Genomic DNA, 54,702 nt, shown 5'->3' with positions numbered 1-54,702 from the left:
GATTTCTGATCTTCTGGATCTGTGCCCTCGCCGAATGCGAGCGCCTGCCCTTCGATCTTCCAGAGGCCGAGGAGGAACTCGTGGCGGGCTACCAGACCGAGTACGCCGGCATGAAGTTTGCCCTCTTCTACCTGGGCAGTTACATCAACCTCGTGCTCTCGGCCCTGCTGGTGTCGGTGCTTTACCTGGGCGGCTGGGGTTTCCCGGTGCCCGTGGAGTGGCTCGCCTCGGCCCTGGGCCTCTCCCCGGATGCGCCACTGGTGCAGGTGATCACGGGCTCGGTGGGCATCGTGATGACTGTGCTCAAGGCCTACGCGCTGGTGTTCATCGCCATCCTGCTGCGCTGGACCACCCCTCGGGTGCGGATCGACCAGCTCCTCGATCTGGGCTGGAAGTTCCTGCTGCCGATCGCCCTGGTCAATCTGCTGGTCACCGCCGGCCTGAAGTTGGCTTTCCCGGCCTTTTTCGGCGGCTGAGGCCCGCTCCCCGCCATCATGCTGTCCAGGCCTTCCGCACTTCACCCTCCCCTTCCAGGCTCATGTTTGGCTTTCTGAAACAGGTCGGTGACTACACCAAGGATGCGGTCAGTGCCGCGAAGTACATCACCGATGGTCTTTCGGTCACGTTTGATCACCTCAAGCGCCGGCCGATCACGGTTCAGTACCCCTACGAAAAACTGATTCCCTCAGAGCGCTACCGGGGCCGCATCCACTTTGAATTCGATAAGTGCATCGCCTGTGAGGTGTGTGTGAGGGTTTGCCCGATCAACCTGCCGGTGGTGGATTGGGTCGCAAACAAAGAGACCAAGAAGAAGGAACTCCGAAATTATTCGATCGATTTCGGTGTGTGTATCTTCTGTGGTAACTGCGTCGAATACTGCCCCACCAACTGCCTCTCGATGACCGAGGAGTATGAGCTGGCGGCCTTCGATCGCCATAGCCTCAACTATGACAACGTCGCCCTTGGTCGTCTGCCCACCAGCGTCACCCAAGATCCGGCGGTGATCCCCCTCAGGGAATTTGGTTACTTGCCCAAGGGGGTCATCGATCCCCACGGCGTCGATCCCGCCCGTCCCCGAGCTGGGGCTCGCCCCGACCAGATCCTCGCGGACGAAGCCGCTGCGGCCCCTTCCACCCCTGCCCCTGCCACCGACACCGGAGTGCCCTCCTGATGTCCATTGCTTCCACGGCTCAGTTCATCTGCTTTGCCGCCCTCTCGATCACTCTGGTGGTGGGTGCCCTTGGGGTTGTTCTGCTGCCCAACATCGTTTATTCAGCCTTCCTGCTTGGAGGGGTGTTTCTCTCCGTGGCCGGCCTCTACCTGCTGCTCAACGCCAGCTTCGTCGCCGCCGCCCAGGTGCTGGTCTATGTCGGCGCCGTGAACGTGCTGATCCTGTTCGCGATCATGCTTGTGAACAAGAAGGAAAATCTGGCCGCCATCCCCGGGCTGGCTCTGCGCCGGGTGCTCTCCGGCGCGGTCTGCGCCGGTCTCTTCGCCTTGCTGTTGCGCGTCGATCTCACCACCTCCTGGGCCCTTCCCGGGCCGGAGCCCCTGGGGGATGAGGCCACCCTGCGCATCGGCGAACATCTGTTCAGCGACTACCTGCTGCCCTTTGAGCTGGCCTCGGTGCTGCTGTTGATGTCGATGATCGGCGCGATCGTGCTCGCCCGCCGCGATGTCCTCGTCAGCGATGTGATCACCGGTGAGCCGGTGGATCAAGGTCTGATCGAGAAGGAGCGCATCCCCCTGCTGCTGGATCGCTCCGCCCTGGAATCGTCTCTCTTGGAGAAAACCCCATGAGCCTTGAACTCCCCACCACCATCCCCCTGCAGGCCTACCTGGTGCTGGCGGCGCTGCTCTTCTGCACCGGCGTCTGGGGACTGATCAACAGCCGCAATGCCGTGCGGGTGCTGATGAGCATCGAGTTGATGCTCAACGGCGTCAATATCAATCTCATGGCCTTCTCCAGCTACCTCGACGGTCAGCTGATCCGCGGCCAGGTGTTCGCGATTTTCGTGATCTGCGTGGCGGCGGCCGAGGCGGCCGTTGGGCTGGCGATTTTGCTCTCCCTCTACCGCAACCGTGAAACCGTCGACATGGAACGCTTCAACCTGCTGCGCTGGTAGGGCTGGCGGTTTGTTCATCCGCCCACCGTCTCTTTTGAGGGGCTGAGTATGCGTCTGGAGACGGTCTGGCTCATCCATCGTGCCGGCAACGCTCCGGCGCAACGCCAGTCCCGCCGCTGCGCAGCAGATCTGCGCAGCCAGGGAATTGCTGTGGCGCTCGCCGCCAGTGGCCAGGACCTGGACCCCTATCCTTCCTTGATCGCGTCCGGCACTGGTCTGCCCGATCTGGCCGTGGTGCTGGGGGGCGATGGCACTGTCTTGGGGGCTTCCCGTCACCTGGGGCCCTTGGGGGTGCCGATCCTCAGTTTCAATGTCGGGGGTCACCTTGGCTTCCTCACCCACGACCGCAAGCTGCTCCGCCTCTGGGATCCCGATGGCTCAGATCGAACCGCCGAGGTTGACCAGAAGAGCGCTGCGCCGGGCTCGCCTCCCCAGGAAGCCGACCGATCCCAGCACCGCGAGTTCAATCTTTGGCAGCGCCTGCGCGAGGACCGCTTCGCCCTTGAGCGCAGGATGATGTTGGAAGCCTCCCTGGAGAGCGACTCTGGCGAGCCGCTGATCACCAGCGCCGGGATCCACACCGCCCTGAATGATGTCTACGTGCGCCCCAGCCTGGAAACCCTCTCCCCCACCTGCGATCTGGAGCTGGCCATCGATGGCGAGGTCATCGACCACTTCCGCGGTGACGGCCTGATCATCGCCACCCCCACTGGCTCCACCGGCTATGTCATGGCCGCCGGGGGACCGATCCTGCACCCGGGACTGGACGCGATTGTGGTCACTCCGATCTGTCCGATGAGCCTCTCCAGCCGCACGGTGGTGGTGCCGCCCCGGGCGCAGCTGGTGATTCGCCCCCTGGGGGAGCCGGGCCGGCGGGTGCGGCTCTGGAAGGACGGGGCCCAGGCAGGGGAGCTGGTGCCGGGTGAGCGCGTTCTGGTGCGGCGCTCACGCCACCAGGCCCTGATGGTGGTTCTGGAGCAGAGCCCCTCTTACTACCGCACCCTCACCCAGAAGTTGCACTGGGCTGGCAGCCTTTCGGTGCCCGATTCCCCTCGCCCCCATGGAGCGTGGGGAGGCTGATGGCGCTGGAGATCGAGCGGCGGTTTCTTGTCGCTGGGGGGGAGGCCTGGCGTCCCCATGTGATTGGGGAGCAGGCCCTGCGCCAGGGCTACCTGGCGGCTGAGCGGGACGGTTTCACGGTGCGGGTGCGTTGCGCCGCCGCTGAGGCCGGGAAGGGCGCTGATGGCGGCAACGGCAGGGCCTGGCTCACCTTGAAGGCGCCCACCGGAGGCCTGGCCCGCCATGAGTTCGAGTATCCGATCCCTTCTGAGGAGGCCGCCACCCTCCTGGACCTGGCGCCGGTGACCTTGAGCAAGCGTCGCTACAGCCTCGATCTGAGCGGTGGCGACTGGGTGCTTGATGTCTTCGAGGGGGTGAATGCTCCCCTGGTGATCGCTGAGGTGGAGCTGGAGCGGGCGGATCAGCCGGTGCCCCTTCCCCCCTGGTGCTCCTGGGAGATCACCGGCCTTGGGGAGCTCAGCAATGCGGCCCTTGCGCACCATCCGTTCGAGCGCTGGGAGGCGGAGCCGCGCAGATGGATCCTGCAGCATCTGGGGGGCTCGGAGGCTGCTCCCTAGGCCATAGGCTTTGGGAAAGGAACGGGCTTGGGGTTTGACGCGCCCCTGTACCTGGACCAACGTCATTGATGGATTGCCGTGATCGGCCTCTACGACCACCAGGGTCTGCTGCGCTTCGTGGGGCGCGACCGAGATGCCTGCCAGGACTATGTCGAACTGTTCGAGCTCGAAGCCGACGCTGTCACGTTCGAACCCCTGGGCGACGACGGGGGGGACTGGGTCTGGGCGGACTGAGCTCTGCGGGCTAGCGCTCCTGTCGCGCTGGATCAGGGGTGCTGGCCGGGGGCGGGCAGGGTGCAGCAGTTGAAGCCGTCACGGCAGATCTTGCCATTGTCCATGGCCCAATTGAGCAGGGCCACCCGGTTCTTGGCGCCGGTCTTGGTGAAGATGTTGCTGACGTGGTTGTCGACCGTGCGCTTGCTGATCACGAGCTTTTCGGCCACTTCCTGATTCGTGAGCCCCGTGGCCACCAGCTCAATGATTTCAAGCTCCCGTTCCGACAGGCTGGTGCGTACCGCAGGCAGGCCGCCGAGATCAGGCATCACGGGTCAGGAGCCCTTGGACAACGTCACTGTACCCAGGCCGAAAGGCTGTGTTAACCCATGATGGGACCCACCCGGCTGACGCCTCGAACCTTGCTGCTACAAGAGGCCCTCCGCTCCGGTCAGTTCGCGATCACGGCGGAGGTGACCCCTCCAAGGGGTGGCGATGCGGCCCGCGCCTTGGGGGTTGCCGCTTCCCTCAAGGGTCTGGTGCATGCCATCAACGTCACCGATGGCAGCCGGGCGGTGATGCGTATGAGCAGCCTGGCGGTCTGCAAGTTGCTGCTGGAGGCGGGTATCGAGCCTGTCTGGCAGCTCACCTGCCGGGATCGCAACCGCATTGCGCTTCAGGCCGATCTGCTGGGGGCCCATGCCCTGGGCATCCGCAATCTGCTCTGCCTCACGGGCGATCCCGTTCGCGCCGGAGACCAGCCCAGCGCCCGCCCCGTGAACGAACTGGAGGCCGTGCGGCTGCTGGAGTTGGTGTCGGCCTTCAACCGCGGCGAAGACCCCGTGAAGGACACCTTGCCCGATGGTCCCACAGCCCTGTTTGCTGGCACAGCTGCCGATCCCCAGTCTCGGAGCTGGAGTGGCCTCAAGCGCCGACTGGAGCGCAAGCAGGCTGCCGGCGCCCGCTTCATCCAGACCCAGATGGTGATGGATACCGGCGCCCTTGAACGTTTTTGCGATCAGATTGCTCGACCCTTTGGGCTGCCGGTGCTGGCGGGGGTGTTTCTGCTTAAGTCGGCCCGCAACGCCGCATTCATCAACCGGGTGGTGCCAGGGGCCTCGATTCCCCAGGATGTGATCGATCGGCTGCAGGGCGCCAGCGATCCGGCCGCTGAGGGCATCGCCATCGCCGCCGAGCAGGTGCGTGCCTACCGAACGATCGCCCAAGGGGTTCATCTGATGGCGATTAAAGCGGAAGAACGGATTCCGGCGATTCTCCAGGCGGCGGGCCTCCCGCCGCTCATCGAGCCCGCCGTCGTGCGCTGAAACAGGTGGGCCCTGGGGCGGGGATGAGACGATCGCTCAGTTCGCCTTGCCCACGGCGAGGTCGGTGCCGAGCAAGTCGGCGAGGGCCTTCTGTTGGGGGGAGGGGGCGCCATGGTCCTGGCGGCGGGAATCCGTGATCAACCAATCGAGAGCGGCTTCCTGGAGATCGAAGTGATCTCCATTGCGATCAACGCAATAGCGGCCGAACACGAGTTTCTCCACCAGCCGCACTCCTGCTCCAATACGGGAGTACTCAAAGATGATCGAGTTGTCGATCGTGCTGCCCTCGCAGATGTGACAACTGGGACCAATCATCGTGGGCCCGATGATGGTGGCTCCATCTTCGATCTTGGTCATTCCACCCACGTAGACGGGGCCTTTGACGTTAATCCGGTCCCAGTTGGCGGCCACATTCAGGCCGGTGAAGACACCGGGATGCACCTCCTTGCCTGGAATTTCCACCTGGCGCACGTGTCCTTCGAGCACGCTGCGAATCGCCTGCCAGTAATCAGGAACTTTGCCGATGTCCACCCACTCGAATTCCATCGGAAGGGCGTAGAAAGGTGCCCCGGCCTCGACCAGCTTGGGGAAAAGATCGGCGCCGATGTCGAAGGGCACGCCGACGGGGATGTGATCGAGAACCTCAGGTTCGAAGATGTAGATGCCAGTGTTGATCGTGTCGCTCAGGGCATCCGAGATGTCGGGTTTCTCCTGGAACGTGAGCACGCGGCCGTCGTTGTCGGTGACCACCACGCCATAGCTGCTGACCTGGTCGCGGGGCACGCGCTTGGTGACCAGGCTCGCGAGGGCTCCCTTCTCCTTATGGCGCCGTACGGCTTCGGTGAGGTCCAGGTCGATCAGGGCATCACCGCAGAGCACCACAAAGGTGTCGTCGAAGAAGGGTTGGAAGGTCTGGATCTTCTTGATCCCGCCGGCGGAACCCATGGCTTCGCCGAGAAGTTGACCATCTTCAATGCGGCCCTCGAAGCTGTAGGCAATCTCGACGCCGAAGCGTTGGCCGTCGCGGAAATAGTTTTCGATTTCCTCGGCGAGGTGGGAAACATTCACCATGACTTCAGTGAAGCCATGCTCCTTGAGCAACTCCAGCAGAAACTCCATCACAGGTTTCTGCAGGATGGGGATCATTGGCTTGGGGATGGTGTGCGTGATCGGACGCACCCGTGTTCCTTTGCCGGCGGCCAGGATCATCGCCTTCATCGACGTCCGTCTGCCTTGCTGAAGTTGATTCAGTTTAGGTGCAGGGTTCAGGCCGCCAGGGCTTGCCGAGCCGGCAAAGGAGCTGGCACCAAGGGCAGCTGGACGCTTTCGCTGCCCACCAAGTTGCGTTTCAACGTCAAGGGGGCGAACAGGCCCCCCTCCTGGGACAGGTCCACCTTGCCCTGGGCGCAGAGGAACAACAGGGCCCAGAACACCCCTACCCGATCGCTGTCGAGATCCGGTGGGGCTTCGGCGATCCACACCTCCACGAGCGTGTCGAAGCCGACCCAGTCGAGGGCCGCCGGCCAGCGCAGCAGGAACTGACTCAGGGCGGCGGTGGTCTCGGGCAGCTTTTCCCGGTGGGCCAGGGCGGCCACCTGCTCGATCACGGCCCGATCGCTCAGGCGCTTGCTGCGGTAGGTGGGTCGGCTGCGGCCCTGATCCTGCTCCAGGCGCTCGGCGATGTCTTCGAGCTGGCGAATCAATTCCCCCAGGGTCACCGGCCGCTGCAGCGGCGGTGGGGCCACGGGCCGCCGCCAGAGGTGCCGCTCAGGGCGCCGAGGCAGCTCGATCACGACGTCATCGGCATGTTCGTCCGACGCGTCGAAGGCGAAGGCGTCCTCGAGGGGGAGATCGGGGGGGAAGGTCTGGGCTTCGAGCACCTCCGCCTTCAGCGAAACCAGCACCGAAGCAGCCAGAAACGCCTCGCTCGTCTCGGCGAGATCCTGCTCATAGCTGCCCCCCCGCCGGCCCGGGTGCGCCCCCACCAACCGGGGCACGACGATGCGCGAGCGCAGTTGATCCAGGAAGCCGTCGACGACGGCAATCACATCCACATCCCAGGGGTCCAGGTCGCCGCGTTCAGCGGCGTCCTGCAACAGCCGAATGGCCAGCCTGGCGCCCCCCTCAGCCAAACGATGTCCCTTGCGTCGGCCGCAACCTACCCGCTTTCCCCGAGCTCAGCCACCGCAGAGGTTTCACCCGCCGCCGGCAGCAACCCCAGTTGGGCATCCACCGTGGCCCGGTAGCGCTGCACATCCTCTTCGAGCTCACGGATGCGGACCTGCTGGGCCTCGTAGGCGCCGGTGTCGGTGATGGCCTCCACCTTCTTGACCACCCCACTCCAGACGGCGAACACCCAGGCGGCCGTGGCCCCCACACCACTCACCACCAGAAGGAGTGCGGCCAAGGGGAGGGTGAGGTAGATCCCCGGCAGGAAGCGCACTGTGGTGGCTTCGGTGTTCTCGAGGGTGAACATCACCATCGCCAGGCCGAAGCTGAAGATCAGCAGGAAGTTCAGCTGTCGCATCGCTGGGTTCGCCGGACGCCGCCGCGCATCGAAATTCGCGTCTGGGAGCGTAAGGACGGGTCTTGGGATCTGCCCGTCGAGGGCCGCAACTGCAGAGTTTCGTTACCCCTTGGAGGCCCGTCCTCAACCCTCAGGCCAGGGCGGGGGCCCGCAGCATCGCCGGTGGCAGCAGCGCTGTTGCTCCCAGGCCCTTGCGGATCAAGCCGGTGGGAGTGGGACCGATCACCTTGTTGAAGGCCAGATCTTCCCGAGCCACCAGTGCCTCGATGGAAGCCCGATAGCTGTCGGTGACCAGGCGGGGATAGAGACCGATCCCCACGATCGGCACCAGCAGGCAGGAAATGATGTAGATCTCCCGCGGTTCAGCGTCCACCAGATGGGTGTGGCCGGCCAGATCGGGGTTCTCCTTGCCAAAGAAGATCTCCCGCAGCATCGAGAGCAGGTAGATCGGCGTGAGGATCACCCCAATCGCCGCCAATACGGACATCACGATCCGGAAGCTGAGCGTGTAGGCCTCGGAGGTGGCGAAGCCCACGAAGACCATGAGCTCAGAGACGAAACCGCTCATCCCCGGCAGGGCCAGGGAGGCCAGCGAGCAGATGGTCCAGAGGGCGAACATCTTGCGCATCTTCTGGCCCACTCCCCCCATCTCATCGAGCTGCAGCGTGTGGGTGCGGTCGTAGGTGGCGCCCACCAGGAAGAAGAGGCTGGCGCCGATCAGCCCATGGCTCACCATCTGAAGCATGGCGCCGCTGGTGCCCAGGGCACTGAAGCTGCCGATGCCGATCAGCACGAAGCCCATGTGGCTGATCGAGCTGTAGGCGATCTTGCGTTTGAGGTTGCGTTGGGCAAAGGACGTGAGGGCCGCATAGATGATATTCACCACCCCCAGCACCACCAGCAGGGGCGCCAACTGGGCGTGGGCCTCGGGGAGCAGCTGCACGTTGAAGCGCAGCAACGCGTAGCCGCCCATCTTGAGCAAGATGCCCGCCAGCAACATGTGAACAGGTGCCGTGGCCTCGCCGTGGGCGTCGGGGAGCCAGGTGTGCAGAGGCACGATCGGCAATTTCACCCCGAAGGCGATCAGCAGGCCCGCGTAGGCCAGCAGCTGGAAGCCGCTGCCGAAGTTTTTGGCCGCCAGGACGGTGTACTCGAAGCTGGGGGCGCCGCCGCCCTGGAAGCCCATGGCCAGCGCCGCCAGCAGGATGAACACAGAGCCGCCGGCGGTGTAGAGGATGAACTTGGTGGCGGCGTACTGGCGCTTCTTCGCGCCCCAGATCGCCAGCAGCAGGTAGACGGGCAGCAGCTCCAGCTCCCAGGCCAGGAAGAACAGCAGCATGTCCTGCACGGCGAATACGGCGATCTGTCCGCCATCCATGGCCAGGATCAGGAAGAAGAACAGCCGCGGTTTGAAGGTGACCGGCCAGGCCGCCAGCACCGCCAGGGCGGTGATGAAGCTGGTGAGCAGGATCAGGGGCATCGAGAGGCCGTCTGCCCCCACAGACCAGGCCAGGCCCAGATCGGGCAGCCACTCCACCCGTTCAATCAGTTGCAGGCCTTCCACCGAGGGGTCGTAGCCATCGAGGTAGGCGGCCACGGTCACCAGGAAGGTGATCAGGGCAACGCCAAGGGCGTACCAGCGGATGGTCTTGCCGTCGCCGGCATCGGGGATGAAGGGGATCGCCAGGGCGGCGGCGATCGGGAACAGGATCGAAATGCTCAGCCAGGGCAAGGCCGTTCCGGAGGCTGTCGTTACGGCGAAGTCCAGGAGCACAGGCGAGGCAGGAGGAGCTGGGCGGAGTGTAGAAATGCCGACCCCAGCCGGTCCGCGCGGATACGGGATTACACACAGAGCATGGAGTGGGCCGTGGCCGTCAGCTCCTTGAGGGGGTCGCAGGAGCCACCTGGGGGAGCCTGGAGCCCAGGCCTGCAGACCCTTGAGCTCAGCCGAAGGCGCTGAACAGCACCACCAGAGCGATCACTCCACCGAAGACGATCAGGGCGTAGAACTGGGCCCGACCGGTTTCGAAGTACTTGAGGCCTTCGCCGCTTCCCAGGGTCAGCAGGCCGGTGAGATTCACGACCCCATCGACGACTTTGGCGTCCACCTCAAGCACCTGGCGGGCGAGTTTGCGGGTGCCGCGCACGAAGAGGCGCTCGTTGAGGTCATCGAGATACCACTTGTGGGCGAGGAAGGCGTTGACGGCGGGAAAGCGAGCGGCCACGAGCGTGGCCAGATCGAGACGGTGCAGGGCGTAGGCCAGCACCGCCACCGTGATCCCCGTGAGGGAGATCGCCACAGAGGCGCCTGCCAGGGGCAGGAACTCACCCCAACTGAAGTGCTCGGCCGCTTCGGCGGCCTCGCGGGGATCGAGCAGGGCCGCAAATCGGCTGTTCCAGGGGGTGCCCAGCAGACCAATGAGCACCGAAGGGACCGCCAGCACCACGAGGGGACTGGCCATCTGCCAGCCCGATTCGTGGGGGTGGCTGGCGTGGTGGCCGTGGTCTTCGTCTCCTTCCATGGAGACTCCCCCCTTGCCGGCTGCCGCCAGCAGCTGCTGGCGCATGGCGTAGTCGTTGCCGCGGAAGGTGCCCTCGAAGGTGAGGAAGTAAAGCCGGAACATATAGAACGCCGTCATGCCAGCGGTCAGGAAGCCCACCACCCAGAGCAACGGGAAGCTGGCAAAGGCCACACCGAGGATCTCGTCCTTGCTCCAGAAGCCAGCCAAAGGAGGGATACCACTGATGGCGACGCAGCCGATCAGGAAGGTGATCGCCGTGATCGGCATGTGTTTGCGCAGGCCGCCCATCAGGCGCATGTCCTGGGCGAGCACGGGTTCGTGGCCCACCACCTCTTCCATGGCGTGGATCACCGAGCCCGAGCCCAGAAAGAGCATCGCCTTGAAGAAGGCATGGGTGACCAGATGGAACATCCCGGCGATCGGGGCGCCGCAGCCCATGGCCAGCACCATGTAGCCCAGCTGGGAGACGGTGCTGTAGGCCAGACCTTTTTTGAGATCCTGCTGGGTGAGAGCAATTGTGGCCCCAAGGAAACAGGTGATCGTGCCCACCACGGCGATCACGGTCTGCACGTCAGGGAATTGCAGATAGATCGGCTGGAGGCGGGCCACCAGGAACACCCCGGCGGCGACCATGGTGGCCGCGTGAATCAGCGCCGAGATCGGTGTCGGGCCCTCCATGGCATCGGGGAGCCACACATGGAGCGGGAACTGGGCGGATTTCGCCATCGGTCCCATGAACACGAGCAGGCAGAGAATCACCGCTGCGGCGTGGGTGATCGTGCCGCTGGCGAGGCCCTCGCCGAGCCGCGCGCCGATCTCCTCGAAGCCGAAGCTGCCCGTGGCCCAGAACAGGCCGAGGATGCCGAGCAGCAGGCCGAAATCCCCCACGCGGTTGACGATGAAGGCCTTCTGAGCGGCATTGGCGGCCCCCTCTCGGTCGTACCAGAAGCCCACCAGCAGGTAGGAGCACATCCCCACCAGCTCCCAGAAGACGTAGATCTCCAGCAGGTTGGGGCTGAGCACCAGCCCAAGCATCGAACTGCTGAACAGGGCCAGGTAGGTGAAAAAGCGCACATAACTTTTGTCGTGCGCCATGTAGCCATCGGAATACACCATCACCAGCAGGGCGATGGTGGTGACCAGGGCCAGCATCACGGCCCCCAGGGCATCCACCCGGTAGCCCATCTGCAGGTTGAAGTCGCCGGTGCTGGCCCAGTTGAAGAGCACTTCAGTAGCGGGGGCGCCCGCGAGCTGCTGGCCGAGGATCACGAAGCTGATCACGGCTGAGGCCCCCACCAGGCTGATCAGCAGCAGGGCGACGGGTTTGCGCAGCCGGTTGATGGTGCGGTTGAAGCTGATCAATCCCAGGCCCACCAGCGCGGCTCCCGCCAGCGGCAGCACCGGGATCAACCAGGCAAGTTCAGCGGCCGAGCTCATCCTGGAAGGGTTTGGGTGCAGGGAGTGTAGGCAGCCTGCCTGGGCGGTTCAGGCCGGATGTGTTGGAGTGCCATCAGCCCAGCAGAGCCCCGAGAGGACTGCGGTTGAAGGCCGTGGAGGCCACGCCGATCCAGCGGTGGCTCCACCACAGCGCCCCGATCGCGATCGCGATCCCCAGCTGGGAGGGTCTGAGGAATTCGGCCAGCACCAGCCGCTGGCGTCCATCCAGCACAGCCCGGAACGGCAGCACCGAGGTGCTTGAGCGCAGCTCCTCGAAGGAGTCACCAAAACGGGCGGCCAGGCGCCGATCGCCATGCCAGACCGCAAACAGATGGTGGGCGATCAGGCCCAGGCAAGCCCAGGCCGTGAAGCTGGTGCCGATCCAGAGCAGGTGGGTGGCGCACCAGAGCACCTGCCCGACCGCCTGGGGATGGCGGCTGATGCGGATGATCCCGCTGGCGTAGAGGCGCACCTCGGGCTTCAGCAGTGCAGGGATCTCCAGCAGGTTGTAGGTGGCGGGATAAAGAAAGAAGAAACTGATCGCCGTCCCCACCCACACGAGCGGCACGATCCAGGGCTGCTCCTGCAGGTTCCAGAGGCGCAGGCCGTCGTAGCGGTGGGCAATGAAGAACCCGATCACCACCACGGCGGCGGGGATGCTCAGGGCGGCGAACAGCAGCCGCCAGGCCCGGGGACCGATCCGCGCCTCCCCCCAGACGCGCAGGGCGGCCCCCCCGCTGTGGAGCACGGCAAAGGCCAGCAGCAGGGCGACCATCACCAGGCTGCTGTGATGGAGAGGCGGGATCACGGCTGGGGGCGTCACTGATGAAGTCTGACGGAGCGTGACCCAGCCCTGGGACAGTTCCTCTTAAAGTTCAGGCCTCACGCAGCTGCCAGCCCTCCGGGGCGCTCCGATGGCTGATCTGCCCTTCACCCTCGATCAGCTGCGCATCCTGCGGGCAATCGCCAGCGAGGGCAGCTTCAAAAAGGCAGCCGACAGCCTCTACGTCACCCAGCCGGCCGTCAGTCTTCAGATCCAGAACCTGGAGAAGCAGCTCGACGTCTCCCTGTTCGATCGAGGCGGGCGCAAAGCTCAGCTCACTGAGGCTGGCCACCTGCTCCTCAGCTATTGCGATCGGATCCTGAGCCAGTGCCAGGAGGCCTGCCGGGCCCTCGACGACCTCCACAACCTCAAGGGGGGCTCCCTGGTGGTGGGCGCCAGCCAGACCACCGGCACCTACCTGATGCCGCGCATGATCGGTCTGTTTCGCCAGAAGTACCCGGATGTGGCCGTGCAGCTCCAGGTGCACAGCACCCGGCGCACGGGCTGGAGTGTGGCCAATGGTCAGGTCGACCTGGCGATCATCGGCGGCGAGCTGCCGAGCGAACTCAACGACCTGCTTCAGGTGGTGCCCTACGCCAGTGACGAGCTCGCCCTGGTGCTGCCCGTGAAGCACCCGCTGTCCCGGCTGCCGGAGATCAGCAAGGACGACCTCTACCGGCTCGGCTTCGTCTGCCTCGATGCCCAGTCCACCACCCGCAAGATGGTGGACCAGCTGCTGGCGCGCTCCGGCCTGGATGTGGGCCGGCTCAAGATCGAGATGGAGCTCAATTCCTTCGAGGCGATCAAGAACGCTGTCCAGAGTGGTCTGGGGGCGGCCTTCCTGCCAGTGGTCTCGATCGAGCGGGAGCTGGCGACGGGCAGCCTGCACCGCCCCAACCTGGCCGATCTCTCCGTGCGGCGTCAGCTCAAGTTGATCACCCACCCGGCCCGCTATTGCTCCAGGGCCTCGGAGGCCTTCCGGCGCGAGGTCCTGCCGGTGTTCGCCAGCCCCGACAGCCCCCTGCGCCAGCCGGGCCGGGTCGTCTCGGCGCCAGGGCCGGTGGCTGTGACGGCAGGGGGGGCGGCGTTCACTCCGGCGATGTCGGCCCCATCGGGAAGCTCACCGCTGGCCAACGGTGAGCTGGGCCAGCCCTAGGACACCTAGAACTGGCTGGCTTCGGGGGTGATGCCGACGCTGTCGTCGGCGGCGCCGGCCACGCCTTTGCTCTGGAACCTGTTGTCGACGATGTCGGTCTGGTAGACGCAGCGCACCACGGGTTTGTCCTTGATCGAGCCGATGTAGGCGAAGGTGTTCATGCGCTGCTTGCATTGGCGCATCTGCTCGTTGGTGACCGCCCCCTCCTTCTGGAGCACGGACCAGTTCTCGCGGCGGATGACGCAGCCGGGCTGCAGCTTGGGCTGGGTCACGAAGCTGCTGCTGGGGTTCATGGTCGTGTACATCTCCACATCGACCACGAAGGCGCTGGCGCCCCACTGCTTGCAGAACTCAGGGTCAGGCACGGCCAGATCGAGCTGCTGGCTGCTGGCGATGTTGCCCTGGTCCCCCGCGGTGTTGCTGGAGAGGGCGGTGCCGATGCCGATTCCCACCACCAGCACACCTGCCAAGACGGCCATGGTGGCCACATTGAACTGAAAGGGTCCGGTGCCGCCGCCCGGAGGGCCCTGGCCTTGCCCAGGGCCGCCCCCGCCGGGAGGACGCCGTGGCGACCGGGGGGGATCCCCGCGTCGGGGAGTGTCGTACCGGTCGTCCTCGTAGCCGTAGCCGTAGGTCTCGCGGCCGCGGCTTGGTTCGGTGGCGCGGCTGGAGCGGGAGCGCGTCACAGAGCTTCGGGGCTGCGGGGCAAGCCCATGGAGTAATTCAGAACCCGCGCATCCGGGTTGTAACGGAGTTCACCCGCCTGCAGCAGGCTGCGGATGGTGCCTTCGAGCTCCGAGCCGATGCGGCGAAGGTTGTACTCGCTGAGTTCAGCTCCGGCCTGGGCGGCCACCAGCTCCCGGAAATGCTGCTGCACCTTGTCCAAGGCCGCCACGTCCCAGAGGAATTCGTTGTCGGGGTCCACATCGAGGGTGAGCTGATTGGGGCTTGGCTCGAGGTTTTGGCCTTCAATCCGCGCCGTGAACAGGCGGATGTGACGGGTGGTGGACTTGAGCAGCAGGGTGTCGGCCATGGCTGACGAGGGCTCGGACGATGAGGACGTGGTGGAGGCCGTGGGCAGGACCCCCGGACCGCCTCGAGAATCAGACTTTAGGAACCCCGGGGCCAACGGCGCCGGGAGAGCGGCTCTTAGGGTTGCCCCTGGTTTCGGGGTTCCCCATGCGTGTCGCGATCGCCGGAGCGGGCCTGGCCGGGCTCTCCTGTGCCAAGTACCTCTGCGACGCGGGGCACACCCCGATCGTTCACGAGGCCCGGGACGTGCTCGGCGGCAAGGTGGCCGCCTGGCAGGACGAAGACGGCGACTGGTACGAAACCGGCCTGCACATTTTTTTTGGCGCTTACCGCAACATGCGCCAACTGTTCAAGGAGCTGGACATCGAAGACCGTCTTCAGTGGAAGAGCCATTCGATGATCTTCAACCAGAAGGAGGTGCCGGGCACCTACAGCCGTTTTGATTTCCCGGACATCCCCGCTCCGTTCAATGGCGTGGCGGCGATTCTGGGCAACAACGACATGCTCAGTTGGCCCGAAAAGATTCGCTTCGGCCTGGGGCTGGTGCCCGCAATGCTGAAGGGCCAGGCCTATGTCGAAGAGTGTGACAAGTATTCCTGGAGCGAGTGGTTGCGGCTGCACAACATTCCTGATCGGGTGAATGACGAGGTGTTCCTGGCCATGAGCAAGGCGCTGAACTTCATCAATCCCGAGGAGATTTCCAGCACCGTGGTGCTCACGGCCCTCAATCGTTTCCTGCAGGAGAGCGACGGCTCGAAAATGGCTTTCCTCGATGGCAACCCACCCCAGCGCCTCTGTCAGCCAATCGTCGACTATGTGGTTGAGCGGGGCGGTGAGGTGCATCTCAAGGCGCCCCTGCGCCAGATCGAATTGGCGGCCGACGGCACGGTGGGCGGCTTCCGAATCGCTGGGCTCGGGGGCGAGGACGCCCGCACGGTCCAAGCCGATGCCTACGTGAGTGCCCTGCCTGTGGATCCTTTGAAATTGCTGTTGCCCGAACCTTGGCAGCAGCTTCCCTATTTCCAGAAACTCCAGGGGCTCAATGGCGTGCCTGTGATCAACATCCATCTCTGGTTCGATCGCAAGCTCACCGAGATCGACCACCTGCTGTTCAGTCGCAGTGATCTCCTCAGCGTCTACGCCGACATGAGCAACACCTGCCGCGAATACGAAGACCCCCACCGCTCGATGCTCGAGCTGGTCTTTGCCCCCGCCAAGGACTGGATCGGCCGCAGCGATGCGGACATCGTCGCGGCCACCCTGGGGGAATTGGAGCGCCTGTTCCCTCAGCACTTCACCGGCGCCGATCAGGCGACGCTTTTGAAGTCGAAAATCGTGAAGACACCACTTTCGGTCTACAAGACCGTGCCGGGGTGCCAGGCACTCAGGCCCGATCAGGCCTCACCCATTGCTAATTTCTTCCTGGCCGGCTGTTTCACCAGACAGCGCTACCTGGCTTCGATGGAAGGGGCCGTGCTCAGTGGCAAGCTCTGCGCCGAGGCGATCGAAGCCGCCGACCCGGCCCGGCTGCGGGGAGTGCAGGCCATGGCTGTCGCTGGATGAGCCAGGGCCCCGCCCCACTGGGGGTCGATGCCCGGGCGATCGAGCGCCGGGTCCGGCGCTTCACCCTCGCCTGGTTCGTGCTGGTGGCCAGTCTGCTGGTGGGCTCGGCCGGATTCAGCCTCTGGCAGCTGCGCCGGACCGTCACCGCTTTCACGAACCAGCGGCTGCTGGTGGTCTCCGAGAACCTGAAGCAGCAGCTGAGCATCACCGATGCCATCTACCGGCGGCTGACCAACGCTGCCGTGGAGGTGTTGGGGGCGGATTTCCTTGAGTTGGGCCCAGTCTCCCTGGGTCCCCCAGCGCTGAGCGTGGGCGGCCAGCAGGTGCAGGAGCTGCGCTTCGGCGGCGTTCCGGTCACCGAGAGGCAGGACATCGTCAGCGAAGTGTCTGAACAGATGGGCGCCACGGCCACCGTGTTCACGGTCCGTGGGGATCGTTTCATTCGTGTGGTCACCACCGTCCGTCAGAGGGACGGTCGCAGCGCCCTTGGCACCGAACTCGATCCCCAAGGCGAGCCGATCCGTTTCTTGCGGAATGGCCAGGCCTTCATGGGTGTGGTGGACATTTTTGGTGATCCCTATTTCACCGCCTACAGGCCGATCAAAGACTCTGTTGGCCGCGTGATCGGTGCCTTCTATGCCGGGTATCCGATCACCACCCTCGCCGAGATCGGCCGCAACATTCGATCCACGCGCATCCTCGACAACGGGTTCGTTGCCCTCGAGGATGCCAAGGGAGAGCGAACCTTCCAGTCCAGCCATCTCAGCACTGCCAAGGTGGCGGCCCTGCTGCGATCCGTGCAACCTTCAGGACAACGGCCCACGCCTGGTCAGGGTGTCGTTCAATCGCAGGGTTATGAGATCTCCCGCGAGTCTTTTGTGCCCTGGCATTTTAATATTCTGACGGCCAAGTATCTTCCAGACATCGATCGCCTCTCCCTTCAACTCACCATGGGGGTGATGGGGCTCATGACCGTGATGATTCTCGCGGTCCTGGTGCTCTCATGGTTCTACAGCCAGCGTCTCACCTGGGCCTTGATCACCGGAGAGCTGGCCCGTCGGCGTGCTGAATTGGAGGAGCTGGATGCCGAAGGGGCCCGCCGGGAGGCGGAGGAAGCGAACCAGGCCAAGAGCACCTTTCTGGCCAACATGAGCCATGAACTTCGCACGCCGATGAACGCGATCATTGGCTATAGCGAGATGTTGATTGAAGAGGCAGAAGATCTATCCCCTGAGGAGTTCGTGCCCGATTTGCGCAAGATACAGGGCGCGGGCAAGCATCTGCTCAATCTGATCAATGACGTGCTTGATCTTTCCAAGATTGAGGCGGGCAAGATGACCCTCTGTCTTGAGACATTCGATCTCGCCTCCACCATCAACGATGTGGTTTCCACGGTGAAGCCGTTGCTCGACAAGAATGCCAATTCTTTGGCGCTTGATTGTCCGGAGGACAGTGGTCAGATGCGCGCCGATCTCACCAAGTTTCGTCAATGTCTGCTTAATTTGTTGAGCAACGCCAGCAAGTTCACTGACCATGGCACCATCACCTTGAGCCTTGGTAGCGGCGTTGAAGGCTCAGGTGAGGACGCGATCGAGACGATCCAGGTGGCGGTGGCTGACACCGGCATCGGCATGACCTCCGAGCAGCTGGCCCGTTTGTTCGAAAGTTTCTCCCAGGCTGATGCGAGCACCACCCGCCAGTACGGCGGCACCGGCCTTGGGCTGGCGATCAGCCGCCGTTTCAGCCGCCTCATGGGTGGCGATATCAACGTGACCAGCCAGCCAGGGGTGGGCAGCACCTTCACCCTTGTGCTGCCGCGCTGGGTGGAGGATCCTGCCCTGTTTGCCCCTGGGACGCAGGGCGGGGCGGCGCGCCCTGCGGCCGCAGGGTCTGAGGCTGATGGAGCCCCCTCCACCGAATACGCCGCCAGCGGTACCGTCGGATCGGCCCTGGGGGCCGATCCGCTCCCCGTGGCCCCCCGCGGCACCGTGCTGGTGATCGACGATGACCCGGCGGCCGCCGATCTGGTGAGCCGCTTTCTGATTCGCGACGGTTACCGGGTTTGGGTGGCCCAGGGGGGTGAACAGGGCCTGGAACTGGCCCGCAGCCTGCGCCCCGATGCGATCACCCTCGACGTGATGATGCCGGGCCTGGATGGCTGGACGGTGCTGGCCCAGCTCAAGGCTGATGCCGAACTGGCCGCCATCCCCGTGGTGATCATGACCATGGTCGATGAGCGCGAGTTGGGGGAGTCCCTTGGTGCCGCCGACTGCCTCGCCAAGCCGATCGACTGGGGACGCCTGCATCAGCTCATGGGCACGATCACCGCTGACGGGCCTGAGGCGCCGGCCCGGTTGCTGGTGGTGGAGGACGACCGGGCCCATGCCGAGCTGTTGCGCAGGATGCTCGAAAAGCAGGGCTGGATGGTGGACCATGCCGCCAACGGTCGCAAGGCTTTTGAGGCGCTGGCCATCAGCCGACCGGATCTGATCCTGCTGGATCTGATGATGCCGGAGATGGATGGGCTCGAATTCCTGGAGCGGCTGCGCCGGAACCCCCGCGCCGCCAGCATCCCGGTGATCGTCATCACCGCCCAGAGCCTCAGCGATGCCGACCGGCAGCGCCTCCATGGCCGCGTGAGCGAGGTGCTCAGCAAGGGCACCTTCAACGCCGTCTCCTTGGCCGAACAGGTCAATGCGATCCTGGGAACCAGGGTCTGAGGCGAAGCGATCGGCGATGGTGCGCGTTCTGCTCGTCGAAGACAATGAATTGAACCGGGACATGCTCTCGCGTCGCCTGCTGCGCAGGGGTTTCGAAGTGGTGATGGCCCTCGACGGCGCCCAGGCCCTTGCGCTGGCGGTGAGCGCCGAACCCGCCCTGATCCTGATGGACATGAGCCTGCCGGTGATTGATGGCTGGGAGGCCACCCGCCGGCTGAAGGCAGAAGCGGCCACCGCCTCGATCCCGGTGATCGGTCTGACGGCCCATGCCATGGCGGGGGATCGGGAGGCGTGCCTGCAGGCCGGTTGCGACGACTACGACACCAAGCCGGTGGATCTGGCGCGGCTGCTGGGGAAGATCGAGGCCCAGCTGACCCGCGTCGGCAGGGTGTTCGAGCCGTGAGGGGGGACGCCACTTCCAGCGCACCGTCCGACCGATCGGCCGATCCCCTGGCGGACCTGCGCCACGATCTCTGCACACCGATCAATCAGATCCTGGGCTTCAGCGAACTGCTGGAGGAGGAGCTGCTCGAAGCCCAGCAGCCGCAGTACATCGATGACCTCCGTAAGATTCAGCGTGCTGCCGGCACCATGCTCGCCCTGGTGCGTGGTCGATTGACGACGGCACTTTGGCAGAGCTCCGCCACGTCACCTGCCGGAGTCTCCGCCATGCCCTTGGGCAGCCGTGGGGCCGCCATGGGCGCAGCCCTTCCCACCACAGCGATCCTGGGATGTGTTGATGGGCCAGACCCGGCGCTGGAACCCCGGTCGCTGCGACCTGGACGCATTCTGGTCGTCGATGATGACCCCCTCAACCTTGATCTGCTGGCCCAGCGCCTCAGCCGTTCCGGCCATCTGGTCACCACCGCCGTCGATGGGGAGGCCGCTCTGGCTCTGGCCCACCAGCAGCCCTTCGATCTGGTGCTGCTCGATGTGCTGATGCCCAACCTGGATGGCTATGGCACCCTCGGTGAGCTCAAGGCCGACGAGAACCTGCGCCACCTCCCGGTGATCATGATCAGCGCCCTCGACGAACTCTCCAGCGTGGTGCGCTGCATTGAGGCGGGGGCAGAGGATTATCTGCCCAAACCCTTCAATCCCACCTTGCTGCGGGCTCGGATCGGCGCCTGTCTGGAGAAGAAGGCCTTCCGGGATCAGGAGGCGGAGTTGTACCGCAACCTGGTGGCCAGTCAGCAGCGCCTGGCCCGGGAGCTCAGCGCGGCCGATCACTTCGTTGAAGCGTTGGCTGTGGAGGAACGGGAGGCCCCCCAGCTGGCGCCCCTGCTGGCGGCGTTCCAGCGCATGTCCGTGGCGGTGTCTCGCCAGGAAAGCGCCCTGCGCGCCACGATCGAGGAGCTGGAGATTCAGATCAACCGCCAGGTGCTCAGCCGCCAGGTGGGCTCGATCCTGGCTGACCCCTCCTTTTCGGCCCTCAACGAACGGGCCCGGGCCATGCGCGAACGCCGCAGACATGGCAGGAACGACCCATGACACCCCAGCTCTGGCAGCATGGCCAGCGATCCGGTGGTGCGGCTGTGCTCCCCAGCCTCGAGCAGGCCTACGAGGAATGCCGGCGCGAAACGGCCGAATGGGCCAAGACCTTCTACCTCGGCACCCTGTTGATGCCGCCGGCCAAGCGTCGGGCCATCTGGGCCATCTATGTGTGGTGCCGGCGCACCGATGAGCTGATGGACAGCGCCGAGGCCCAGGGGCGGCCTGTGGCCGAGCTGGCAGCGCGGCTGGATGGCTGGGAGCAGCGCACCCGGGAGCTGTTCAAGGGGGTGGTGCGTGATGGATTGGATCTGGTCATGCACGACACCCTCGAGCGTTACCCCCAGCCTCTGCAGCCCTACCTCGACATGATCGAGGGCCAGCGCATGGACCTGCGCCAGCACCGTTACGCCACGTTTGAGCAGCTGGGGCTCTATTGCTACCGGGTGGCGGGCACCGTGGGGCTGATGACCCAGGAGGTGATGGGCCTTGATCCCGCCTACACCTCGGCCCCTTGGAGCCATTGCCCCGACACCACCGATGCGGCCGTGGCCCTCGGCATCGCCAACCAGCTCACCAACATCCTGCGCGATGTGGGTGAGGACCGGGCCCGCGGACGGATCTACCTTCCCCTCGATGAACTGGAGTGCTTCGGCTATGGGGAGGACCAACTGATGGCGGGCGTGCTCAACGACAACTGGCGGGCGCTCATGGCCTTCCAGGTGGCCCGTGCGCGAGAATGGTTCTCCCGCTCCGAGGCGGGCGTGCGTTGGCTGGCCCCCGATGCCCGTTGGCCCGTCTGGGCGTCCTTGCGTCTCTACCGGGCCATCCTCGATGTGATCGAACAGCACGGCTATGACGTGTTCAACAACCGGGCCTACGTCTCCCGGGCTGGCAAGTTGCTGGACCTGCCGCTTTCTTTTGTGATCGCCCAGGCTCGATGAATCTGCCCCACGGCCAGCGCCCGAGGGCGGCCATTTTTGCCTTAGGCGTTCTGATGGCCATGGCCTGGGGTCTGGCGACCCCGGCTGCTGATCGCACCCCGACGGTCGGCCCGGCGCCTGCCCGGGCAGTGGCGGCCCCAGGGCCGGCGGAATGGCCCAGCACCAAGCAGTTGGAAGATCTTGGCGCCGGCTGGCCGGCCGGGGTTCCCAGGCCCAGCGACAACCTCGCGCCCATTCCGACCGCCCAGCTCGCAAGCCTTGAACTGGCGACGGCGGTGGAGCTCGCCGATCGCCGCAATCCGGTGATTCGTCAGAACTATGAACTGCTGCTGGCGACCCAGAACAGCCTCGGGGCGGCCTACGCCAGCTGGTGGCCCGTGATCAACGGCAGCCTGGGCGCAGGCCTTTACGGGCAGCGTTCCTATTACAACTATCAAGGAGCCCTCTCAGGTGTGGGGGCACCGGCCTCAGGGGTCTACGCCACGGTCACGGCCTTCAGCAGCAGTTATTTCCAGAGCCTCAACCAGTTCGACATCAACTGGAACCTGTTTGATCCAGCCCGCAGTCCCACGATCTGGCAAAACAAGTACCTGGTGCGTCAGGCCGTTGATGCCTTCGTCATCGCCCGGCGGGACAACCGCCTGCGCACGGAACAGGCGTACATCAACCTCCAGCGGGCGATCGCCAAAACGGTCACCGGGCAGCAGCTGGTGGCCAATGATCAATTGCTCTATCGCCTGGCCCAGTCGCGGGTGCGGCTTGGGGTCGCCTCCCGCCTCGAACTCGCCAAGCAGCAGACGGTGCTCAAGACCGACCAGGTCAACCTGGTGAATGCCGAGCAAAACGCCCAGTTGGCCCAGGCCGAGTTGGCCGAGTTGCTCCATGAGACCAACGCCGGGGCGATTCGCCCCGCGGCCATCCTGTCCCCCCAGGGCAGTTGGAGCCAATCGCTCGAGACCACCATTGAATCGGCCCTGGGCTACCGCAAGGTGATCGAGCAGCAGCTCACCGCCGTGAAGGTGAACGAAGCCCAGGCTCAGATCGATCTGGCGGTGTATCGGCCCACGATCGCCCTGGTGAATTCCCTTTACTGGACGAAAGGCGTGGGTTACGCGGCCCTGGGTCCACCCTGGGTGGGCAACGCCCGCACCGATTTCTGGAATGCCTCAAGCCTGGTGCAGATCACCTTCACCGGCTTCGATGGAGGCCAGGCCCGCATGAGTGCGGCCGCTGCGATGCGCCGCGCCAGGGCTGCGGAGGCTCAGGTGCAAGTGGCCCTGAATCAGGTGCGACGCGAAGTGCAGAGCTTCCATGCCCAGGCCCAGCAAGGCCGCCAGGCGGTGCTGTTGGCGGCGGCACGGGTGAAGGCGTCCAGTGAAGCCCTGCGCCTCCAATCCCTGCGCTTCAATGCTGGTTATGGCAATGTCACTGATGTCGTGCAGGCCCAGCAGGATCTAACCCAGGCCGTGGGTGTGTACATTGACCAACTCGCAGATTACAACATCGCCCTGGTGAGCCTGGCCCGGGCCAGCGGCCTCAGCTATGAACCTGATCCCTCCCTCCAGCAACAGGTGGGCGATCCTTTCGCGCGTTTGAACCTGCCCAAGCGCGTGGGTCGCATGAACTAACTGAGGCTCATCGGCTTTTCCGCCGTTGCTGGCGCCGGGTGCGCATGGCCTCGGCGCGTTCGCTCAGGCTCAGGAAATGGGGATCGCGGGTGATGGAGCACACCTGACCTTGAAGGACCTGTTGGTTGATGTCGATCTCCAGGGTGCGAATGCGTTCCTTGAAGGAATCCTCCCGATCGGCCACCGCCCCAGACATCCGGTTGAAGGCCTGCACGAGCCGCCCGAGGGCATCGTCACCGCCGTAGCTGAGTTGGGTGCGGGAGTCGCCGGCGGCCATCCTGTCGGCGGCCGCTGCCAGGGCTCCCAATTCCCGCTGGATGCCAGCGGCGATGCGCCAGGCCGCCAAGGCGCATCCGGCCACCAGCAAAAGCGTGCCCAGCACCAGCAGGATCAGCATCGTTTCCGTGGCCTGGCGCAGGGGCACCAGTTTGCGATTCAGCATCGCCTCCTCGACCAGGATCACTGCCAGCCAGTTCCATTCTGGGAAGGTGGCCATGAACAGCCTTTGGCGCTCGGGTGTCTCCCCCGGGCGGTCCGCGATCAGGATGGACCGCTCACCGATCAGCGCCTGGGTGTGGGCGCTCGGAAGGGGAATCCCGCCCGAGGCGAGCATGGCCCGGTGCAGCAGCGGGCAGCTGCCCTGGGAGGGCTGGGCGAAGTTGCAATACAACCTGCCGCCGGTGCTGAATCCGAAGAAGGCTACGTGGTGGTTCTTGTAGGGAAACAGGCGGGCGCTGGTCTGGAGAACTTCGTTGTCCGCGTCGGTGCGCAGGCTCACTGAGAGCAGCAACCGCTGGGCGCCTCCGGGGGCCGGCAAGGGTGTGAGTCGACTCATGCGCCAGAGGCCATCGCGCAGCAGCATCGTGTTGCGTGCCTCGAGGCGGGCCCCTGAGCCCTCGATCACTTCTTCCAACTCGCGCACAGTGGCGGCCGGTGGCACCCAGCCGGCGGGCAGGGGGTGGCCCTTGCCATCCACCCCCGCCAGGCGCCGCCAGATGTTCTGACCGTCTTTGAGAAAAATCGAGGCCGATTCAGTGGGCAGCGTCAGGGGCATCGCCAGAATCGGATTCAACCGCTGCGGCGCTTGCGCTGGTTCCAGCGGTTGCCGCTGCCAGGACATCTGGCCGGTGGGCGAGAGGTTGAGATCGGCGCCGATGCGTTTGGCCAGACGCTGGGAATCAAGGTCAAGCTGCGCGGCGAGCATGCGCGTGTTGCGCTGGATGATGCTTGTTGTGAACAGAAGATTGGTGCGGTTGTCCTGATCGAAAAGGGTGGTGAGTTCGAACTTCGCTTTCTGGGCGAGCTCCACCACCGTGCTGGCGGAGAGCACCAAGAAGATCCCCAGACCAACGATTGGACCGGTGACCCCAAGCGCGATCAGGCGCACGGAAAGTCGCATGGGCGCTGAGCGTCTCAGGCGTTCGCCAGTTCTACCATCGCCCAACCCGATCACCAACAGCGGCAGGCATGGCCCAGATCCTGGCGATTCATTCCTTCCGCGGCGGCACCGGGAAGTCCAATCTTTCCGCCAACCTGGCGGTCGCGCTGGCGCTGCAGGGCAAACGGGTGGCGGTGTTCGACACCGATCTGGCCTCCCCGGGCGTTCACGTCCTGTTCGGTTTCTCCCCTGAACCAGGCCAGGCCACCCTCAATGATCACCTCCAGGGTGATACGGCGATCGAGCATTGCGCCCATGACGTCACACCAACTCCGGTGAAGCAGGCCCATGGACGGCTCTGGCTGGTGCCCGCCGCCATGGACAGCGACCGCATCGCCCGTCTGCTGCGGGAGGGTTACCAGGTGGAGAAGCTCAACGATGCCCTGTTCAGCCTGAGCGAAAAGCTCCATCTCGATCTGGTGATCATTGACACCCATCCGGGGATCAATGAGGAAACGTTGCTTTCCACCGCGATCGCTGACTGTCTGTTGATGGTGATGCGTCCAGATACCCAGGACTACCTCGGCACGGCCGTGGCGATTGAGGTGGCCGAGCGCCTTGATGTGCCGGCGATTCGCTTGGTGGTGAACAAGCTGCCGGCTCATTTCGATCCCGAGCAGGTGCGGGAGCGGGTGGCCAGCAGCTACAACGTGCCGATCGGGGCGCTCTTGCCCCTCAGTGACGATCTGCTCACCCTGGCCAGTAGTGGTCTGGCGATACTCGTCTACCCCAACCACCCCTGGAGCGAGCGCGTGCGTGCTCTCGCCGCCGATCTCAACGCATCTGAGCTCGCCTGAGATGGCTTCCGGTGTCGACCCTGCCACCTGGCCGCCGGGCCCGCTTTCGATGGCGACCCTGCTGGCGCTGGAACCAGCGAGTCTGCGCAAGCTGCTCAAGCGTGGACTGCGTCAAGGCCTGGAACGTCAGGATCTGGCCAGCCTGCTGGAGCTGGAGTGGCACTGGAAGGTCGATTCGAGCGAGGCCTTGGACCTGCTCGCGGCCCTGGAGCAGAGGGGTTGGTTTCGCTGCGATGGTGATCACTGGAAGACCCATCTGGGCTAGGCGAGCCCGTGCTACAGCTTGCGAGGCGAAAGCGCCCTGCCTACGGGGCTGACCTGCGATGAAACTGCTCGATTCCTGGTACGCCGTTGCCCTTGCATCGGCGTTGAAGCCCGAGCATCCCCTGGCGGTTCAGTTGCACGGCGAGCGCTTTGCCGTGTGGCGCGACAGCTCTGGCGCGGCCGCCGCTGTGCTGGATCGCTGCCCCCACAAGGGCGCTTCCCTCAGTGTGGGCCGGGTGCAGGACGGCCTCCTGACCTGCGGATACCACGGCTGGTGCTTCGGCGCCGATGGGCACTGTGCCAGTATTCCCGCCCAGCACACCGGCGAGCCGATGCCCCACCGGGCCCACACCCGCTGTGTGCCCTGCCGGGAGGCCTACGGCTTCCTCTGGCTGTGGTGGGCCCGCGATCCCGAGGCGCCCGTGGCCAGTCCCGAGGTGCTGCCGCCTGTGCCAGCGGTGGGGCCGATTCCCGAGGCCGGTGATGGCGGTTGGCGCAACCTTGAGGGCCAGGTGGAGTGGCAGGCCAACTGGCTGCGCGTGTTGGAGGCCTTCATGGACCTCACCCATGCCCCCTTTGTGCACTCCGGCACCTTCGGGGCGAGCGCCCCCGATCAGCTGATGCCTGAGGAGCAGTGGGTGAAGGACGACAGCCTCTATGAACGGGTGTTGGCCCCCCGCGACCGGCACTACCGCGCCGACCAGGGCCGCGGCCTGCGTGGCTTGTTCAACACTGACGACAAGGCCGTGGCCGAAAGCAGCGATGGCGGCGTGCAGCACATCCAGCTCTGGCTGGCCAATGTGTCGCTGGTGCGGGTGGTGTTCGGGGACTTTCGGATTTCCCTGTGCACCGCCCATGTGCCGCTGGATGACGGCCGCACCCTGAACCTCTGGCGCCACTTCCGCTCCTTCCTGCGTACCCCCCTGGCCGATGCCAATGCCCGCGGGCGGGTGGATCGCTTCATGGCGGAAGACCAGCGCATGGTGGAGACGCTCACTCCGCGGCTGCCAGATCTCGACGGCCGCGGCGACTTGCTTCTGGTCAGTGATGCCATGACCTTGTGCCTGCGCAGCCTGCTGCGCGAGAAGCGCAGCGCCGGTTTGCTTGTGTAAGTGCCGCTCCTTCTCTATTCACTCCTCCGCGATCTCCAATGAGCTCCGCTCCCGACAGCTTCGCCAGCGCCCTGCCGATCGAGGCCCTGGATCACGTGGCTCTTACGGTTCGCGATCCCCAGGCCTCTTTGGCCTGGTACCAGCAGGTTCTGGGCTTTCTGACGGCGGCGATGGAGGGGCTGCCGAGCGGCCCACCGTTCATCCTGCGGGTTTGCCCAGGCTGCTACCTGAACCTGTTCCCCGCTGATTCCGCCAATCCAGCAGCGGTGCCTGACCACAACACCATCGCGATGCGGCATGTGGCATTCCGGGTCACCTATTCCCGCATGGCGGAGGTGGAGGAGGAGCTGCAGCGTAGGGGCCAAGCGGTGATGGCCTTCGATTACGGCCCCCGATGCCGCTCCCTGTTCGTGAGCGACCCCGATGGCCATCAAGTGGAACTGATCGGCTATGGCGACGGGGTGTTCACTGCCTGAGCCTGGGGCCGGATCTGGCTACTGAGCGCCAGGCCGACTGCCAGCCGCACCAGGGCGACCAACGCTCCGTGGCGGCGGCGCTTCTGCTGCAGGTATTGGGGCTTCGGCCATCAGGGGGGCGAGCAGGTCGGTGAGGCAGATGCATGACGGCTTGAGTATCCGGGATTCTCCGCTCTTTCGCCGACACGGTGAGAGAGACAGGGAGAGGAGGCCCGCCATGATTGCGCTGGTGCCCATGGCGATATTCAAGGAGTGAGATGGAGCTCGTTGCCGGTATGCATGGCGGTCACGCGGGGAATCGCAATCCACCATGATCAGCAGCTCCACCTCCATGACAGAGACCACCCATCTGACTGCCTGGGGATCCAACCCGAAGCGGTCGCGGGCATCCATCACGAACATGTCGCTGAAGTGTGGAAAGCCCAGAACGAGGCTAGAGAGAAGATCACTGATCAGTTGACCTGACGCCCTCGGGTGGGTTCGCTCCCCGCACCAGAAACGCAGGGGATCGGCCTCCGATCTGGAGTGCTGCCCGGAGTTGCGGCTTTCCGGCAGCAGCAGCGGCAGCTCCATCAGGATCACCAGGGAGAAGGGCCACGGCGGTGAAGAACGGCGCCGGGGGAGGCACTGCCCCCAGCTGGCAACCCACTATGCCTTCGGCCACGTTGACCTCGTTGGCGCTGGCTCCCTGGGTGCCCTGGAACAGCACCAGCCGAGCAAGGCTCGGGGTAAGGGCGGAGCCCGACAGGGCCAGTCGTTTATGTCCAACGAGACCGCCTGCATCAGGATGCAGGCCAGCCGATCCGACTAGAGGACGATCAGGGACGCATCCAACAGCTGGCAATCGGTATCGACCAAGGCCACCATCGGGTTTTGGGTGAGTAGTGGCCGGGGATCCGCATGTTCCCAGATCATCACCATTAGTGTGAACAGCTCCGGTGGCAGTTGGATCTGCGGTCGCCCTTCCTCGATGGTGGTCCCGCTGGGATTGGCCTGCCGCCGGCGCACCTTCAGGATCAAGCCAGACTTGCTTAGCGGACCACCCAGAACGCAGGGAATCAGCGCCGGCGGACTAGGGCCTGGAGCAGGAGACGCCCTAGGGCCTCACTGGAGGGCAGCGCTGGATCTGACCTCTGGGGGGTTGATGGGCTGAGATGCTGTTGTGTCGCTGCAGTTAGCTTAGGATTCACTCAACTGACTGATTACCATGCTAGAAGGGCTTCATGACTTTTGGTACGCTGTTGAACATGCTTCATCGCTAGGCCCATCTCCCCGGCAAGTCACTCTACTGGCTCAGAAGTATATACTGTTCCGCGATGAAAAAGGCTTGCCGAGAGCTGCTTACGACCGCTGCCCTCATCGCAGTGCAAGCTTCAAGAATGGATGGGTTGAATCAGGGTGCTTGCATTGTCCCTATCATGGATTCAGCTTTAACGCCGAGGGGCAGTGTGTACATGTACCTGTTGACCAGCCTGGAACTCCGATACCAAGCCTCGCCAAGCTAAAGATATTGTCGGCCTTTGAAAAGGCCGGCTTCATTTGGCTTTTTCCTGGGGCAATAGAAAACGCTGATCCGAATCTAATTCCAGACTTTCCAGAGTTTGGAGATCCAGGCTGGCGAGCTGTTCAAGGTGAGTATGAGTGGGATGCCAACTTTAGCCGTGTTGTCGAGGCAACTCTTGATACGTCCCATGCCCCTTTTGTCCACAAAACGTTTTTTGCCAACCGTGATGAGGCGGCAATTCATCCTTTGGAGGTTGTTGAAACTGATCGCTCGGTCTCTTGTTTTGTTAACACAAAGCCTCCCAAGCGGACTGGCCTTTTCAGGTTGGCAATTAGGAGAGAGATTGAGCACTCCACATCTTGGATGACTTGCTATCTGCCTAGCCTGAACAGGCTGGACGTGCATTTCAATATGAAAGGATATCGCTTTATATACGTGGCAAGTAACATACCATTGAGCTCAACCCGAACGCTCACCAAGTGGATTGAGGTTAGAAACTTTGTCAGGCAGCCTTTTGCTGATCACCAGTTCCTGAAGGATACCACGCACACCTATCACGAAGACCGCTCTGTGGTGGAGACCCAGGACAAGGGGCTGACGTGGGATCTAGAGCAGCGTGAGCTACTCCTAGCCTCTGATAGGCTAATCCTTGCATATCGAAAGAAGATGGCGGCTCTGCTTTCCGGCAAGAGTTAGTGCAAGCATTGCATGACTTTTGTTTTTCTCTTGTGCTCGGCCTGCTTGCTCCGTGAAGTATGCTATTACTGAATCGAATTTAAGTCTGTCCGCACTCTGACTCATGTTTCGGATTGGAGCCAAGTAAGAAAGCACCAAGCAGAATAACTGCTGCCTGAATCAAGAAGCTTCCGCTTGGTGTTTTGTCGTAGACAAGTCCGGCTACGATTGGGCCTGCACAGTTGGCGAGGTTGGTAAGAGATGCAAGGCTTCCGAGTACAACGCCTTGTTTTTCGCTTGGGGTTAGGCCTGAGACCATGCTTCTTGATGTCGGCTGTACAAACGATGCTCCGATCGCAAGCAGCATTGCGGAGGCTACAATTATGGTTGCACTTAGAGGCTTGATGAGGGAAGCTATTGGAATCAATGTCAGTGCAATGGCTGTCGCTATCATTCCATAGCGGTTAACTGAGTATTCGCCCAGTTTGTTGACGGTCTTGCCGGTGAACCAGACCTGAGCTACGGTAAGTGTAAGGCCAAGTAGAACGAATAAGCCACTCGTCTGACTGGAGTTCCAGTCAAAGAGATCTTTAAGGGCTAAAACCAATAGACTTGTAAAAGCCGAAAATGCAAAGCTATAGGCGCTAAAGCCGATTGCTACCTTGTTTATTACAGGCGTTTTTAGTAGGTCAATGACAGGTTTAACGAGTTTGATTTGCCGAAGCTCAGCCGTTTGACCTTGGGCCTGTGGCTTTGTCTCTTTAAGAAACAGAACAGCTGTAATTAAATTATAGGCAGTTAGCCCGGCAGTGGCAAAAATTGGTACTTTGGGCCCGAACCCAACTAATACTCCTCCCAAGACGGGGCCAAAAATTGAACCCAATCCGAATGCCGCTCCTATTAATCCAAGATTCCTGGCGCGGTTGCTAATTGTTGAAATGTCAGCGATGTAGGCCTGAAGCGCTCCATTGCTTGACATGGCAACGCCAGTAATGGCTCTTGAGACAAGAATCAGGGCCAGAGAGTTTGCCCAGCCGAATATTAGAAGTGCTCCAAAGTTTAAGGCAATGCAAGTGAGGATGATGGGCCTCCTGCCGGAAATGTCTGCAAGCGCTCCGGTGACAGGAGATGCAAGCGTGCCGAAAAAGGTTGAAACAGATGCAGTCAATCCGATAGTCAGTGCATTCGGATTGTAAGAAGCAAGCACGAATGGCAGTATTGGAAATATAATATTCTCTCCTATTTTATCGAGTAATATAGTAAAGAAGACGACGCTTAGTGGGTTTGTGATCTTTTTGAGCACTGTTGAGGCCTGTTTGCCCCATTGTATGGGTTGGCCTGCTTCCTGGAGCGTCTTGCTGATGGATTCGCCTTCACTATCTCCGTGCGCAACGCTCAATCGGCTCAGGGCGATTGCTGCCAGGACGCTGTCTGCATGCGGTGGCTGTCAGGAAAGATGACGCCCCTGTCGCCGATCAGGCGACCATCATCAACCGAGCTGGAGTGATGTCGTTTTCTGAGGGTGGCGGGTTGATCCAGACCACCTCCGGTTGAATCCAACAGCGAGTGCTGCGGCTCCAACGGCAGAGATGTCTCTGGCTGGCCTGCTCGTAGACAAGAGCGCGGTGACGACAGAGTTCAACAGCCTGACCGCTGTGGTGCTGATCAGGCGTCACGAACCGTATGGAACTGTGGCGGTGCCTGTGGCTGTTCCAGTCCACGAATGCACAGGCCCAGCGGCAGGCCTCTTCCTGGCTGCGGAAAGGCCGCCGGGGGTAATCCGGCCGGTACTTGATCGTGCGGAACAGCGACTCCGAGTAGGGGTTGTCGTTGCTCACCCTCGGCCTGGAGAAGGATCTGAGGTCTCCCAGCTCCTCCAGACGGCTCTCGAGTGTGGCGGCACGCAACTCTGCGAGAAGCCTGCGGCTAGGCGTTGCCGTTATCGGCATGGAGGATCAAAGGCTGGGGCCGGCTTTTGTTGATCCGCTCCCGCAGGCACGCGCGGCTGACCAGATCAGCGGCGATTTGTGCGTCTTCCCTCTCGGCCACGTCCCAGGCCACGACTTAGTGCCTCCGGCACGCTGGCCTAGGGCCAGGTAGGGGGCTCCAGACGTCGATCACCAGGTAGAGGTATAGCCAGACGCCACAGACGCTGGTGGGCAGGTAGATGATGCCCCAGCTCCAGAGCTGATTCGGCCCCCTGGCCTGCAGCCGTGGCACCGGTCTTGGCTCCTGGGGTGGACGGGCCCGCCCGCGGCGGTGGGCCTGGCCGTGGGCATGGAGCACCCGGTAGAAGCTGCGCTCCGAGCCGATGTAGAGGCCCCGATCCTCCAGGATCGGCACGATCTGCACCGGCGGCAGCGCCGCGAACTCGGGCTGGTTGCAGGTGAGCAGGATTCGCTGGCGCTCCTCCTCACTGAGGCGGTGGGCCACATGGCGGGGGCTGCCTCTGCGGCGGCGATCTAGTCCGTCCCCATCACCCGCGAACTGACGCCGCCAGCGCTGCAGCGTGGTGAGCCCGACGCCCAGCAATGCAGACACCGCACGGGCCCGTGCCCTGGCGGCCACGGCGGCATCGAGGATCTCCAAGGCCTTGCGGCGATCGGCCGGAGAGGTCAGTCTCCCTCGTCCTCGCCCCAGTAGGCCTGGATCTTTTTTGAGGCGTACTGCTTCGCAGAAGCCTGCGGCTACAGCAGCACCGCCGCCTTCGCCAGGGCCTTGTCCTTGCGGCGCAACTCCTGCTGCAGCCGCTACTCCTTCAGAGCAGCCTACGGCTAGATCTCCCGCTGATCGGCCTGGTGCCGCTTCTGGAGGTCCTTCTGCTCGGTCATCGTCAGCAGCGGCTGCGCATTGGCATCCTGGGCGGCCTGGCGCCAGCGGTCCACCTGCTCCGGGAACAGGCCCCGCTCGCGGCAGTAGGCGCCGAGCTCTGTGGCGTTCATGCCGGCGGTCTCCAGCACCACCGTGAACTTGTCGGCCGGTCCCCAACCCTCAGGGTCCTTCTGAGTGGCGGGCACCACTTCCCCCTGCAGCCGCCAGGTCTTGCGCCAGTTTTAGAGGGTGATCACATGGATGCCCAGCTCCTCGGCAATCTCCGCCACGCTCTGGCGGTTAGGCGGGCTCATCCGCCGGCGGACATCAGCCTTGACGGTCTCGCTGTAGGGACGCATCGATCGATTCCATCAGGCCCCCTGGTGTTTGGAATGGTCGGGATGGAGAGGCGTCATCTTTCCTGGCAGAGGGGGCAGGTTGGCAGGTATGTCTCGACGGGTTTGGTGTGATCCGTTTGCGGCGCGCACATGCGGGGCAGCCTTGGCTCGCTGGCATGAGTACCTATCAAGCAGAGATGCGCGTTGCGAGCTGTGCCCAGCTCGCTGCGCGGATCATCAGGCTGCATGGCAGTGTCAGCCCAGCGATCTGCGCCTGGTCTCAGGTAAAAAAAACTGATCACGCGTGATCGGGTACTGGTCGGGATGTCAGCGGTCGCCATGGCGGAACGCATCCAGTAGGTGGGGATTCACCTGCTCTGGGGCTTCATCGTGGGGGCAGTGGCCTAGATCAGGCAGCTCCACCAGGTCTTGCACACAGGCAAATGTGCTCCAGCGCCGCGCTTCGGATATCGGTTCCCAGGGGTCGCTTTGACCCCAGATCATCCGGACCGGTGTCCTGAGCTCCGCAAGGAGCTCAGGGGCGATGCGGTCGTTGAAGAGGTTGATGAAGCCGCGGAACGCTTCGCTGGCTCCCGGCTGTTGCGCTGGTTGGAGCAGAAGTTGCACCAGTTGGTCGTCAATATTCTGGCTTGTGGGATACGCCTGCTGAAGCACCTTGCGAATGATGTTGGCCTTGCTCAGTTGTCTAAACAATCCGCCGGTGAGCCAGCGTTGGCGGACGAGTGACTTGAGTAGGGGTCTGCCCCAGCGGCGTAGAGGTGGCTGTTCCGCCAGGCGCTTGTCATCCAGGGCGCGCTGCGCGCAGTCGATCAAGACGATGCCACTGACGGGTTGCCCCTGTTGTTCCAGCTTGTGGGCTGCTGTAAGGGCCACGACACCACCGATGGAGTTACCCACCAGCTGGACGGGGGCCTGTACGACCTCCTCTACAAAGGCCACCACTTGATCGGCCCAGAGGTCGATGCAATAACGACAGCTGCCCGGTTCTTCAGGCTCTCCCTCCAACCTTGAGCGTGGTTTGTCACTTGTACCGAAACCGAGCAAATCGATGGCGAAGACACTGCGCTCACGTCGGAGTGATGGAACGTTGTGGCGCCAGTGTTCCTTGCAGGCCCCAAACCCGTGAATCAGGACGACATTACTGGGTGCGGGGGGCTCCACACTGCCGTCGTGGGGTCCTGAGATGTAAGCGATCGAGTGGCCCTGCCATGACCAGGTCCATTGCCAGTTCGAGGGATAGATGGAGTCGCTCATGGGGCGGTTGCAGCGATGTCAGGTTGCCAAGGGTTGACGCGGCCATCCTCAATGCGCCAGATGCGGTCAGCATCCTTGAGCAGGCGTAGGTCATGGGTGACCAGCAGAACAGCACTGCGCCTTCGGCGGCACAGGTCTCCAAGCAGTTCAACGACGTCCTGGCCTGACTGGCTGTCCAGGGATGCCGTCGGCTCGTCGGCAAGGATCAGTTCAGGTTCGGGGGCCAGTGCCCTGGCAATAGCGACACGTTGGCGTTGGCCACCCGACAGTTCGTCCGGGTAGTGGTACAGCCGGTGGCTGAGACCAACCGCTTCAAGCAGATTGCAGGCTTTCTCCACGCGAGCTTTTGGATCTGGCTCATTCAGTTGGAGCAGCAGTTGCACATTCTGCAGCACCGTCAGGGAGGCCACCAGGTTGTGGCTCTGGAAGATGAAACCGATGCGGCGTCGGATCTGCACTCGATCGCTCTCGCTCGAGCCACTGAGTTCCTGGCCCAGCACTTTGAGCGAACCTTCCTCCACCGAGCGCAGGGCACCGATCAATGTGAGCAGGGTGCTTTTGCCACTGCCAGAGGGGCCCACAAGCAAGGTCACCTCGCCGGCATTCACGGCGAAGTCGAGGCCATGCAGGATTTGGGTGCGCAGCTCGCCCACGCCGTAGCTGTGGCGCAGATTTTTGCTCACGATCACGGCGCCGTCCACGTTCGTCATCTCAGAAGACGGAGGCCGGATCGGCCTCCTTGATCTTGCGGATCGCGATGGCGGCGGAAGCGGCGCATACCCCGAGGGTGAGGGCTCCCACCAGGCCGGTCTTGTCGGCGCTCATCTCGATGCGGATGCCGGAGGCGGAAGTGAGGAAGGCGTACATGCCAGTAGCGATCAAGGTGGCGGGAATGAAGGCGGAAACGCCGAGAAGAAAGGCCTCCTGGATCACGATCGTGAGGATGAAACCATCGGCGAAGCCCATCGCCTTGAGGGTGGCGTACTCCTTGAGGTGATCGCTGACGTCGGTGTAGAGCACCTGATAGACCACCACGCCGCCCACCAGCAGCCCCATGATCGTGCCGAAACCGAAGATCACCCCGAAGGAAGAGGCGGTGTTCCAGTAGTCACGCTCCTGGGCGATGAGCTCGACCTTGTTGAGCACCTGAAGTTCGCGCCCATAGAGCCTGCGCAAGAAATCCTGCACCCGCACGCTGTCGGTACCTGGGGACAGACGGATCAGACCGAGGGAAATCTCCCCTTCGTTGATCTGGCGGAAGGCCAGCTGGATCGCTGTGGAATCACTGCTGATCAGGTTGCTGTCCGCGGCGAAGGTGGAGCCGAGGTTGAACAGGCCCACCACCCGGAAGGTCTTGGAGAAGTCGGAAAGGATCAGCTCCTGGGCGCCGTTGCGCTTCACAGCGGCGGCGATCGGCCCGGTGTTGCGGTTGCCCAGGGTGTCGAACAGAACGTAGTTGGGGGTCTTGAGCCGGTCGCTCTGGGCCAGGACCGCTGGCAGGTTGAGCACGCGGGCTTCCGGGTCGTAGCCGATCAGCCGCAGACTGGTGGGCTTCACGCCGCCGAGCTTCTGCACATTGACGTTGGCCACATACAGGGGAATCGTGCGTTGGACCCCCTCCACCCCGAGGGCATTGAACAGCAATGACTGGGGGAACTGCTGGAAGTTGCCGCTGTTGAGGGTGCCCGGGCTGATCAGCACCAGATCAGCATCCAGCGCTTCATAAAAGGTGGTGGCGCTATTCAGCAGCCCCGATTGGAAGCCCAGCTGCATGTACATCAGCAGGGCGGCGAAACCGATGCCGGTGACGGCCACGAGGTAGCGGATCGGCTGGCGCTTGAGCTGCAGCCAGGCCAGGGGCAGGTCGGCCAGGTTGAGGCGGCCGATCAGGCGCCGGATCCAGCTCATGGATCGAAGCGCACGGTCACGTTCAGGCCGCTGAGCCGGGCCAGGCGCTCTCGATCGCCTGGATCAAGGTTCAGCTTCACCAGCACCACCCGTGCGTTGACATCGTTGTTGCCGTTGGTGGAGAAGAGGTCGCGGGCCGAAACCTGGCCGATGATCGACTCCAATTCGGCCCGCAGCGTGCCGGAGAAGCCACCACTTTCGGGGCTCACCGTGGCCCCCTGGCCGATGCGGAGCTTGGCCACATCGCTCTGGAACACCTGGGCCCAGACCTGCATTTCACCGGTGCGCCCAACCAGGGCAAGGCCCTGATCGGTTTCCTTCATCCCGGGCCAGCTGAAGATGCGGATCAGGTGGCCATCGAGGGGCGAACGGATCTCGGCGGCGCTCAGCTGCTTGCGGGCCCTGATCACAGCTGCCTGGGCACCGACGATGTCGGCGCGCTTGGTGAGGATGCTGGCGCTGGTCTTGGCCAGTTCCTCTTCGGATATGGCACCGTCGCCGTAGAGCTCCTGGCCGCGGCTCTTGCTGATCTCCAGGAAGGGCAGAAGGGCCCTGGTGGAAACGAGGATCGCCTGGGATTGATCGAGGTTGGCCTTGAGCTGCCCGTAGCTGCTCAGCCGCGCCAGGACCTCACCTTTGCGGATCGTCGTCCCTTCGCGCACGAACCAGCGCTCCACCACCTCATTGCCACCGACGGTGCCGGCAGGCACCGAGAGGTTCACCAGGTCTCCCTTGGGGGTGAGACGGCCCAGGGCGGTGACGGCTTGCACCAGGGGCGCCTTGGCGGGCGGGGTCGGCTTGGGGCGGGTCAGGTGCCAGCCCACCACCGCCACGCCCCCCAGCAGGGCTGCGATCAACCATGGTTTAAAGCGCTGCGCATGGAGAAACCCCCGCTGTGGGCTCGAGGCGGCCATGGAGGTTGGCAAGTGGCCGGACTTTAGTCGTCCTGCAGGCTTAGCATCCCCGCGCAATCAGGTGGCCTTAAGGCATGCGGCGCGTCACTCTGCAGCCAGGCGAGTACGTCTACAAAGTTGACGAGCCCAGCGAGAGCATCTTCCTCGTGCGCTCGGGCAAGGTGGAGCTCACCACCCCCTACCCGGAGACGGGCGAGGGCATCGACGAGACCCATGGACCTGGTCACGTTTTTGGTGAAATTGAGGTGATCGACGGCCGCAGCCGCACCTCCAATGCCCGGGTGGCCGCCAAGGCAGAGCTGATGAAGATCGAGCGGGACGAGCTTCTCGACATTCTCTACGAGCATCCCGAGAAGAGCCTGATCCTCGGCAAGACCACCTACGAACGTCTCAAGCAGCTATTCAGCGAAGAGTCCCTCGACTCCGATCTCGCGCGGCTGCGCGAAGAAATGCAGCTGAGCATCCGCCAGGCGGTGGTGGCCCATGAATCGCGGGTGGTGAAGAGCCACAACGGCATGGCCGCCATCGCCATACCGATCGTGCTGATGGTGCTCTTGGCTGTTGGCGCCTACTGGTTTTTCCACCGAGGCTGAGCGCAGTCGTCAGCTCCATTCCACTTACCCGGTGTTCCCGCCATGCGCCAAGATCCAACCCAGGAAGAGAAAGGGGCTGCCTTTGAGGCCTTCCGCCAAGACCTCGACAAGGCCGTCGACCAGGGCATGGAAGACCATGAGTCGAAGATGACCAAGATGGGGTTCATGTTCCTGGCCATCTTCGTCGGTGTGATCGCCTTGGCTGCTCTGCTGCCCTAGGAGCGAGCCTTCCTCCTCGAACGACCGCAGGATTGGACGCCAACAGTGCGGCTGGACGGAAAAACCCCCGAACCGGTGGATCGCCGGTTCGGGGGTTCGTTGATGAAACAGTGGACGGCCAGAGGGCCTTGGCCAGGTTCAGACCGCCGCCTTCTGATTGTCAAGCAGCGACTTGAGCTTGGCCAGTTCCCCGGCCCAGCGGGGGTCGGGGGCCCCTTCCTCGATGCTGTCGCTGTGCACCACCTTGTTGATCGCCTTGCGGGCCACGGTCGAGGGGGCGGCGCCGGGCCGGCGGTCGACCGTGCCGGGGCGGGTGTCCTTGCGCTCGGAGCGCTCGATGCGCAGGGCGTTGCCGCCGAAGTCGCGGCCGTTGAGTTGTTCGATCACGGCATCGGCGATGGCCTCGTTGTCCACGTTGGCGAAGCCGAAGCCACGGCTGGCGCCGGTTTCCCGGTCTTGCACGGCCTTGAAGCGGACCCCCTCGCCCACCGCGGTGAAGAGAGCGTCGAGCTCCTTGGAATCAAAGCTCTGCGGCAAGTTGCCGACGTACAGACGAACGCTCATGGAGAGGATGGGAGGGGAAGGGTTGGGGGGTGACCAAAGGAGGTGGGCGTCAGGGCAGAAACAGGGGCCGCTGCGACCGGAGTGGACCCGCGAAGCAGGTCCCAACTGAATCCTTCAGCCTGAATCAGGCAGTTTGATTCGCCTTTGCCACAGCAGTTAATCACGGCGCGGGACCTTCAATCCAGCACTTGTCTGTCGCACTAACCACCGTTGTGCCGCCGCCAAGGCCCCGGCCTCGCCCCCGAGGCGTCCGAAGGCCCGCTCCAAGGTGAGGTGGTCGATCAGTGCGCCGAGCTGGGGGGAGGCGGCCAGGCCCAGCCCGTGCTGCAGGCGGCGCCCATCGAGAGGTGACCGGGGGTGGAACAGGGGGTCGCTCGGATCGCGCCAGCGCGCCATCCAGACCTGCCCCAGGTCTGGTGGCAATTGCAAGGCCAGGGCAGGCAGCTCCCCCTCCAGTTGACGATGCAGCGCCAGCCGTTCCGCTTCGCCCATGGCCCCCAGGGCCGCTGCCGCCTGCCGGGCCGAGGCCCCCAGCCGCTGCCGCCAGCGGCGAAGCCGCCCGCAGCGGCCCTGCAGCTTCCGGCTGCTGCGCAGGTGATCCAAGGCGGCGCCATCGCACAGGGCGGCCAGGCGGGCCAGGGGCAGGGCGTCGTTGGCCTCCTCTTGGGTAAGGCCGCAGGCGAAGGCCCGTTCGCGGCTGAGGGACTCCAGATGGGCGGCTGGGGCGGCGCTGGTCCAGGGCTGCAGCAGGCCAGTGGTGCCCGCCAGGGCGAGGCCCCTGTGACCCAGGGGGCTGGCCGCCAGTTTCTCCAGTTCCCCCAGCACCCGCTCCGGTGCCACCTCCCGCAGGCGGCCATGGTGTTGGTGGATCCAGGCGAGGGTGCTCTCCTCCAAAGAGAAGTCGAGTTGGCTGGCCAGCCGCACCCCGCGCAGCAGGCGCAGCGGATCATCGAGCAGGTTGGCCTCGCTCACGGCCACCACCTGGCGCCGCCGCAGATCCCCCAGGCCACCGGTGGGGTCCACCAAGGCGGTTTCAGCCGCCAGGGGCAGGGCGAGGGCATTCAGCCTGAAGTCCCGGCGGCGCAGGTCGTCCTCCAGGCTGTCTCCCACCTGCCGGGCCAGGTCCACGGTCCAGCCACGGATCACCAAGCGGGCGATGGAGCGTTCCTGATCCAGCACCACCGCGTGACCGCCGAAGCGTTCGGCCAGCTGGCGGCAGAGGGCGATCGCCTCGACGCCCACCACCAGATCCAGATCGGGCCGCGCGCCTAGGCGCCCCAGAAGGCCATCGCGGACGGCGCCCCCCACCAGGGCCGTACCGGCCGGCAAGGCCTGCCAGGGCAGGGGCCAGCCCCCGGGCGCCAGCGACAGCCACAGCTCCGCGGCCGCCTCTGACCCCAGAATGGGTCGATCTGCAGGGCAGGGTGGCATGTGCATCTGCGTCGATTGCCACTGGGTCGACCGTTGCCAGGCTTACCACGCGGTTGAGCGCCAGCATGGCGTCCCTCACCTGAGCTCCTCTCCCGATGTGGCGCCCATCGACCCTCGCATCCACATTCAGGTGATCGATCTGGCCGCTGATGGCGTTGGGGTTGAGTGGGATGTGCGTGGCTGCGCCAGCTTTCGCGCTGAGCCCGGCCGCTGGCGAAGGCTGCGCCCGGGTGCTTGCCTGCCCTCATGAGCGCGAAGGCAACCGTGCTGTTGGCCCTGCACAGTTCCAGCGACACCCTCGCCGTGGGCCTCCAGGAGTTGGCTCCGACCTCGCCGGCCGGGTCATCGCTGCGCGTGCTGGAGTTCCCCCTCGGGCGAGCGCTCTCGACCGAGCTGTTCTCGTGTGTGGAGCAGGTGCTGCCGGCGGCAAGGTGGCGGGAGATCAGCCGGCTGGCGGTGGCCACCGGGCCAGGCGGCTTCACGGGAACCCGGCTGACCGTGGTGATGGCCCGCACCCTGGCCCAGCAACTGGCGATCCCCCTCCACGGGGTGGGCAGTTTTCTGCTGATCGCCCGCCGCCTGCGGGCCCAGGGGGTGAGTGAGGCCGCTGCCGAGCGCTTTGCGGTGGTGCAGACCCTCCCCCGCCATGGGTTGGTGGCCGGTCTCTACGGTGCCGATCCGACCTCGCCAGGTGGGGTGCGCGAACACCTGGCGCCGCGCTTTTTTGATTCCGAGCAGGGGCTTGGCCGTGGCCCCCGGCTGGAGGCGCAGGTGGCGGCGGCGGCGGATGCGGCGCAACTGCTGGCGATCGCCGCTGAGGCGGCCCAGGCCCAGCGGCCCGCCCCCTGGCAGGTGGTGCTGCCCCTCTACCCCACCAGTCCGGTGGAGCCCCGCGGATGACGGCCTCGCCTTCCCCGTTGCCACCGCGTTCCAGGCCGCCCCGCCGCCGGCGGCGTCCCCAACCGGAACGGGAGCGCGCCCAGCAGCGGCCCCGCCGCCGTCGCCGCGGACGGCGCTGGTTGCTGGCCCTGGGGGCCGGTGCTTTGCTCTGGATGTCCCGGGGGCTCTGGCTGCCCCAGCCCCCTTCTCCCCAGATGATCCTGGTGCTGGGGGGCGATGTGGCGCGGGAGGAGGAGGCCGGACGGCTGGCCCGCCGTTACGGCCTGCCGGTGGTGGTCAGCGGTGGCAGCAATCCCGAATACGCCCAGTGGCTGTTCGCCAACGAGGGGCTGCGCCGGAGCCAGTTCCAACTGGATTACCGCGCCCGCGACACGCTCACCAATTTCACCTCCCTGGTGGATGAGCTCAAGCGCTCCCGTGTGCGCCATGCGCTGCTGGTCACCAGCAGTGACCACATGAACCGGGCTCTGCTGATCGGGCGCATCGTGGCCGGCAGCCGCGGCATCCACCTCACCCCCGTGGCGGTGCCCTGCGGAAGCCGCTGTCATCCGGAAGGGCGGCGCAAGGTGTGGGGAGATGGGTTCAGGGCTCTGGTGTGGGTGCTGACGGGTCGGGACCTGCGCTCGTGGGGGGCAAGGCCGCCCGGTGTTCTGCTCCCCTCAGCAGGCCCTGGTCGAGCAGGGCATTGATCTGGGCCTGGACGGTGGCCGTGGTCCCATCGAGATCGGCGCGGCGCCTGGAGGCCGGCGGCGGGATGGGCGTGCCGATGCGGATCTGGACCGGCACCAGCCGCGGCCAGCCCTGGCCTGTGCCGAGGGCCCGGTAGGTGTTGAGGATGGCCACGGGCAGCAGCGGCACCCCTGCCCGGGCCGCCAGCAGCGCCGCCCCCGGCAGGGGGGCGTTGACCCGCCCATCGACCTGGCGGCTGCCGTCGATGAACACCCCGGTGGCCCAGCCCTCCGCCAGACGGTCGGTGGCGGTGCGGATCGCCTCGCGATCGCTGGCGCCGCGGCTCACCGGGTAGGCGCCGCAGGCGCGGATGATCCGGCCCAGCAGTGGCACCTTGAACAACTCGGCCTTGGCCATGAACGCCACTGGCCGCCCCAGGGCATGGCCCAGCAGGGGTGGATCGAGATGGGAGCCGTGGTTCGCCACCACCACCAGTGCCCCCTCCATGGGCACGTTCTCCTTGCCGAGGATGCGGCCCCGAAACAGCAGTCGGAACACAGGAAACACCAGCAGATAGCTGATCAGCCGGTAGGTGAGGCTGGGACGCGGTGTCAGCAGCCCGGGGCGGCCACTGGCGCGAGGTCGTCGGCCGAGGCGGCGCAGGTGCTCCCTCACACCCCCAGGTCGGCGCTGCCGGCGATCTGGGTCACGGTGACCCCGGCGAGGCTCCGCTTGATCAGGCCGCTGAGCACGTGGCCCGGACCGATCTCCACCACGGTGTTGACGCCCTCGGCCCCAAGTTGCTCCATGGTTTCGCGCCAGCGCACCCCGCTCACCATCTGCTGGCATAGGCGCTGCTTGAGCACGGCGCCGTCCGTGGCGGGGATGGGATCGATGTTGCTGAGCACGGGGATGGTGGCGTCGGCAAAGGGAACTTGCTCGAGCAGCTCGGCGAAGGCGGCAGCTGCCTCGTTCATGAAGGGCGAGTGGAAGGCCCCGGACACCGCCAGGGGGACGGCCCGTCGGCTGCGGACCTTCCCGCTGACAGCCGCCACCGCCTCGGGTGTACCGGACAGCACCACCTGGGCGTTGCTGTTGTCATTGGCAATCACCACCCCATCACTGGCCGCCACCAGCGCCTCGAGTTCGGAGCGATCGAAGCCGATCAGGGCGGTCATGGCACCGCCTTCGGCGGCGGCCATCAGTTCACTGCGGCGCTGCATCAAGGCCAGGCCGGTGGGGGCATCAAAAACCCCAGAGGCATAGAGGGCCACCAGTTCCCCCAGGCTGTGGCCCGCCACCAGCTGGGGGCTGCGACCTTGGGCCTTGAGGGCATCCACCAGCAGGCTCTCGACCACGAACAGGGCCGGTTGGGTGTTGCTGGTGTCGTTGAGATCGCTGGGCTCACCCGCCTGCTCTAACCCCTCACCGCTGACGATGGCGAGCAGATCGCGACCCAGCAGTTCGGAGGCTTGGTGGAAGCGCTCCCGGGCGCCGGGGAGATCGAGCAGCGGGGCCGCCATGCCCAGCTTCTGCGACCCCTGACCGGGGAAGACCCAGGCGATACCCATAGAGACTCAGGAAACGGCTGGGCTGGAGCGTAGGAGGTGGCCGCCTCAGCCCTTGGGGCCCTGCCAGCGCAGCAGGGCCGCCCCCCAGCTCAGGCCGGCTCCGAAACCGCTGCTGGCCAGCAGATGGCCGGGCTGCACCCGGCCATCGGCCACCGCCTCCTGCAACATCAACGGAATCGTGGCGGCTGAGGTGTTGCCGTAGGCGGCCAGGTTGCTGAGCACGCGCTCGTTAGGGATGGCAAAGCGCTCGGCCACGGCATCCAGGATGCGCTGGTTGGCCTGGTGCAGCAGCAGCCAGTCGAGTTGGTCTGCTTCGGTGCCTGTTTCGGCCAGCAGCTCTTGGAGCACGGCAGGCACCTCGCGCACGGCGAACTTGTAGACCTCCTGGCCGTTCATAGCAATCGGAGCGAACCCGCCCACCTGGGCGCTGAACTCCCCGACCAGGGGCTGGCGCTCCCTGCTCTGGGCCAGGGTGAGGCAGTCGGCACGGCGGCCGTCTGAGCGCAGGCGGAACCCCAGCAGACCGTCGGCATCGGGAGCGCAGGCCTCCACCGCCACGGCGCCGGCCCCGTCGCCAAAGAGCACGCACGTGCGCCGGTCATTCCAGTCAACCCAGCGGCTGAGCTGATCGGCGCCGATCACGAGGGCCTTCTTGAAGGTCCCGGCGCGGAGGTACTGGCTGGCGGTGACCAGTGCGAACAGAAAGCCGCTGCAGGCGGCGGTGAGATCAAAGGCCACGGCCCGGTGCGCCCCGAGCAGCCCTTGGATCCGCGGGGCGCTGCCGAACAGATCATCGGGGCTGGAGGTGGCCAGCAGAATCAGATCCAGTTCCTCGGCCGCCCAGCCGGCCTGCTCCAGGGCCCCACGGGAGGCCGCCAGGGCGAGGGTTGTGAGCGATTCGCCTGGGCCTGCCACCCGCCGCGCGCCGATCCCTGTGCGGCTGCGGATCCAGTCGTCGTTGGTGTCGACCCGTGCGCTGAGGTCGTCGTTGCTGAGGCTGTGGAGGGGCAGCCCGCTGCCGCAGCCCACCAGTGCCATCCCTGAGCCCCGTTGGCCGAGCGACACCTGATCCGACCCAGATCGGGTCAGTCAATCACAGGCCATGGCCCCACGGCCGCCCTTGCACTCCCCCGTTCAGGCAGAGGCGGTGGGGGCTGGACTGGAGCTGGCGGAGCTGCCGGCGCCCGAAGCGGCAGTGCTGGCTGATTCGGTGCTCAGTTGGTGGAGGTCGTCCATCACGCCATGGCTGGCGGCCGAGTGGGCGAGGCGCAGGGCACTCACCACGGACAGGGCCTTGCTGCTGCCATGGCCGATCACGCAGATGCCGTTGACCCCGAGCAGCAGGGCACCGCCGTGCTCGGCGTGGTCGAGGCGCTTCTTGATGCGCACCAGGTTGGAGCGCAGGAAGGCGGAACCCACCTTGCCCCTCCGCCCCCGGGGCAGTTCGGCCCGCAGCACATCGAGCAGCACGCTGCCCACCGATTCGAGGAATTTCAGCAGCACGTTGCCCGTGAAGCCGTCGCAGACCACCACGTCGAAGTCGCCGGAGAGCACCTCGCGGCCCTCGCAGTTGCCGGCGAAGTGCAGGCGCGGCTCCTCGGCCAGCAGCGGATAGGTGCGCTGGGCGAGCTCGTTGCCCTTGCATTCCTCCTCGCCGATGTTGAGCAGACCCACCCGGGGCTGGCTCACCTGGAGCACGTCGCGGCTGTAGATCGAGCCCAGCAGGGCGAATTGGTGCAACCAGGCGGGCTTGCTGTCCATGTTGGCGCCCACATCCAGCACCAGCACTGAGCGGGCTGGGTCTTTGGTGGGGAACAGGGCGCCGATCGCCGGCCGGTCAATCCCGGCCAGCCGCCCCAGCCGGAAGATCGCCGAGGCCATCACGGCCCCGGAGTTGCCGGCGGAGTAGACGGCCGTGGCCTCCCCTGCCTTCACCAGGTCCATGGCCAGGTTGATGCTGGCTTCGCGCTTGCGCCGCACCACGGTGGCCTCCTCGTGCATCCCCACCGAGGGCCCGCTGGGCACGAGCACGATCAGCCCGGCCTGCAGGGCCTCCTGCAGCTCCCGCTCCAGGCCCAGGGACGCCACCGCTGCTTGGGTGGGTTCGGTTTCGGCCACGAAGCGGATGCGCAGGGGCAGCCGGCGCACGGCCTCAAGGCAACCCTCCAAAATCGGTCCCGGGGCGTGGTCGCCGCCCATGCCATCGACCGCTACCCAGAGGCGCTCTCCTTCACGGATGGGCGTCTCGCCAGCACCGGGGCCGTGTTGGAGGCGCCGCAGGGGATCGAACACCAGGGGCTGGAGCACCGAGCCGGCCACTGAGCCAGCGGTGTTCGCCACTGAACCCGCCACCGATCCAGCGGTGTTCGCCATCGAGCCGGCGGTGTTGGCGGCCGAGGTGGCCGTGCCCACCAAGGAGGTGACGGCCGCGTTGCGGCGATACCAGATCACCAGCCGGCGGATCGCCCGGCTGGGCTTCACGCGGCGGGTGGCGGGAAGGGGGTTGAACTCAGGCTCCTTCGGAGGCAACGGCATCGACAATGCGCTGGAACAGGTATCCCGTTCCCCGGGCCGTGAGGATCAGCTCGGGGTTGGCTGGATCATCCTCCAATTTCGAGCGCAGGCGCGAGATGTGGACATCCACCACCCGGGTGTCCACATGACGCTCGGGGGTGTAACCCCATACCTCCTTGAGGATTTCACCGCGGCTGAACGGTTCGCCCGACTTGCTCACCAGCAGCTCCAGCAGACTGAACTCCATACCGGTGAGCCGGATGCGCTCGTCGCCCCGGTACACCTGGCGCTTGTTGGTGTCGATGCGGAGGTCACTGACCTGGATCACCCCGGAGTTGGGGATGCCAGCCACCTGCTCCTTGTCGACCCGGCGCAGGACGCAGCGGATGCGCGCCTCCAGTTCCTTGGGGCTGAACGGTTTGACCACGTAATCGTCGGCGCCCAGCTCCAGGCCGGTGATCCGGTCAGCCACATCGCCGAGGGCGGTGAGCATCACGATCGGCACGTCCGATTCCTTGCGCAGCTCCTGGCAGACGCCGTAGCCGTCGAGCTTGGGCATCATCACGTCGAGCACCACCAGATCGGGGGTGACCCGCCGGAAGGCCTCGAGCGCTTCAACGCCATCACAGGCGGTGATGACCTGATAGCCGATCATCGACAACCGGGTTTCGAGGATGCGGCGGATGCTGGCCTCGTCATCGACAACGAGGATGGTTTCCTTGGCGGGGGGGGAGGCCGTCATCGCGGCGGGTTCAGCGTTACAACCGGTGGCACCACTGAAAAGCTCCGAAGGGTCGCAGGTTCACCTAATACCACCATTCTTCACACACCCAGCTTGGCCCGCCCCACCACCACTTACGTCTGCCAGAGCTGCGGGGCCCAGACGCGCCAGTTTTTCGGCCGCTGCTCCGCCTGCGGCAGCTGGAACAGCCTGGTGGAGCAGAGCGCCCCAGCCTCGGACGGCCGGCGGCGCCCCGCTCCGGCCGCCGACCCGCAGGCCCCTGGTCGGCCCCGCCGCTCCCTCCCCATGCACAGCGTCGGCGAGGGGGCCCGCCAGCGCCTCAGCAGCGGCTACGCCGAGCTTGATCGGGTACTGGGGGGTGGGCTGGTGCCGGGATCGTTGGTGCTGGTGGGTGGGGACCCAGGCATTGGCAAAAGCACCCTGCTTCTGCAGAGCGCTGAGGCGATGGCCCGCCGCCATTCCGTCCTTTATGTGAGCGCTGAGGAGTCGGCCCAGCAAGTGAAGCTGCGCTGGCGGCGGCTGGGGGAGCAGCTGTTGGCCGGGGAGGCGCCCCGGGCAGAGCCAGGCCCCGCAGTTGATTCGCCGGGGGCGGGAGCCGCTCTGCACTTGCTGGCGGAAACTGATCTGGACCAGGTGCTGCAGGAGATCGAAGCCCTGCGGCCTGCCGTGGCTGTGATCGACAGCATCCAGGCCCTCCACGACGCCGAACTCAGCAGTGCGCCCGGCTCGGTGGCCCAGGTGCGCGACTGCGCCGCCGCCCTGGCCCGGATCGCCAAGCGCCAGGATACGGCTCTGCTGCTGGTGGGCCACGTCACCAAGGAGGGGATGCTGGCGGGCCCGAAGGTGCTGGAGCACCTGGTGGATGCGGTGCTGACCTTTGAGGGAGACCGCTTCGCCAGCCACCGGTTGCTGCGGGCTGTGAAGAACCGCTTCGGTGCCACCCATGAGCTGGGGGTGTTCGAGATGCGGGACCGGGGCCTGGTGGAGGTCAGCAATCCCAGCGAGCTGTTCCTGGGGGGTGAGGAACTCAGCCCGGGCACGGCCACGATCGTGGCCTGCGAGGGCACCCGGCCCCTGGTGGTGGAGCTTCAGGCCCTGGTGAGCACCACCAGCTACGCCAGTCCCCGGCGCACCGCCACAGGCATCGGCACCAACCGCCTGCACCAGATCCTCGCGGTGCTGGAAAAGCATCTGGGGCTCCCCCTCTCCCGCTTCGACTGCTATCTGGCGGTGGCCGGGGGGCTGGAGGTGGAGGAGCCGGCGGCGGATCTGGGGGTGGCTGCGGCGGTGGTGGCCAGCAGCCGTGACCTCACCTTGCCCCCGGGCACCGTCCTGGTGGGGGAACTGGGGCTGGGGGGCCAGCTGCGGCCGGTGGGGCAGCTTGAACTTCGACTGCAGGAGGCCGCCAGGCTGGGCTTCCGGCGGGCGGTGGTGCCCCGGGGCAGCGGCCTGGGGGGCCTGGCGGCCCAACTGGACCTGCAGCTGCTGGAGGCCGGCACCGTGGCCGAGGCGCTGGTGGCGGCGCTGGGCGTGAATCCTGCCGGCGACGCCTGAGTCTCGCCTTCAGAAGTAGACGTCCACGTTGCTGCGCCCGGAGGATTTCAGCCAGTTCTCGATGTCCAGGTAGCCGCCCGGGTAGAGGCGCACGGCCCGGCTCCAGTAGTCAGCGGCCTGGTCGAGCCAGCGGTCGGCGGCATCTTGATCCCCCTGCTCCTGAGCCAATCGCCCCCACTTCTCGAAGATCAGGCCCATGTTCTTGAGGCAGGAGGGGGAGTTCGGGTTCTCCTCCAGGGACTTGGCGTAGAACTCGAGCGATTTCTCCTCTTCACCGTTGCTCATGAAGATGATCGCCATGTTCTTGAGGATCTCGCCCCGGTCGATGGAGTTGTCTTCGAGCTTGAGGGCCTCTTCGTAGTTGTCGAGGGCTTCGGCGTAGTCGCCGTCGCCCTGGGCAGAGAGGCCATCCTTGTAATAGATGTAGGCCTCCTTGGCCCGGGAGCTGATCGGCATCAGCTTCACGATCAGATCGGCCATCACCGTGAAGCTCTTGTCGATGAAGTTGTCGTTGCGTTGGCTGCGCGGCACGGCGACGGGTCATGAATTGGCGTCCATCCTCGCCCCCGCCCTGCGCCGCCGGTTCCGGGGCGAAGCGGAAGTTTCGAGTTCCTCTCCCTAGCCTTGAAGGCCCTGCTCTGCCGTGATTCCCCTTCGCGCCACCACCGGCCCAGCCCCCAGCTCCCCCTCCGTGGGGCGGCGGCCAGGGGCGATCGAGCCCCTGCTCCTGGAGGTGGAGGGCATGAAGTGCGGCGGCTGCGTCCGGGCGGTGGAGCAACGCCTGCTGGATCAGCCCGGGGTGGCCCAGGTGAGTGTCAATCTGCTCACCCGCACGGCCTGGGTGGGACTCGATCCCTCGACCCCCGCTGCAGGCGAGGAGGGCGGCGGCGAAGCTGATCTGGCGGCGCCGTTGATCACCAGCCTCGGGGCCCTTGGCTACAGCGCTCAGCTGCGTGGTCCAGGTCATGGTCCTCCCAGCCTGCGGGAGCGAAGGCAGAACCAGCACTGGTGGCAGCAGTGGCGACAATTGGTGGTGGCCCTGGCCCTGCTCCTGGTCTCCGTGGCGGGCCACCTGGCGGAATCGGGGCAGCTGGCGGTGCCGTTGCTGGCGGAGATCCCGTTCCATGCGCTGGTGGCCACCGGGGCCCTGGCGGGCCCCGGTCGGTCGATTCTGGTGGCCGGGGCCCGCGGCGCCCTGGCCGGTGTGCCGAGCATGGACACCCTGGTGGGGCTGGGCATGGGCAGCGCCTACCTGGCCAGCCTGGGGGCCTTCCTCTGGCCGTCCCTGGGCTGGCAGTGCTTCTTCAATGAGCCCGTGATGCTGCTGGGCTTCGTGTTGTTGGGCCGTTTCCTGGAGGAACGGGCCCGCTTCCGCACAGGCCTTGCCCTTGAGCAGCTGGCGGCACTGCAGCCCGACACCGCTCTGCTGCTGCTGGATGGTGGCGAACCCCGTGTCGTGCGCGTGGGGGGCCTGCGGCCTGGTGACCAGCTGCGGATCCTGCCCGGTGATCGGCTTCCCGTGGATGGTCTGGTGCGGGTCGGCCATTCGGCGGTGGATGTCTCGAGCCTCACCGGTGAACCCTTGCCGCTGATGGCCGCCCCGGGAACGTCCCTGGCGGCTGGCAGCCTGAATCTGGAGGCGCCGTTGGAGATCGAGGTGCAGCACTCCGGTGCTGACACCGCCCTGGCCCGGATCATTCGTCTGGTGGAGCAGGCCCAGGCGCGCAAGGCGCCGATCCAGGGTCTGGCGGATCGGGTGGCCGGCCGTTTCAGCGTGTTCGTACTGCTCCTGGCGGCGGCTACCTTCGTGTTCTGGTGGCTCTGGGGCACCGCCCTCTGGCCACAGGTCCTGCTGGCGGCACCGGCGTTCCAGGCCCATGGCTTCCATGGTGCCAGCGGTCTGCAGGGGGGGCATGCGGTGCTGGGGGCGATGGCTACCACGCCGTCGGCCCTGGCGCTGCAGCTGGCGATCGCGGTGCTGGTGGTGGCCTGCCCCTGCGCCCTGGGCCTGGCCACTCCCACGGCGATCACCGTGGGCGCGGGCCTGGCGGCCCGCGCCGGAGTCTTGTTCCGTGGTGGCGATGTGATCGAGATGGCGGCCCGGGTGCAGGTGGTGCTCTTCGACAAGACCGGCACCCTCACCCTGGGTCGCCCGCTGGTGACGGCGGTGGAGCCTGTCCCTGGCGTGCAAGCCGATCGCCTCCTGCAGATCGCCGCCAGCCTGGAGGCTCAGACCCGCCATCCCCTCGCCCATGCGCTCCTGCAGGAGGCCCAGGCACGCCGGTTGAGCCTGCTGAAGGTGACCGCCAGCGAGACCCTGGCCGGCCAGGGGGTGCTGGGCACGCTTGAAGGCTTGGCTGGCAAGGCAAGGGTGGGCCGGCTGGGCTGGTTGCTGGAGGCTGGGCTCAGGCTTGATCCAGTCCTCGAGCAGCGGCGCGAACAGCTGGAATGCCTTGGATCCACGGTGCTGGCCGTGGCCGAGGGCCCCCGACTTCTGGGGCTGGTGGCCGTCGAAGACCAACTCCGACCCGATGCCGCTGCCGCCTTGGCGGAGTTGCAGGGCCTGGGGCTGGAGCTCGGGGTGCTCAGTGGCGATCGCGAGCAGCCGGTGCGTCTTTTGGCCGATCGCCTCGGGCTCATGGCCGGGACCTTGGCCTGGGAGCTGCTGCCGGAGCAGAAGGTGGAGCGGATCATTGCCGCCAAGGGGCACGGGCCCGTGGCGATGGTGGGCGATGGCATCAACGACACCCCGGCCCTGGCGGCGGCGGATCTGGGCATTGCTGTGGGCACCGGCACCCAGATCGCCCAGGACACGGCCGATCTGGTGATCCTCGGAGAGCGCCTGGAGGGGGTGGCCCTGGCCCTCCGACTGGCCCGCTCCACCATGGTCAAGGTGCGCCAGAACCTGGTCTGGGCCTTTGGTTACAACCTGATCGTGTTGCCGATCGCCGCCGGCGTGCTCCTGCCGGCCTACGGCCTCCTGCTCTCTCCGCCGCTGGCCGCGCTTTTGATGGCCACCAGTTCGATCACGGTGGTGGTCAACGCCTTGCTGCTGCGCCCCCGTCTGGCATGAGCGGCGGCCCTGGGGAGCGCACCGTTGCTGACCCTGGCCGGGGCAGGTTCCTTGTGCTTGAGGGCATCGATGGCTGTGGCAAGACCACCCAGCTCGAGGCCCTGAGCCGTTGGCTGCCGGACAGCGGACTGCTTGCTCCGGGAACCTCCCTGCTGGTGACCCGCGAACCGGGCGGCACCGCCCTCGGGCTGGCCCTGCGGGAGTTGCTGCTGCACCCTCCGGGGGAGGCGGCGCCCGATCCCCTGGCCGAGTTGCTGCTTTACGCGGCCGATCGGGCCCAGCACGTGCGCCAGCGCATCGAGCCAGCCCTGGCGGCTGGCGATTGGGTGCTGAGTGATCGTTTCGTGGGCTCCACCGCCGCTTACCAGGGCGATGGGCGTGGGTTGCCTCTGGAGTGGATTGCCAGCCTGGAGGCCCTGGCCACCGCTGGCCTGGAGGCCGACCTCACCCTTTGGCTGGATCTACCCCTGGAGTGCTCGTTGCAGCGGCGGGGCCATCGGGCGGCGGATCGGATCGAGTCGGCCGGTGGGGCTTTTTTGGAGCGGGTGGCCACTGGGTTCGCCCGGTTGGCTACCGAGCGGGGCTGGAGCCGCATCGATGCCGACCAGAATCCTGAGCTGGTGAGCCAGGCGATTGGCCAGGTGGTTGAACAACACTTCTCGCCAGCTCCTCGTTCCCTTGGGTTGACGTCTGGGGACGGCCATGGCTGATTTGTTTGAGGGGCTTGTGGGGCAGGAGCGGGCCCTGACCCTGTTGCGGGCGGCTCTGGAGCGTCGGCGGCTGGCCCCCGCCTATCTGTTCAGCGGCCCGGAGGGCATCGGCCGGCGGCTCGCGGCCCTGCGCTTCCTTGAAGGGGTGCTGGCGGGCCCCGCCGGCGATGGGGCGATCCGCCGGCGGCTGCTGGCCGGCAACCATCCCGATCTGCTCTGGGTGGAGCCCACATATCAACATCAGGGGGAGTTGGTGCCGGCCTCCGAGGCACTCGAGCGCGGGGTGAACCGGCGGGCCGCCCCCCAGCTGCGTTTGGAGCAGGTGCGCGCCCTGGGGCGATTCCTGGCCCGGAGGCCCCTGGAGGCGGAGCGCGGCCTGGTGGTGATCGAGGCCGTCGAGGCCATGGCCGAGGGGGCTGCCAACGCCCTTCTCAAGACTCTCGAGGAACCTGGTGGTGGCCTTCTTGTGCTGCTGACGGCTGCCCCTGAACGGCTGTTGAGCACGATCCGCTCCCGTTGCCAGCTGGTCCCCTTCGCTCGACTGGATGCTGAGGCGATGGCGCAGGTGCTGCAGGCCCAGGACCCAGGGGTGGCGGCCCCGGAGCCCCCCGGGCTGCTGGAGCTGGCGGCCGGTTCCCCGGGCGCGCTGTTGCGGCACCGGGAGCAGTGGAGCCAGTTGCCCGAGGGACTCGCGGACCGACTGCTGGCACTCTCCAGAGATCCCATGGAAGCCCTGGCCCTGGCGCGCGACCTGAGCGAGGCCCTCGATGGAGAGCAGCAGCTCTGGTTGCTCAACTGGTGGCAGCTGCAACTCTGGCGCCGCTCACCCTCGATCGATCGCCAGCGGCGGCTGGAGCGCCTTCGCTCCCATCTCAAGGCCTACGTGCAACCGCGGCTGGCCTGGGAGGTGGCATTGCTGGGCTGAGGGGTCGAAGGGAGAGCGCTTCAGGCGGCGCTGCTGGTATCCAGCGTCGGGTCGGCTGCGGCCCGCTGGGCCTGGATCAACGGAACCAGTTCCTCAAGCTTGTTGCCGCTCGGCAGCTCCAGGCAGTAGCCCGCCCCATAGACGGTTTTGATGAAGCGGGGCTTGCGGGGATCGGGCTCGAGCTTGGTGCGCAAGTGACGGATGTGAACCCGGATCGTTTCGATGTCGTCATCGGGTTCGTAGCCCCAGACCTCTTTGAGGATCAGGGATGGCGCCACCGTCTGGCCGTGGCGTTGCAGCAGGCAGTGGAGCAGCTCGAACTCCAGGTGGGTGAGCCGCACCGGTGCGTCGAACCAGTTGGCCTCGAAGCGCTCAGGCACCAGGGTGAGCGGCCCGTAGCTCAGGATTTCACTCGGTTTGGCTGAAACCGGCGCCCGCTCGGTGCGCCGCAGGAGGGCCTTGACGCGCACCTGCAATTCCTCCAGGTCGAAGGGTTTGGTGAGGTAGTCATCCGCTCCGGAATTGAAGCCGCTCACCTTGTCCTTGGTGCCCCCCAGGGCCGTGAGCATGAGGATCGGGATGCGGGCTGTGCGTTCATCGCGGCGCAGCCGCTGGCAGAGGGTCAGACCATCCACCTTGGGAAGCATCAGATCCAGGAGGATCAGGTCGGGGGCAAACTGCAGCGCCAGGGCCTGACCTTTGAGGCCGTCTTCGGCGCATTGCACTTCGAAGCCGCCGTGCTGGAGATGGGCCGCCACCAACTCGCGCATGTCCCGGTCGTCTTCGATCAGCAGGATGCAGGGCTTCATGGGGGCGGGCGAAGGGAGGCGTTGCAAGGGCTCAGGGATGAGCGTCAGGGGGAGTGGTGGGCGGCTGACCGCCTGGGCCTGGGCCAACGGATTTTCTTTCGATTCGCATTGTCCACGGATTTCAGCCCCTCCGGGACCCTGCCGGGTCCTCCCGATCGCTCCAGGCCCAGCCCCCGGGCGGCCTGCCCCGTCGAAAATGGAGGGGGCGTGGGGCAAGAAGCCTTGCTGCAGAGGGCTTCTTGCCTGGGGCTCCCCTTGGCGGTCCAGGGGGGGGGCTTCAGGATTTTTTCGCTATTGACCGGGGCTCCAGGGCTGCCCCCTCGGTGGCGGCGCGGCGGGCTCCAGCGATGCCCGGATGGCCTCGCTGCCATCGGGGACAGAAAAAAGACCCCAGCCATGGGCTGGAGCCTGGAATCAAACTCCCCGGGCGGGATTCGAACCTGCGACCAGTCGATTAACAGTCGACCGCTCTACCGCTGAGCTACCGAGGATGGCAACCGGACGAACCTACCCCTCGGCATGACCGACCGGCAAGGGGTTGAGCCGGCGCCGCAGGGTTGGACCGTCTTGCCATGGACCCAGGTGACCACGCTCCATCAGGGCGGCGGCATCGCAGCGCTCCAGCTCATCGAGCCGATGGGTGATCCAGAGGGCGGTCAGTGGCGCATCGGGGCGGTGGCAGAGTCCAGCGATCAGCTCAAGCACATCGTCTTGACTGTCTGGATCCAGCAGGGCGGTGGGCTCATCCAGCAACAGCAGGCCGGCCTCGCTGGCCAGGGCACCGGCGATGGCCAGCCGCTGTTTCTGGCCGCCGCTGAGGGCGTGGATCGGCCGTTGCTCAAGACCCGCCAGACCCACCTGCTCAAGGGCGGCCCGCAGTTGTTGATCGCGCCCATGGCGCGTCATGGTCCGCGGTGGAAGGGCCAGCAGCAGGTCGGTGCCGCAGCTGGGCAGGAGCAGCTGATGGTCGGGGTTCTGGAACACCAGGGCGGGTTTGAGTTCCAGCCGGAGGCGGCCGCGGCTCGGGGTCAGCAGGCCAGCGATCAGGCGCAACAGCGTGCTTTTGCCGCTGCCGTTGCCACCCACAATCATCCAGAGCCCCGGGCCGGGGACCGTGAAGCTGCAGTGATCCAGGGCCGTGGCCCCGGAGGGCCAGGCGAAGCCAAGCTGATGCACCACCAGGGGCGGCTGGATCGGTGGCGGCTCAGCTGGAGTCTGGGCAGAGCCTGACAAGGGGATCAGTCGTCGAGGGAGAAGCCAGGGCGCTTGCTGCCGCCGCTGGTGGCGGATTTCTCATAGAGCTGCACGGCCACCAGCTCGCTGCTGAGCAGGGCCACCCGCTTCTCCTCGCTTTTCTCACAGGTGAGCTCAAGCACACGCGGGTGGCCATGCTCAAGGGTCTGGCGGATCTGCTCATAGAGGGCCTGGGCCGCTTCCTGCTCCTTGCGTTGCACCGCCACGGGCATGGGGCTGAGTTTGAGCGAGAGCTCGACGACGTACACGGCAGACCGGGGGAAGGTGATGCCACTCTGGCGAATCGCGCGCCCCTAGGTGAATCGACTCAATTTGGAAGGCGAGCGAGCGGCCGTGCCGCGCTGGGGGCACGAAGCCCGTACCATTGGCGTGTAACAGAACATGAAGACACCCTCATGACGATTGCTGTAGGGCGCGCGCCTTCGGCCCGGGGATGGTTCGACGTCCTCGATGACTGGCTCAAGCGCGATCGCTTCGTTTTCGTGGGGTGGTCGGGTCTGCTGCTGTTTCCCACGGCC

Annotated in this window: 60 protein-coding genes, 1 tRNA gene and 1 pseudogene (1 of these 62 only partly in view); 30 read left to right on the top strand and 32 right to left on the bottom strand. The window is 65.4% G+C overall.

All coding sequences use genetic code 11. The features are described 5' to 3' along the window. The 7 genes from nuoH to KBY88_RS09025 form a co-directional block, all read left to right on the top strand. Window positions 1-476, top strand: the end of a protein-coding gene (gene nuoH, locus KBY88_RS09055) for an NADH-quinone oxidoreductase subunit NuoH (protein WP_254939716.1). The gene continues 643 nt to the left of window position 1, outside the view; the window shows 476 of its 1,119 coding nt (coding positions 644-1,119); its start codon lies off the left edge, out of view; it ends in the stop codon at window positions 474-476. Between the two features lie 62 nt (window positions 477-538). Further along, window positions 539-1,171 (top strand): NAD(P)H-quinone oxidoreductase subunit I, encoded by a 633-nt coding sequence (gene ndhI / locus KBY88_RS09050; protein ID WP_254939602.1) that lies wholly within the window; start codon window positions 539-541, stop codon window positions 1,169-1,171. Further along, window positions 1,171-1,800 (top strand): NADH-quinone oxidoreductase subunit J, encoded by a 630-nt coding sequence (locus KBY88_RS09045; protein ID WP_254939601.1) that lies wholly within the window; start codon window positions 1,171-1,173, stop codon window positions 1,798-1,800. The genes ndhI and KBY88_RS09045 overlap by 1 nt, the downstream gene beginning before the upstream one ends. After that, window positions 1,797-2,126 (top strand): NADH-quinone oxidoreductase subunit NuoK, encoded by a 330-nt coding sequence (gene nuoK, locus KBY88_RS09040; RefSeq protein ID WP_254939600.1) that lies wholly within the window; start codon window positions 1,797-1,799, stop codon window positions 2,124-2,126. Before KBY88_RS09045 ends, nuoK begins: the two co-directional genes overlap by 4 nt. A 48-nt stretch (window positions 2,127-2,174) precedes the next feature. After that, window positions 2,175-3,206: an NAD(+)/NADH kinase gene (locus KBY88_RS09035; RefSeq protein ID WP_254939599.1), complete on the top strand. Its 1,032-nt coding sequence runs from the start codon at window positions 2,175-2,177 to the stop codon at window positions 3,204-3,206. Next, the gene (locus KBY88_RS09030) at window positions 3,206-3,763 is read left to right on the top strand and encodes a CYTH domain-containing protein (RefSeq protein WP_254939598.1); all 558 of its coding nucleotides are present in this window, start codon (window positions 3,206-3,208) and stop codon (window positions 3,761-3,763) included. Before KBY88_RS09035 ends, KBY88_RS09030 begins: the two co-directional genes overlap by 1 nt. Before the next feature lie 78 nt (window positions 3,764-3,841). Then, a complete protein-coding gene (locus KBY88_RS09025) occupies window positions 3,842-3,997 on the top strand; it encodes a hypothetical protein (RefSeq protein WP_254939597.1) in 156 nt (51 codons plus the stop codon). A gap of 32 nt (window positions 3,998-4,029) precedes the next feature. Here KBY88_RS09025 and pedR read toward each other — a convergent pair whose 3' ends face one another. Further along, window positions 4,030-4,305, bottom strand: coding sequence for a photosynthetic electron transport-dependent transcriptional regulator PedR (pedR, locus tag KBY88_RS09020; RefSeq protein ID WP_254939596.1), 276 nt, complete (start codon window positions 4,303-4,305; stop codon window positions 4,030-4,032). Window positions 4,306-4,398: 93 nt separating this feature from the next. Between pedR and KBY88_RS09015 the strand changes: the two genes are divergently transcribed. Continuing rightward, window positions 4,399-5,301: a methylenetetrahydrofolate reductase gene (locus KBY88_RS09015; protein ID WP_254939595.1), complete on the top strand. Its 903-nt coding sequence runs from the start codon at window positions 4,399-4,401 to the stop codon at window positions 5,299-5,301. Between the two features lie 36 nt (window positions 5,302-5,337). On the opposite strand, the gene KBY88_RS09010 is transcribed toward KBY88_RS09015, so the two are convergent. The 6 genes from KBY88_RS09010 to KBY88_RS08985 form a co-directional block, all read right to left on the bottom strand. Next, window positions 5,338-6,519 carry a nucleotidyltransferase family protein gene (locus KBY88_RS09010; protein WP_254939594.1) on the bottom strand — a complete coding sequence of 394 codons (1,182 nt, stop codon included), beginning with the start codon at window positions 6,517-6,519 and terminating at the stop codon, window positions 5,338-5,340. A gap of 47 nt (window positions 6,520-6,566) precedes the next feature. Next, on the bottom strand, window positions 6,567-7,433 hold the full coding sequence (locus KBY88_RS09005) for a segregation/condensation protein A (RefSeq protein ID WP_254939593.1): 867 nt from the start codon (window positions 7,431-7,433) through the stop codon (window positions 6,567-6,569). A gap of 26 nt (window positions 7,434-7,459) precedes the next feature. Next, window positions 7,460-7,828 (bottom strand): lipopolysaccharide assembly protein LapA domain-containing protein, encoded by a 369-nt coding sequence (locus KBY88_RS09000; protein WP_254939592.1) that lies wholly within the window; start codon window positions 7,826-7,828, stop codon window positions 7,460-7,462. Window positions 7,829-7,958: 130 nt separating this feature from the next. Next, window positions 7,959-9,602: an NAD(P)H-quinone oxidoreductase subunit 4 gene (locus KBY88_RS08995; protein WP_254939591.1), complete on the bottom strand. Its 1,644-nt coding sequence runs from the start codon at window positions 9,600-9,602 to the stop codon at window positions 7,959-7,961. Between the two features lie 169 nt (window positions 9,603-9,771). Beyond that, a complete protein-coding gene (locus KBY88_RS08990; RefSeq protein ID WP_254939590.1) occupies window positions 9,772-11,787 on the bottom strand; it encodes an NAD(P)H-quinone oxidoreductase subunit 5 in 2,016 nt (671 codons plus the stop codon). A 73-nt stretch (window positions 11,788-11,860) separates the two neighbouring features. Then, window positions 11,861-12,562: an NnrU family protein gene (locus tag KBY88_RS08985; RefSeq protein WP_254939715.1), complete on the bottom strand. Its 702-nt coding sequence runs from the start codon at window positions 12,560-12,562 to the stop codon at window positions 11,861-11,863. Between the two features lie 139 nt (window positions 12,563-12,701). On the opposite strand from KBY88_RS08985, the gene KBY88_RS08980 reads away from it, so the two are divergent. Further along, window positions 12,702-13,766 carry a LysR family transcriptional regulator gene (locus KBY88_RS08980; RefSeq protein WP_254939589.1) on the top strand — a complete coding sequence of 355 codons (1,065 nt, stop codon included), beginning with the start codon at window positions 12,702-12,704 and terminating at the stop codon, window positions 13,764-13,766. Window positions 13,767-13,771: 5 nt separating this feature from the next. On the opposite strand, the gene KBY88_RS08975 is transcribed toward KBY88_RS08980, so the two are convergent. Then, entirely contained in the window at window positions 13,772-14,452 is a 681-nt protein-coding gene (locus tag KBY88_RS08975) for a DUF3172 domain-containing protein (RefSeq protein ID WP_254939588.1), read from the bottom strand. Beyond that, window positions 14,449-14,799, bottom strand: coding sequence for an NAD(P)H-quinone oxidoreductase subunit M (locus tag KBY88_RS08970; RefSeq protein ID WP_254939587.1), 351 nt, complete (start codon window positions 14,797-14,799; stop codon window positions 14,449-14,451). The genes KBY88_RS08975 and KBY88_RS08970 overlap by 4 nt, the downstream gene beginning before the upstream one ends. A gap of 146 nt (window positions 14,800-14,945) precedes the next feature. Here KBY88_RS08970 and pds point away from each other — a divergent pair, with 146 nt between their 5' ends. Genes pds through KBY88_RS08940 form a run of 6 tightly spaced genes read left to right on the top strand, consistent with a single transcriptional unit; the run spans window position 14,946 to window position 23,144 of the window. Further along, complete coding sequence (gene pds, locus KBY88_RS08965; protein ID WP_254939586.1) at window positions 14,946-16,361, top strand: 15-cis-phytoene desaturase; 1,416 nt, start codon at window positions 14,946-14,948, stop codon at window positions 16,359-16,361. Further along, window positions 16,358-19,081 carry a response regulator gene (locus tag KBY88_RS08960; RefSeq protein WP_254939585.1) on the top strand — a complete coding sequence of 908 codons (2,724 nt, stop codon included), beginning with the start codon at window positions 16,358-16,360 and terminating at the stop codon, window positions 19,079-19,081. The genes pds and KBY88_RS08960 overlap by 4 nt, the downstream gene beginning before the upstream one ends. A gap of 16 nt (window positions 19,082-19,097) precedes the next feature. Next, entirely contained in the window at window positions 19,098-19,484 is a 387-nt protein-coding gene (locus KBY88_RS08955) for a response regulator (protein WP_254939584.1), read from the top strand. Continuing rightward, entirely contained in the window at window positions 19,481-20,572 is a 1,092-nt protein-coding gene (locus KBY88_RS08950) for a response regulator (protein ID WP_254939583.1), read from the top strand. Before KBY88_RS08955 ends, KBY88_RS08950 begins: the two co-directional genes overlap by 4 nt. After that, window positions 20,569-21,516 carry a phytoene synthase gene (locus KBY88_RS08945; RefSeq protein WP_254939582.1) on the top strand — a complete coding sequence of 316 codons (948 nt, stop codon included), beginning with the start codon at window positions 20,569-20,571 and terminating at the stop codon, window positions 21,514-21,516. The genes KBY88_RS08950 and KBY88_RS08945 overlap by 4 nt, the downstream gene beginning before the upstream one ends. After that, entirely contained in the window at window positions 21,513-23,144 is a 1,632-nt protein-coding gene (locus tag KBY88_RS08940; protein ID WP_254939581.1) for a TolC family protein, read from the top strand. The genes KBY88_RS08945 and KBY88_RS08940 overlap by 4 nt, the downstream gene beginning before the upstream one ends. A gap of 7 nt (window positions 23,145-23,151) precedes the next feature. Here the strand turns inward: KBY88_RS08940 and KBY88_RS08935 are convergent, their stop codons facing one another. Further along, window positions 23,152-24,543 carry a HAMP domain-containing protein gene (locus tag KBY88_RS08935; RefSeq protein WP_254939580.1) on the bottom strand — a complete coding sequence of 464 codons (1,392 nt, stop codon included), beginning with the start codon at window positions 24,541-24,543 and terminating at the stop codon, window positions 23,152-23,154. 68 nt (window positions 24,544-24,611) lie between these two features. Here KBY88_RS08935 and KBY88_RS08930 point away from each other — a divergent pair, with 68 nt between their 5' ends. From KBY88_RS08930 to KBY88_RS08915, 4 genes are read left to right on the top strand one after another with little or no spacing between them, the layout of a single operon-like run. Next, on the top strand, window positions 24,612-25,379 hold the full coding sequence (locus tag KBY88_RS08930) for a MinD/ParA family ATP-binding protein (RefSeq protein WP_254939579.1): 768 nt from the start codon (window positions 24,612-24,614) through the stop codon (window positions 25,377-25,379). A gap of 1 nt (window position 25,380) precedes the next feature. Further along, a complete protein-coding gene (locus tag KBY88_RS08925; RefSeq protein WP_254939578.1) occupies window positions 25,381-25,644 on the top strand; it encodes a hypothetical protein in 264 nt (87 codons plus the stop codon). A 58-nt stretch (window positions 25,645-25,702) separates the two neighbouring features. After that, a complete protein-coding gene (locus KBY88_RS08920; RefSeq protein ID WP_254939577.1) occupies window positions 25,703-26,755 on the top strand; it encodes a Rieske 2Fe-2S domain-containing protein in 1,053 nt (350 codons plus the stop codon). A 38-nt stretch (window positions 26,756-26,793) separates the two neighbouring features. Next, window positions 26,794-27,231 (top strand): VOC family protein, encoded by a 438-nt coding sequence (locus KBY88_RS08915; RefSeq protein ID WP_254939576.1) that lies wholly within the window; start codon window positions 26,794-26,796, stop codon window positions 27,229-27,231. A gap of 807 nt (window positions 27,232-28,038) precedes the next feature. Here KBY88_RS08915 and KBY88_RS08910 read toward each other — a convergent pair. Continuing rightward, entirely contained in the window at window positions 28,039-28,251 is a 213-nt protein-coding gene (locus KBY88_RS08910; protein WP_254939575.1) for a hypothetical protein, read from the bottom strand. 187 nt (window positions 28,252-28,438) lie between these two features. Here KBY88_RS08910 and KBY88_RS08905 point away from each other — a divergent pair, with 187 nt between their 5' ends. After that, window positions 28,439-29,431 (top strand): aromatic ring-hydroxylating dioxygenase subunit alpha, encoded by a 993-nt coding sequence (locus tag KBY88_RS08905; protein WP_254939574.1) that lies wholly within the window; start codon window positions 28,439-28,441, stop codon window positions 29,429-29,431. A 79-nt stretch (window positions 29,432-29,510) separates the two neighbouring features. On the opposite strand, the gene KBY88_RS08900 is transcribed toward KBY88_RS08905, so the two are convergent. The 9 genes from KBY88_RS08900 to KBY88_RS08860 form a co-directional block, all read right to left on the bottom strand. Further along, entirely contained in the window at window positions 29,511-30,824 is a 1,314-nt protein-coding gene (locus KBY88_RS08900) for an MFS transporter (RefSeq protein ID WP_396102899.1), read from the bottom strand. Between the two features lie 61 nt (window positions 30,825-30,885). After that, on the bottom strand, window positions 30,886-31,317 hold the full coding sequence (locus tag KBY88_RS08895; RefSeq protein ID WP_254939572.1) for an integrase core domain-containing protein: 432 nt from the start codon (window positions 31,315-31,317) through the stop codon (window positions 30,886-30,888). A gap of 19 nt (window positions 31,318-31,336) precedes the next feature. Further along, the gene (locus tag KBY88_RS08890) at window positions 31,337-31,471 is read right to left on the bottom strand and encodes a hypothetical protein (protein ID WP_254939571.1); all 135 of its coding nucleotides are present in this window, start codon (window positions 31,469-31,471) and stop codon (window positions 31,337-31,339) included. Window positions 31,472-31,474: 3 nt separating this feature from the next. Then, a complete protein-coding gene (locus KBY88_RS08885) occupies window positions 31,475-31,999 on the bottom strand; it encodes a helix-turn-helix domain-containing protein (RefSeq protein ID WP_254939570.1) in 525 nt (174 codons plus the stop codon). Window positions 32,000-32,184: 185 nt separating this feature from the next. Continuing rightward, window positions 32,185-32,427, bottom strand: a complete 243-nt coding sequence (locus tag KBY88_RS08880) for a hypothetical protein (RefSeq protein ID WP_254939569.1) — start codon at window positions 32,425-32,427, stop codon at window positions 32,185-32,187. Window positions 32,428-32,886: 459 nt separating this feature from the next. Continuing rightward, on the bottom strand, window positions 32,887-33,834 hold the full coding sequence (locus KBY88_RS08875; RefSeq protein ID WP_254939568.1) for an alpha/beta fold hydrolase: 948 nt from the start codon (window positions 33,832-33,834) through the stop codon (window positions 32,887-32,889). Next, on the bottom strand, window positions 33,831-34,544 hold the full coding sequence (locus tag KBY88_RS08870; protein ID WP_254939567.1) for an ATP-binding cassette domain-containing protein: 714 nt from the start codon (window positions 34,542-34,544) through the stop codon (window positions 33,831-33,833). The genes KBY88_RS08875 and KBY88_RS08870 overlap by 4 nt, the downstream gene beginning before the upstream one ends. 1 nt (window position 34,545) lies before the next feature. Beyond that, on the bottom strand, window positions 34,546-35,742 hold the full coding sequence (gene devC / locus KBY88_RS08865; RefSeq protein WP_254939566.1) for an ABC transporter permease DevC: 1,197 nt from the start codon (window positions 35,740-35,742) through the stop codon (window positions 34,546-34,548). Next, window positions 35,739-36,599 (bottom strand): DevB secretion protein, encoded by an 861-nt coding sequence (locus KBY88_RS08860; protein WP_254939565.1) that lies wholly within the window; start codon window positions 36,597-36,599, stop codon window positions 35,739-35,741. The genes devC and KBY88_RS08860 overlap by 4 nt, the downstream gene beginning before the upstream one ends. A 131-nt stretch (window positions 36,600-36,730) precedes the next feature. Between KBY88_RS08860 and KBY88_RS08855 the strand changes: the two genes are divergently transcribed. Further along, window positions 36,731-37,249 (top strand): cyclic nucleotide-binding domain-containing protein, encoded by a 519-nt coding sequence (locus KBY88_RS08855; protein ID WP_254939564.1) that lies wholly within the window; start codon window positions 36,731-36,733, stop codon window positions 37,247-37,249. A gap of 42 nt (window positions 37,250-37,291) precedes the next feature. Beyond that, entirely contained in the window at window positions 37,292-37,468 is a 177-nt protein-coding gene (locus KBY88_RS08850; RefSeq protein WP_254939563.1) for a hypothetical protein, read from the top strand. Between the two features lie 138 nt (window positions 37,469-37,606). On the opposite strand, the gene KBY88_RS08845 is transcribed toward KBY88_RS08850, so the two are convergent. Together KBY88_RS08845 and KBY88_RS08840 are read right to left on the bottom strand one after the other, a co-directional pair. Next, the gene (locus KBY88_RS08845) at window positions 37,607-38,032 is read right to left on the bottom strand and encodes an RNA recognition motif domain-containing protein (RefSeq protein WP_254939562.1); all 426 of its coding nucleotides are present in this window, start codon (window positions 38,030-38,032) and stop codon (window positions 37,607-37,609) included. Window positions 38,033-38,188: 156 nt separating this feature from the next. Continuing rightward, on the bottom strand, window positions 38,189-39,463 hold the full coding sequence (locus KBY88_RS08840; RefSeq protein ID WP_254939561.1) for a tRNA nucleotidyltransferase/poly(A) polymerase-related protein: 1,275 nt from the start codon (window positions 39,461-39,463) through the stop codon (window positions 38,189-38,191). On the opposite strand from KBY88_RS08840, the gene KBY88_RS08835 reads away from it, so the two are divergent. From KBY88_RS08835 to KBY88_RS08825, 3 genes are all read left to right on the top strand, one after another. Further along, complete coding sequence (locus KBY88_RS08835; protein ID WP_254939560.1) at window positions 39,462-39,713, top strand: Ycf34 family protein; 252 nt, start codon at window positions 39,462-39,464, stop codon at window positions 39,711-39,713. The two genes, KBY88_RS08840 and KBY88_RS08835, sit on opposite strands and share 2 nt — an antisense overlap. Continuing rightward, window positions 39,710-40,363, top strand: coding sequence for a tRNA (adenosine(37)-N6)-threonylcarbamoyltransferase complex dimerization subunit type 1 TsaB (gene tsaB / locus KBY88_RS08830; protein WP_254939559.1), 654 nt, complete (start codon window positions 39,710-39,712; stop codon window positions 40,361-40,363). Before KBY88_RS08835 ends, tsaB begins: the two co-directional genes overlap by 4 nt. Window positions 40,364-40,515: 152 nt before the next feature. Further along, window positions 40,516-41,052 carry a YdcF family protein gene (locus tag KBY88_RS08825; protein ID WP_254939714.1) on the top strand — a complete coding sequence of 179 codons (537 nt, stop codon included), beginning with the start codon at window positions 40,516-40,518 and terminating at the stop codon, window positions 41,050-41,052. Here the strand turns inward: KBY88_RS08825 and KBY88_RS08820 are convergent. The 5 genes from KBY88_RS08820 to rpaB form a co-directional block, all read right to left on the bottom strand. Then, entirely contained in the window at window positions 40,946-41,695 is a 750-nt protein-coding gene (locus tag KBY88_RS08820) for a lysophospholipid acyltransferase family protein (RefSeq protein WP_261348648.1), read from the bottom strand. The genes KBY88_RS08825 and KBY88_RS08820 overlap by 107 nt on opposite strands. 8 nt (window positions 41,696-41,703) lie before the next feature. Then, a complete protein-coding gene (gene fabD, locus KBY88_RS08815; RefSeq protein WP_254939557.1) occupies window positions 41,704-42,603 on the bottom strand; it encodes an ACP S-malonyltransferase in 900 nt (299 codons plus the stop codon). Window positions 42,604-42,648: 45 nt separating this feature from the next. Continuing rightward, window positions 42,649-43,641 carry a beta-ketoacyl-ACP synthase III gene (locus KBY88_RS08810; RefSeq protein ID WP_254939713.1) on the bottom strand — a complete coding sequence of 331 codons (993 nt, stop codon included), beginning with the start codon at window positions 43,639-43,641 and terminating at the stop codon, window positions 42,649-42,651. Window positions 43,642-43,737: 96 nt separating this feature from the next. Beyond that, window positions 43,738-45,132, bottom strand: a complete 1,395-nt coding sequence (gene plsX, locus KBY88_RS08805) for a phosphate acyltransferase PlsX (RefSeq protein ID WP_254939712.1) — start codon at window positions 45,130-45,132, stop codon at window positions 43,738-43,740. Beyond that, the gene (gene rpaB / locus KBY88_RS08800; RefSeq protein ID WP_254939556.1) at window positions 45,113-45,859 is read right to left on the bottom strand and encodes a response regulator transcription factor RpaB; all 747 of its coding nucleotides are present in this window, start codon (window positions 45,857-45,859) and stop codon (window positions 45,113-45,115) included. Before rpaB ends, plsX begins: the two co-directional genes overlap by 20 nt. A gap of 93 nt (window positions 45,860-45,952) precedes the next feature. Here rpaB and radA point away from each other — a divergent pair, with 93 nt between their 5' ends. Then, window positions 45,953-47,413, top strand: a complete 1,461-nt coding sequence (radA, locus tag KBY88_RS08795) for a DNA repair protein RadA (RefSeq protein ID WP_254939555.1) — start codon at window positions 45,953-45,955, stop codon at window positions 47,411-47,413. Window positions 47,414-47,422: 9 nt separating this feature from the next. On the opposite strand, the gene KBY88_RS08790 is transcribed toward radA, so the two are convergent. Further along, complete coding sequence (locus tag KBY88_RS08790; RefSeq protein ID WP_254939554.1) at window positions 47,423-47,944, bottom strand: photosystem I assembly protein Ycf3; 522 nt, start codon at window positions 47,942-47,944, stop codon at window positions 47,423-47,425. A 160-nt stretch (window positions 47,945-48,104) separates the two neighbouring features. On the opposite strand from KBY88_RS08790, the gene KBY88_RS08785 reads away from it, so the two are divergent. The 3 genes from KBY88_RS08785 to KBY88_RS08775 are packed head-to-tail and all read left to right on the top strand — an operon-like array spanning window position 48,105 to window position 52,121. Then, the gene (locus KBY88_RS08785; protein ID WP_396102896.1) at window positions 48,105-50,486 is read left to right on the top strand and encodes a heavy metal translocating P-type ATPase; all 2,382 of its coding nucleotides are present in this window, start codon (window positions 48,105-48,107) and stop codon (window positions 50,484-50,486) included. Next, window positions 50,483-51,196, top strand: a complete 714-nt coding sequence (tmk, locus tag KBY88_RS08780; RefSeq protein WP_254939553.1) for a dTMP kinase — start codon at window positions 50,483-50,485, stop codon at window positions 51,194-51,196. Before KBY88_RS08785 ends, tmk begins: the two co-directional genes overlap by 4 nt. Continuing rightward, complete coding sequence (locus KBY88_RS08775) at window positions 51,189-52,121, top strand: DNA polymerase III subunit delta' (protein ID WP_254939552.1); 933 nt, start codon at window positions 51,189-51,191, stop codon at window positions 52,119-52,121. Before tmk ends, KBY88_RS08775 begins: the two co-directional genes overlap by 8 nt. Window positions 52,122-52,141: 20 nt before the next feature. On the opposite strand, the gene KBY88_RS08770 is transcribed toward KBY88_RS08775, so the two are convergent. From KBY88_RS08770 to KBY88_RS08755, 4 genes are all read right to left on the bottom strand, one after another. Beyond that, window positions 52,142-52,930 (bottom strand): response regulator transcription factor, encoded by a 789-nt coding sequence (locus KBY88_RS08770; RefSeq protein ID WP_254939551.1) that lies wholly within the window; start codon window positions 52,928-52,930, stop codon window positions 52,142-52,144. Window positions 52,931-53,349: 419 nt separating this feature from the next. After that, window positions 53,350-53,421: transfer RNA gene (locus KBY88_RS08765), tRNA-Asn, on the bottom strand. 16 nt (window positions 53,422-53,437) lie between these two features. Then, complete coding sequence (locus KBY88_RS08760; protein ID WP_396102842.1) at window positions 53,438-54,163, bottom strand: ABC transporter ATP-binding protein; 726 nt, start codon at window positions 54,161-54,163, stop codon at window positions 53,438-53,440. A gap of 5 nt (window positions 54,164-54,168) precedes the next feature. Next, entirely contained in the window at window positions 54,169-54,432 is a 264-nt protein-coding gene (locus KBY88_RS08755) for a UPF0367 protein family (RefSeq protein ID WP_254939550.1), read from the bottom strand. A gap of 147 nt (window positions 54,433-54,579) precedes the next feature. Between KBY88_RS08755 and KBY88_RS08750 the strand changes: the two are divergent. Beyond that, window positions 54,580-54,702, top strand: a pseudogene (locus KBY88_RS08750) (photosystem II D2 protein (photosystem q(a) protein)); the annotation flags it as partial.

The sequence above is a fragment of the Cyanobium sp. Morenito 9A2 genome, assembly GCF_024345575.1.
Lineage (GTDB): Bacteria > Cyanobacteriota > Cyanobacteriia > PCC-6307 > Cyanobiaceae > ATX-6F1.
The sequence above is the reverse complement of the archived record's forward strand: the minus strand, read 5'-3'. Positions and strand labels throughout refer to the sequence as shown.

Coding starts and splice junctions, on each gene's coding strand:
- KBY88_RS08980 (WP_254939589.1), top strand. CDS start 12,702: ATGGCTGATCTGCCCTTCACCCTCGATCAGCTGCGCATCCTGCGGGCA.
- KBY88_RS08930 (WP_254939579.1), top strand. CDS start 24,612: ATGGCCCAGATCCTGGCGATTCATTCCTTCCGCGGCGGCACCGGGAAG.
- KBY88_RS08810 (WP_254939713.1), bottom strand. CDS start 43,641: ATGGCACTGGTGGGCTGCGGCAGCGGGCTGCCCCTCCACAGCCTCAGC.
- KBY88_RS08990 (WP_254939590.1), bottom strand. CDS start 11,787: ATGAGCTCGGCCGCTGAACTTGCCTGGTTGATCCCGGTGCTGCCGCTG.
- KBY88_RS08970 (WP_254939587.1), bottom strand. CDS start 14,799: ATGGCCGACACCCTGCTGCTCAAGTCCACCACCCGTCACATCCGCCTG.
- KBY88_RS08960 (WP_254939585.1), top strand. CDS start 16,358: ATGAGCCAGGGCCCCGCCCCACTGGGGGTCGATGCCCGGGCGATCGAG.
- KBY88_RS08775 (WP_254939552.1), top strand. CDS start 51,189: ATGGCTGATTTGTTTGAGGGGCTTGTGGGGCAGGAGCGGGCCCTGACC.
- KBY88_RS08825 (WP_254939714.1), top strand. CDS start 40,516: ATGTCCCGGGGGCTCTGGCTGCCCCAGCCCCCTTCTCCCCAGATGATC.
- KBY88_RS08850 (WP_254939563.1), top strand. CDS start 37,292: ATGCGCCAAGATCCAACCCAGGAAGAGAAAGGGGCTGCCTTTGAGGCC.
- KBY88_RS09045 (WP_254939601.1), top strand. CDS start 1,171: ATGTCCATTGCTTCCACGGCTCAGTTCATCTGCTTTGCCGCCCTCTCG.
- nuoK (WP_254939600.1), top strand. CDS start 1,797: ATGAGCCTTGAACTCCCCACCACCATCCCCCTGCAGGCCTACCTGGTG.
- devC (WP_254939566.1), bottom strand. CDS start 35,742: ATGAGCTGGATCCGGCGCCTGATCGGCCGCCTCAACCTGGCCGACCTG.
- KBY88_RS08915 (WP_254939576.1), top strand. CDS start 26,794: ATGAGCTCCGCTCCCGACAGCTTCGCCAGCGCCCTGCCGATCGAGGCC.
- KBY88_RS08905 (WP_254939574.1), top strand. CDS start 28,439: ATGCTAGAAGGGCTTCATGACTTTTGGTACGCTGTTGAACATGCTTCA.
- rpaB (WP_254939556.1), bottom strand. CDS start 45,859: ATGACGGCCTCCCCCCCCGCCAAGGAAACCATCCTCGTTGTCGATGAC.
- tsaB (WP_254939559.1), top strand. CDS start 39,710: ATGAGCGCGAAGGCAACCGTGCTGTTGGCCCTGCACAGTTCCAGCGAC.
- KBY88_RS08945 (WP_254939582.1), top strand. CDS start 20,569: ATGACACCCCAGCTCTGGCAGCATGGCCAGCGATCCGGTGGTGCGGCT.
- KBY88_RS09000 (WP_254939592.1), bottom strand. CDS start 7,828: ATGCGACAGCTGAACTTCCTGCTGATCTTCAGCTTCGGCCTGGCGATG.
- KBY88_RS08940 (WP_254939581.1), top strand. CDS start 21,513: ATGAATCTGCCCCACGGCCAGCGCCCGAGGGCGGCCATTTTTGCCTTA.
- KBY88_RS09030 (WP_254939598.1), top strand. CDS start 3,206: ATGGCGCTGGAGATCGAGCGGCGGTTTCTTGTCGCTGGGGGGGAGGCC.
- KBY88_RS08840 (WP_254939561.1), bottom strand. CDS start 39,463: ATGCCACCCTGCCCTGCAGATCGACCCATTCTGGGGTCAGAGGCGGCC.
- pds (WP_254939586.1), top strand. CDS start 14,946: ATGCGTGTCGCGATCGCCGGAGCGGGCCTGGCCGGGCTCTCCTGTGCC.
- KBY88_RS08855 (WP_254939564.1), top strand. CDS start 36,731: ATGCGGCGCGTCACTCTGCAGCCAGGCGAGTACGTCTACAAAGTTGAC.
- KBY88_RS08920 (WP_254939577.1), top strand. CDS start 25,703: ATGAAACTGCTCGATTCCTGGTACGCCGTTGCCCTTGCATCGGCGTTG.
- ndhI (WP_254939602.1), top strand. CDS start 539: ATGTTTGGCTTTCTGAAACAGGTCGGTGACTACACCAAGGATGCGGTC.
- KBY88_RS08925 (WP_254939578.1), top strand. CDS start 25,381: ATGGCTTCCGGTGTCGACCCTGCCACCTGGCCGCCGGGCCCGCTTTCG.
- KBY88_RS08835 (WP_254939560.1), top strand. CDS start 39,462: ATGTGCATCTGCGTCGATTGCCACTGGGTCGACCGTTGCCAGGCTTAC.
- KBY88_RS08955 (WP_254939584.1), top strand. CDS start 19,098: ATGGTGCGCGTTCTGCTCGTCGAAGACAATGAATTGAACCGGGACATG.
- KBY88_RS08845 (WP_254939562.1), bottom strand. CDS start 38,032: ATGAGCGTTCGTCTGTACGTCGGCAACTTGCCGCAGAGCTTTGATTCC.
- KBY88_RS09010 (WP_254939594.1), bottom strand. CDS start 6,519: ATGAAGGCGATGATCCTGGCCGCCGGCAAAGGAACACGGGTGCGTCCG.
- KBY88_RS08935 (WP_254939580.1), bottom strand. CDS start 24,543: ATGCGACTTTCCGTGCGCCTGATCGCGCTTGGGGTCACCGGTCCAATC.
- KBY88_RS08870 (WP_254939567.1), bottom strand. CDS start 34,544: ATGACGAACGTGGACGGCGCCGTGATCGTGAGCAAAAATCTGCGCCAC.
- fabD (WP_254939557.1), bottom strand. CDS start 42,603: ATGGGTATCGCCTGGGTCTTCCCCGGTCAGGGGTCGCAGAAGCTGGGC.
- pedR (WP_254939596.1), bottom strand. CDS start 4,305: ATGCCTGATCTCGGCGGCCTGCCTGCGGTACGCACCAGCCTGTCGGAA.
- tmk (WP_254939553.1), top strand. CDS start 50,483: ATGAGCGGCGGCCCTGGGGAGCGCACCGTTGCTGACCCTGGCCGGGGC.
- KBY88_RS09035 (WP_254939599.1), top strand. CDS start 2,175: ATGCGTCTGGAGACGGTCTGGCTCATCCATCGTGCCGGCAACGCTCCG.
- KBY88_RS08985 (WP_254939715.1), bottom strand. CDS start 12,562: ATGGTCGCCCTGCTGCTGGCCTTTGCCGTGCTCCACAGCGGGGGGGCC.
- KBY88_RS08875 (WP_254939568.1), bottom strand. CDS start 33,834: ATGAGCGACTCCATCTATCCCTCGAACTGGCAATGGACCTGGTCATGG.
- KBY88_RS08770 (WP_254939551.1), bottom strand. CDS start 52,930: ATGAAGCCCTGCATCCTGCTGATCGAAGACGACCGGGACATGCGCGAG.